The organism is Arthrobacter sp. NPDC057388 (assembly GCF_042668165.1).
Taxonomy (GTDB): domain Bacteria; phylum Actinomycetota; class Actinomycetes; order Actinomycetales; family Micrococcaceae; genus Arthrobacter.
Genome location: NZ_JBHVBL010000008.1, coordinates 1 through 56,284, shown reverse-complemented (window position 1 = coordinate 56,284; position 56,284 = coordinate 1). Strand labels below are relative to the sequence as shown.

Genomic DNA, 56,284 nt, shown 5'->3' with positions numbered 1-56,284 from the left:
CCGCCCGGGCAGATACCGGCGGGCCTGGCTACCGGCAGAGAATGAGGACCTTCAGTGCAGAACTTCCCAGGAGTAGGCGTCAGCCCCGGCCGCATCATCGGAACGATCCGCCAGATGCCCAAGCCCATCAGTGAACCTCCTGCCGGCGAGCAGCTTGCGCCTGGAACCACGCCGGAAGAGGCAACCGCAGCACTGAAGGCTGCAGCGGGCGCGGTCCACGATGAGCTGAGGGCCCGCGCTGACCACGCCACCGGCGATGGCAAGGCCGTCTTGGAAGCCACGGCACTGATGGCCAAGGACACCATGCTGATCAAGGGCGCCGCCAAGCTGATCGCACGCGGCACCTCGCCGCAGCGGGCCATCTGGGAATCGGGTTCTTCGGTCTCGGAAATGCTGCACAACCTCGGCGGCTACATGGCGGAGCGGGCCACCGACGTCCTGGATGTCCGCGCCCGCATCGTGGCCGAACTCCGCGGCGTGCCCGCCCCGGGCATCCCCTCGTCGAACGAACCCTTCATCCTGGTGGCCGAGGACCTCGCCCCGGCCGATACCGCCACCCTTGATCCCAACAAGGTCCTCGCCCTGGTGACCGCCGGCGGCGGCCCGCAGTCGCACACTGCCATCATCGCCCGGTCGCTCGGCCTGCCCGCCGTCGTCGCCGCCGTCGGCGTGGACGAGCTCCCGGACGGCACCGAGGTCTACGTCGACGGCGCCGCCGGTTCCATCACAGCCAGCCCGGACGAATCCCTGCGTGCGGCCGCCGAGGCCTGGGCCGCCACGGCGTCCCTGCTGTCCGAGTTCAGCGGTACGGGCTCGACGGCGGACGGCCACCTCGTGCCCCTGCTCGCCAATGTGGGCGGTGCCAAGGACGCAGAGGCCGCAGCCAGGCTCGGCGCCCAGGGCGTGGGCCTGTTCCGCACCGAGTTCTGCTTCCTGGAACGGGACACCGAGCCCACGGTCGAGGAACAGGCTGCCGCCTACAAGGGCGTGTTCGACGCCTTCCCGGGCAAGAAGGTGGTGCTCCGCACCCTGGATGCCGGCGCGGACAAGCCGCTCCCGTTCCTCACCGACTCCACTGAACCCAACCCGGCACTGGGCGTGCGCGGCTACCGCACCGACTTCACCACGCCCGGCGTCCTGGACCGGCAGCTGGAGGCGATCGCGAAGGCCGAGGCGGAGTCGGAGGCTGACGTCTGGGTCATGGCCCCGATGATTTCGACGGCGGAGGAAGCCGCCCGCTTCGCCACCATGTGCGCCGAGGCCGGCATCAAGACGCCGGGCGTGATGGTGGAGGTTCCGTCCGCCGCCCTCACGGCCGACACCATCCTGCGCGAAGTGGAGTTCGCCAGCCTGGGGACCAACGACCTCACCCAGTACGCCATGGCCGCCGACCGGCAGCTGGGCCCCCTCGCCGGTCTGAACACGCCATGGCAGCCCGCTGTACTGCGCCTCGTTGGCCTGACCGTCGAAGGCTCCAGGGCAGAGGGGCACAACAAGCCGGTGGGCGTCTGCGGCGAGGCCGCGGCGGACCCCGCCCTCGCCGTCGTCCTGACCGGCCTGGGCGTCACCACGCTGTCCATGACCGCCCGGTCGCTGGCCGCAGTGGCCGCCGTGCTGAAGACCGTCACGCTGGCAGAGGCCCAGGAGCTGGCCAAGCTGGCCCTGTCCGCGCCAAGCGCCGTCGAGGCCAGGGCATGGGTCCGGGAGAAGCTCCCCGTTCTGGAGGAACTCGGGCTGTAGTTTCCCGCCGCCCTGGCGGCAGGCAAAGCAACTGATGCAGGCAGGCGCCCCGGAAGACCGGGGGCCTGCCTGCATTCTCGATCTTTCAGGCGGCCGGGCTTCAGGCTGGCCGCTCAGGTAACGGCGCCGCCGGCTGCCGCAGACCCCTCGGCCGCGGCGCCTGCCCAGCTCCTGATGATCCGGGCTACATCCTCGGTAGCGGTCTCCTGGACAACGTGCCCGCGCCCGCGCACCTCGGCGAACGCACCGTCCGGTGCCTGTGCGGCGAGGTACTCACACCACGGCCGGCGGGCGATCGGGTCCCGTCCGCCGCGGAGCACCAGCACCGGCTGCGCTACGCCCCGGGCCCGGGCATCCAGCGGATATTCCATCATGACGGGCAGTTCGGTCAGGTACCACCGGAACCCCGCCCGGAAGTAGTCGGTGAAGACCACTGCGTTCGTGGACGGCGGTTCGCTGAAGAGGGCATCCCGGGTAAGCGCCAGCGCATGCCAGGCCGCACTCCTGCGCGCCGGATCCACCACCGGACCCATGAGGACTGTCCGGGACACCAGTGCGGGGGCCTGAAGCGCCAGTTCCACCGCAAACTGCACTCCCATGGAGTGTCCCACCACAATGCAGGACCCGACACCCTGCTGCGCCAGGACCGCGGCGACGAAGGCCGCGTATTCACCAACCGACACCTGCCGCCCGGGACGGGGCGTGCCCCCGAAGCCCGGCAGGTCAAAGGAATACACGTCAGCGCTGCGGGCAAGTTCAACGTGCAGCCGGGCAAGGTAGCGGTGCGAGACGCCGATGCCATGGAGCAGCACGTAAACGGGCCGGCCCGCGGCCGAAGGCACGTTCGACGAGTACAAACGGCCGGTCAGTCCGTTCGCCGTCACAGCCACTCCACCGCCAAGCCTCATCCGCCGAGCATATCCAACTCCAACCCGGCGTTCCGCAGCGGCTAGGCTTCTGCCATGGCTCTGATTGCTCCCCGGGTGGCGCCCGCCCTTCCTGCCGACGAGGCGCTGGCGCTGCAGCGCGCGCTCGACGGCGGCACTGACATCACCGTGTTCGTAGACGGCACTGTCCATCGGCTGCCGCCCCAGGCGAGGGACGCCGTCGTCGACCTCCTGGCCAGGCTCAGCCGCGGCGAAGCGGTGACCGTCAGCAGCGTGGAGGAAATGCTCACCACCTCGCAGGCAGCCGAGCTGGCCGGCATCTCCCACACCTATCTGCGGAACATGACGGACCGGGGCGAGATCCCGGTGGAATACCGGGGCACCCACCGCCGCATCCGGCTGGCCGCCATCATGGCCTGGCTGGAAGGGCAGAAGAAGAAGCAGGCCGCAGAGAATTCCGACGGCGGAAACGGAAAGTAGCGCTTGCGCCGCAGCCGGTCCGGCTCTTAAACGTGCAAAGATCGAAGGTAATCGGAAAAGCCGGCAGGAGGAGGCCTGGAAATGGCAAGTGTGGCGATTTCCACCTCCGCGCTTGACCTGCTCCTGCTGCTGCGGGGAAGCGAGCCCGAGGGGCTCGGCAGGGCCGACCAGGTCTCCTACCAGATCGAAACCGCGATTCTGATGGGCATCCTCACCGAAGGTGACAGGCTGCCCACCGAATCCGTCCTGGCAGCGGAACTGGGCATCTCCCCCATCACCCTCCGGCAGTCCCTCGCCGCTCTCCGAACCAAGGGCCTGATCGAAACCAGCCGCGGACGCAGCGGCGGCAGTGTGATCCGCCGCCAGATCGAACTCACCGACACGCAGCTTCAGGCCAAGCTCCGGGAAACCAGCACCGAAACCCTTAGGGACCTCGGCGATCTCGGGGCGGCCATCTCATCGATGTCGGCGCGCCTGGCCGCCAGCCGCGCCGACGCGCAGAACGTCGAGCACCTCGAGGAGCTGGCGAAACGCCACCGGGACGCCGCTGACCCGCGGGCGCGGCGCCGCATGGACAGCCGGTTCCACGTCGCAGTCAGCATTGCCGCCCAATCAAGCAAGCTGACCTCGGTCGCCCTGCAGCTTGAAGCCGAGCTGATGACGCTCTGGTGGGGCCACTCCGGCCAGTCCGGCAACGACGCCGTATCCGTGGAGGACCACGCCGCCATCGTGGCGGCGATCCGGGAACGGGACGCTGATGCGGCGGCCAGCGCCGCGGAACGGCACAGCCGCAACGAGACCGAATACTTGATAGAGCAGCATCTGAGGTTGAAGATGCGCCCCGAAGAAGGTGCATGACGTGGAGACCGTAGAACAAGCCCTTGACCGGACGGCGGTCGCGCTCTCCTCCAGCATCAGCCGCGTCTTCGTTGACCTCGAGAAGATCGCCGGTACCGTGACGGCCGCAGCCGCGGCCGCAACGGGCACGCCCCGGCGCAGCGAATTCCTCTTCCTGAAGCAGGACCTGGCCAACTTCATCAAGCAGCACTCGGATCTGATCATCGGAGCCGGCATAGCCTACGCCCCCGGGAGCCTCCAGGAGACGACGCACTGGCTGGAATGGTGGCGGACCCAGCGAACAGGCGAACCGCGCTTCGTCACCCATGACCTCAATCCGGAATCGCTGAACTACTACGACTACACGACCCGCGAGTGGTTCACCATCCCGACGGCCAGCGGACATCCGGTAGCAGTGGGGCCCTACGTCGACTTCGGCGGCATCAACGTCAGCATCATCACCCTCTGCGTTCCGGCGCCCACTGCGCAGGGAACCCAGATCCTGGGGTGCGACCTGACCCTCGCGAATCTCGAGGGCGTCTTCCTCCGCGCCCTTCAGCTCAGGGAACCGGTGGTGGTCCTGCTCGGACCGAACGGCCGTGTCATCGCGTCCAACAGTGCGCGCATCGCCACAGGAACCCTGTTCCTCGAAGAGGACATGGCACGGGCGGACATCTCGGTTGACGTTTCCCCGGACAACCCCACACGCCTGCCCTGGAAGCTGATCACCCTGCGGGACTAGATCCACGCCTGAGACCGGGGCCCGTAAAAGACCAGGCGCACGCAAAAATGACGGGGTGATAAGGATCAAGCAACGATCCCCCGGAACCGCGGTTTCCCCCTGACGGACGGGGTTACTCTTTATGCGTGGTGAGATTCAGGGGGTTGCACATCGTGGCGGGCATCGCCGCCATGGGTGTGGCGGCCGTACTCGGAATGGTCATGGGCCTGAACAACACCGCCGTTTTCACCTCCAGCTGCGTGGTCTTCGTGGCGGTATCGCTCTGGGTCCAGAGCCGTGTCGCGAAGTCCCGGACGCACCTTCAGGGCCTGCCGCAGCACCTGCCTGACGGCGCCGCGACGGAGCGCCCCACGGAGCGCCCTTCCGAGCAGCTGCCCGGCGGAGAAGGCAACGCCGCCTGACCTATCCGAACCTCAGATCCTGGGCCTCGCCGCCCAGCGCCGGGCTTTCAGGGCGGCATGCAGTTCCAGGCGCACCATTCCCTTGAGCGGGTCCACCCCCAGCAGCTGGCGGATACGCCCCAGCCGGTTGTAGATGCTGCTGCGGTGCAGGTGGAGCTTTTCTGCGACATCCTGGACAGAGCCGTCATTGTCATAGAGCAGTTCCAGCACCGGCAACAGTTCCCCGTTCCGGTCGTGGTCCTCAAGGGCCTGGAAGTTTACGGAACCGGCATCGCTCCAGACCCCCGCCCCGCCGCCTGCCGAGGCCAGGAGCTGGTAGATCCCCGTGGCCCGGCAATCCACAAGCTCACCGAGCCGCGGATCAACCGCGGCTGCCTGGGCGGCAATTTTGGACTGCCGGTAGGCTTCCGCAAGGTCCTTGGTGCGGGTGAACCCCTCGCTGGTCCCGAGAATGATCCGCTCCACTGACCTGCCGGCACGCTTGGCCAGCTCCAGCTGATAATGGACCAGCACCTGCGCCTGGCTGGCGCGCCCGGTGGACTCCCGGAAGAGGACCACCGAGTGGGTCTCGGCACCAGCGCTGAACAGGGCAGCGTCCACGCCGATGGTGGCCTGCAGCGCAGCGGCGCGGTGGATGAGGGTCGAGGCGATCGGATCCGGACCTGCCATCCAGCCGTCGGCGTCGAGCACTGTCACCAGCTGCCAGGGGCCGCGGTCCTGCACCTCTTTCCAGCCCGCCACGGCGGCCACCGCGTTGGCTTCCCCGGCACACGCGGCCAGGAACTCACGCTCCCGGCTGCGGCGGAACTCGGATTCGGCGGTGTTGGAGTCCAGCAGGAGACCGGACAGCAGGTCCAGCTCATCCCGGACGCCGGGCAGTTCGGCGAGGATCGCCGTCGCACTCTGTTCCTCGAGGTCCTGCTGCACCCACAGGTAGCCCACCCGGAATCCGCGCACCAGCAGCGGGACGCAGACGCGCCCGAGCATCCCCAGCTCCTCGTTGGCCGGCACCACCACCGGCCGCACCGCGGTGGCGATACCGTGCGAGAGCTGCCAATTTTTGACGTCCAACGGCACCCGCTTGCTGAGCAGGAAGTTCACGCGGACCCTGTCAGCATGCGACTGGTTGGAGCTGTAGGCCAGCAAAAGACCGTCAAGGTCCTCAAGCGAAAGCCCGCGGCCAAGCTTCACGGCCACCCGCTCCACGAGCTGCTCCACATCCTGCTGCATGGAGCAAGACTACGTCCCGAACTGCATTCCGGGCGAACGGACATCAGGCGACACCTGACGCCCCGCGGGTCGACAATAGTCGACCCCGAGCGTCAGAAAACCCCGGAAATCCGCGGAGCGCCTCCGGGCATGATGCCGGATTCCTGTAGTGCGCCTCACAGCCGGATCTATTCTGGAATCACAACTTCCCGCACACATTCCGGCCTATGCAGCCATCGGATCTGGAGCCCAAAAATGATCATCGGTATCCCCAAAGAGATCAAAAACAATGAATTCCGCGTCGCCATCACCGCCGCAGGCGTTCACGAATTCCGCACCCACGGCCACTCGGTTCTCGTCGAACGCGGGGCGGGCCTGGGCTCCGGCATCACCGATGAGGAATACGCAATCGCGGGCGCCGAAATCATTGCCGACGCGGACGAGGTCTGGTCCCGCGCGGACATGGTGATGAAGGTCAAGGAACCCATCAAGGCCGAGTACCACCGCTTCCGCAAGGGCCTGATCCTCTTCACCTACCTGCACCTGGCGGCCGAGCCCGAGCTGACCCGGGAGCTCATCAACTCCGGCGTCACGGCCATCGCCTACGAAACCGTCCAGGAAGGCCGCACGCTGCCCCTGCTCGCCCCGATGTCCGAAGTGGCCGGCCGGCTGTCCGTCCAGGTCGGCGCGACCTCCCTCATGGCGCCCGCCGGCGGCAAGGGCGTGCTGCTCGGCGGCGTTCCCGGCGTCCGCCCCGCCAAGGTTGTGGTCCTCGGCGCCGGCGTCGCCGGCACCAACGCCGCCGCCATGGCCCTGGGCCTCGGTGCCGACGTCACCATCCTGGACATCAACATCAACCGGCTGCGTGAACTCGACGCCCAGTACCAGGGCCGCCTGAAGACCGTGGCCTCCAACAAGTACGAGATCGAGAAGTCAGTCGTCGACGCAGATCTCGTGATCGGGTCCGTCCTGATCCCCGGCGCCAAGGCCCCCAAGCTGGTGACCAACGAACTCGTGGCCCGGATGAAGCCCGGCTCGGTGCTCGTTGACATCGCCGTGGACCAGGGCGGCTGCTTCGAGGACACCCACCCCACCACGCACCAGGAACCCACGTACAAGGTCCACAACACGATCTTCTACTGCGTGGCCAACATGCCCGGCGCCGTCCCGAACACCTCCACCTACGCGCTGACCAACGTCACCCTCCGCTACGGAGTGGCCCTGGCCAACCTCGGCGTCAAGGCAGCCTTCGAGAAGGACCCGGCCCTCGCGGCCGGCCTCAACATCGCGGCAGGCCACGTGGCGCACCACTCCGTCTCCGAGGCGCACGACCTGCCCCTCGTAGCGGACTGGCACGAACTGGTCTCCGCGTAAGGCCCACCACCCGTCGGCTGCTCCGTAACCGCCCTTTTGGACCCCCAGAACGGCAGTTTGGGCCCACGCCGGCAGGGTTCCCTCGCCGAGCTTGCGAGGCGAGGGGGCCGGTGGGGAGCAGTCGATCGGCGTTTAAAGCGACCGCGCCTGCTCGATCAGCTTCAGCACCTCGACGGGGCCGGACGGGTCTACCGGCACCGGCAAGGATGAGGCGGTGCCGCCGTCGGAGATCTTGGCCGCGAGTATCCGGTAGAACTCCGGGTAACTGCCCCGTTCGGTCGGCAGCCGGTCAAGGTGCCCGTCGCGGCCCAGCTGGCCGGCCCACTCGGCGGCCTCCACACCGTATTCCTCGTCCAGCGGACTGCCGCCGGCCACGATGTACGGCTCCTGCGGGTCAACGCCATGCTTGGTGTAGCCGCCGTTGGAACCAAGCACGCGGTAGCGCGGTCCCTGCTGGGCGCAGAGCATGTTCATCCAGTGGTGGCTGAGCACGCCGCTGTCATGCCGCAGGACCACGAAGCAGTCGTCGTCTGTCCTTTCGCCCGGGCGCCGGGCCTGGAGTTCGGCGTGGACCACGGTGCCCGGGCCGAAGAGCTGCAGGGCCTGGTCCAGGAGGTGGGTGCCGAGGTCGAAGAGGACGCCGCCGCCGTCGGCCACCGTGGCCTCCGCCTTCCAGGCCTTGGACACCTCGGGCGACCACCGCTCGAAGCGTGATTCGAACCGCGTGACCTCACCCAGCACTCCGCCGTCGAGCAAGGCTTTGACGGTGAGGTAGTCCCCGTCCCAGCGGCGGTTCTGGAACACGGTCAGCACGCGCCCCAAACGCTCCGCGAGCTCGATCAGCTCCTGCCCCTGGCCACTGGTGACGGCGAACGGCTTGTCGACGACGACGTCGAGGCCGGCCTCAAGCGCGGCTTTGGCCAGCGGGTAATGGGTGGCCGGCGGCGTCCCCAGCACCACGAGGTCGAGGTCGGCGGCCAGCGCAAGGACGGCATCGCCGTCGGGCACCGTTTTCACGCCCGGGTACTGCGCGGCGGCGGCCGCCTGCCGGCCGGGATCCGAGGTGGCGATGACGTCCAGCGAATAGCTGGGGTCCGTCGCGATCAGCGGCGCGTGGAAAACCCGGCCTGACAGGCCGAATCCCGCCACGGCAGTGCGGATGGGGGTCGATGGAGTGGCGGAATCGGTGCTCATGGTGCCACGCTACCCCCTGGGCCGGTCCCGCTTCAGCCGGATTCAGCTATCAGCTGCCGGATCCGCCCCTCCGACGACGCGGGTGGCCAGCTCGCGCCAGGACTCTTCCAGCCGCTCGGGTGAAATGTGCTGTACGCGCACGGCATGCAGCAGCCTTTCAGGTTCCAGGGTTGCGCTGAGGGACATGGCCATCAGCCATGGGTCCGCGCTGAAACCCGCCGAGCGCAGCAGGTGCTCGATGTGCCGGTGCCACAGCACTGCCGGGGGAGCCTCGAACCTGTTGTGCAGGGACGCCTCGGCGGCCCTGGCCAGCTCGCCGTACTCCATCACGTAGCGGATGCGTTCGGCGCCGAAGGCAATCAGCCGTTCCAGTGGCGGCGCTCCGGGGCCAAGCGGTGGCGGCCCGAACATGAAGCGCCCCTGGAAATCGGCCTCGGCGTCGCTCAGCAGGGTCATCATGAGGCCGGCGCGGTTGCCGAAGCGGCGGAACACCGTCCCCTTGCCCACCCCTGCCCGCTCCGCCAGCTTGTCCATGGTCACGCCGTCGGCGCCGCATTCCTCCACAAGCTGCCGGGCAGCACACAGGAGCAGCTCCCGGTTCCGGGCAGCATCGCTGCGTTCCGCTGCGGATCCCGGCGTTGCCCGCGCGGGCGGCGCGGATCCGGACGTGGACCCGCTGCCCGGCGTCGATTCGGAGCGGATTGGGATGAGGCTCACACAAAGCATTCTAGACCCGGGAATAATATCCGGACCGCAGTCCGTTTAGTCTGGATGAAGGCACCTACTGCCTCCACGAACCACTCGCCGCGGAGCGTTCCGCGGCCAGACCCTAGGAGTTCACATGTCCAAGAGCACCGTCCTCGCCCTGGTGGGAAGCCTCCGCGCCGACTCCCACAACCGCAAGCTTGCCGAAGCCATCCAGCTGAACGCCCCGGAAAGCATCGACATCGTGATCCACGAGAGCCTGGGCAACATCCCGTTCTACAACGAGGACATCGACGTCGAAGGCCAGGTTCCGGCTGCCGCGGCCGCCCTGCGTGAGGCAGCCGGCCAGGCCGATGCCCTGCTGCTGGTCACCCCCGAGCACAACGGCACCATGCCCGCCTCGCTGAAGAACGCCATCGACTGGCTGTCCCGCCCGTTCGGCGCCGGCGCCCTCGCCGGAAAGCCCACGGCCGTCGTCGGCACCGCCTTTGGCCAGTTCGGCGGAGTGTGGGCCCAGGACGAGGCCCGCAAGGCTGTCGGCATCGCCGGCGCCCGCGTCCTGGAGGACGCCAAGCTGGCAGTCCCCGGCTCCATGGTCCGCTTCGCGGAAACGCACCCCAAGGACGACGCCGAGGTTGTTGAGCAGATCAAGGGCCTTTTTGATGCCCTTGCCGCCGTCGAGCCTGCCGGCGCAGCCGCCTAAGCATCCCCCTTCCGCACGCCCCCGGCCTCCCAGCGGCCGGGGGCGTGTGCCGTTTCCGGCCCTGCATGGCGGGACCGGAACGGCCTGCAACCAATCCGTGACTGAGCTGCGGCCAAACTGACATCCGGGCACCGTTCCCCGGCCCGCTGCCCCGCCGTAACGTTGAGGTACGGGACGTGCCGGGGCAGGGAGTGCGGTGCAGTCATGAAGTTGAGCTGGGGAGCCAGACCGCTGACGACGGCGGTCACCGCCTTCTGCCTCACGCTTCCCTTGTGGCTCGCCTCCTGCGCTCCCCTCCAAAATGCGTACGACGCCGGGCCCGCCCCTGCCGCGGCACCCGAACCCCGCCCCGCGCCTCCGGTGAATCCTCCCCAGGAAGGCGCGACCGTCTCCGGACCGGCGCTGGGCGCCTCCGGGCAGGATCCTTCCGGTTCCGGCATGACAGGTCAGGGGACAGCAGGTCAGGGGACGTCGGCCGGGGTTTCCGGCTCCGCCCTTCCGGGCGCCGCTCCGTCCGTTTCCGGCGCCCCGGACCCCGGCGGGACGGCCGGCGTACCGCCGGCGGTTGGATCGGGGCAGGGCGGCCTTCCCTCCGGCACCCTCGGGGGCGGCGCGGCCGCTCCAGACGTGCACGCACAGCTGCCAGGCGGAGCCGGACAGCAGCCCGCCTCAGGCGCCGCGGCCGGCCCGGCTGCCGCCGAACCGGCAATGGGCGCCACAGCCGGCTCCACGGCACCAGGTTCAGCAGCATCCGGTTCCAGTTCGCCGGGGACCGGTGAGGCTTCCGGCGCCGGCATTGCCGTGTACTATGTCGCGATCGACGACGGCGGCAGGTCAGGTGTGCGTTTCGGCTGCAATGACAGCCTGGTGGCGGTCCACAATGCTGACTCCTCCATCACCGAACCGCTGCAGGCCGCCATGAGCAGGCTGCTGTCCGGTACCGGGGCGCCGCCGGTGAGCGGCCTGTACAACGCACTCTCAGCGTCCTCGCTCCAGTACGTCTCCGGCTACCTCGACGGCACCACCGTGGTGGTGAACCTGACGGGCGCGGTGCAGCCCGGCGGTGTCTGCGATCTTCCGCGGATCGAAGCGCAACTCACCCATACAGCCGTCACGGCTGTGGGTGCCGTCCGGGCGGAGATTTACGTCAGCGGTGTGCCGCTGACGGAAGTCCTCGGACTTCGCTAGCCCTTACCGGCACCGGGCCGGGAAAACAGCGCATCCATGTCAGCGTGGCTCGGCGCGCCGGCCAGACCGGACCAGTTGCCGTCGCCCAGGATCTCGGCCGCCACGCGGGAAACCGTTGCGTAAGCCGCTTTGGCGGCATTGCCGCCGATGCTGACCCGCCGCACGCCGGCGTCGTGCAGTTCACCCACAGACGCCGACCCCACCCCGGCAAGGGCGTTCAGTGGCGCGGCTATCCGCCGGCTGAGTTCATGCAGCACATGGAGGTCCGTCACGCCGGGAACGAAAATCCCATCTGCCCCGGCGGCAAGATAGGCCTCGGCCCGAGCCAGGGTTTCCGCGAAGGCGGAATCTCCGAACTGCCCGGAGAGGTACGTGTCGGTCCGGGCATTGATGAACAGGTCCGCCCCGGTTTCGGCCGCGATGCTGCGGACCAAGCGGATCCTGCGGGCCTGCTCGTCGACGGCAGTGAGGCGTTCCCCGCCCGAATCCTCGATGTTCACCCCTACCGCGCCGGCCCCGAGCACAGCGGCGACGGTTTCGTGGAGCCGTCCGTCGTCGAAGGCGCCGTCCGCGCCCGCGTAGCCGGATTCGATGTCCGCGGTGACCGGAATATCCGTGGCCGCGGCAATCCTGCGCAGCGCGTCGAACGCCAGGGCCGGCGGTACGTGGCTGCCGTCCGGAAACCCAAGGCTCCAGGAGATGGCCGAACTGGACGTGGCAATCGCCCGCGCGCCGGCCTTCTCCACGACCCGGGCCGATGCCGCATCCCAGACATTCACGAGCACCAGCGGCGCGGTGCCGCCGGCATGCATCTGCCGGAAGGCCTCGGCCTTGGTGGACTGGAACACGGCGGACGGGGACGGGGCGGGCTGGGACGCGGTGGGCTGGGACATGGTGGGCTGGGACATTGTGGGCCGCGACATTGCGGGCGAGGGCTCGGATTGCGTCATGGCTCCATTCCATGCCCTGCCGCACCAGAGGTAAAGCCGCAACCCGCACGGCCCGGAGAATCAGCACCAATTTTTGCTGTCAACAGCTGTTGCCTAATCAGCAACCAATGGTTGTACTCTGGGACTGTGACCCACGAGACACTTGACGCCGCCGCAGCCGTCCTTCCCGCCGAAGCCATTGATGCCATCGAGCGGGCCGCCACATCAGCCCACCGACACGATGAACTGTTCTCGGAGCGTGCCGCGAACATCAAACAGTCGGCGGTCCGGGACGTTTTCGACATTTCCATGCGGCCCGGCCTGGTCTCGCTAGCGGGCGGCAGCCCCTACCTGCAGTCCCTCCCGCTCGAAAAGCTTGCCCGCACCGCCGCCCGGATCATCGCCGAGGACGGCCTCACGGCGCTGCAGTACGGCGGCGGCCAGGGCACGGAGGAGCTGCGCACGCAGATCTGCGACGTCATGGCCGCCGAGGGCATCCTCGACGCCCGGCCGGAGAACGTGGTGATCACTGCGGGGTCGCAGTCCGCGCAGGACGTGGCCACCAAGGTGTTCTGCAATCCCGGCGACGTGGTCCTCGTTGAGGAACCCACTTATGTGGGGGCGCTGAACACGTTCGAGGCGTACCAGGTCCAGGTGGAGGCCGTTCCCATGGACGATGACGGCCTGGTGCCTGAGCTTCTTGAGGCCCGGATCGCGGCGCTCCAGACGGCCGGGAAAAACATCAAGTTCCTCTACACCATCCCTAACTTCAACAACCCGTCAGGCATCACGCTGGCCCAGGAGCGCCGGCAGCAGGTCGTGGACATCTGCAGACGTGCCAACGTCCTGGTGCTTGAGGACAACCCTTACGGCCTGCTCAGGTTCGACGGCGAGCCCCTGGCACCGCTGCGGGCAGGCAACCCCGACGACGTCATCTACATGGGCTCGTTCTCCAAGATCTTTGCCCCGGGCCTGCGCATCGGCTGGGCCCTGGTTCCGGCCCACCTGCAGCGCCGCTACTACCTGGCCTCGGAGGCGGTGACGCTCTGCCCGCCCACGCTGAACCAGATGCTCGTCTCGGCCTACCTGCGGGACTACGACTGGAAGGGCCAGATTGGGACGTATCGCGGCCTGTATGCCGAGCGCTGCCACGCGATGCTGGCAGCACTGGAGGAGCACATGCCGGACGGGCTCACCTGGACCAGGCCGCAGGGCGGGTTCTTCGTGTGGGTGACGTTGCCTGAGGGCGTGGACACCTATCCCCTGCTCCAAAAGGCCATTGATGCCGGCGTCGTCTTCATTCCCGGTGCCGCCTTTACGCACTCGGATGCGCCATCCAACAAGATCCGCCTGGCGTTCAGCGCGGTTCCGCCGGAGGCCATCGCCGAGGGTGTGCGGCGCCTGGCGCCGGTGCTGCAGGAAGCCATAGACGCACTGCCTTGAGCCGGGCGGCAGACTGAACACAACCTATTCGAAGGAGATCGGGCCATGGCGGGAACCATCATTGTGGGCGTTGACGGCAGCGGCACTGCCCGCAAGGCAGCGGAAGTGGCGCGGGACTTGGCGGCGGCGCTGGACGCCAGGCTTCACGTCATATCCGCGTTCGACACCGACCGGACCGAGGTGTTCGGCAGCGGCAGCGACCGGTGGATCGTCTCGGATGCCGGGGAAGCCGAAAAGGTGGCCCGGGACGTCGCTGCCGGCCTGGCCGGCGGCGGGCTGAACATCACGTACTCCTCGGCGCGGGGCAAACCGGCCGAGGCCTTGGTCAGGGAGGCGGACCGCCTTGAGGCGCAGATGATCGTGGTGGGCAACCGCCGCATGCAGGGCCTGGGCCGGGTGCTGGGAAGCGTGGCGAACAGCGTCGCCCACAGTGCTTCCTGTGACGTCTACATTGCCAATACCTACGGCGCGGACTAGCGGTGGTCAGGCGCGCGCCGCGGGCGTGAGTTGACGGGGATCACCCGGGCTGGTGGGCAGCCTCACCCTGTTTTCCGGCAATCCGGCATGCCCTGAAAGATAAAATTGGAGGTGCCCCCGATGGTGTGGACAACCCAAAGACTACCTTTCAGGGGAACACTGTGCTTACACTCCAGCGGCGCCATCTCGTCGGCCACGACATCCTCCTTGCCCGCCACGGCAACCACATCAGCGCCATGCGCGTGGACCGCTCCGCGGACCGCGTCATCGCCCTCCTCGACGACGGCTCCGTGGACAGCGCACCAAACCTCATCTCCCCCGACCTGCAGCTCCCCGACACGCTCAAGAGCGTCGTCCGCGAGGACTGGAAGTTCCTCACCCTCGTGAGCACCGGCATCGCCGCCGTGTGCGGCGTCATGCTGGCCGCCGCCGTGAGCATGTCAGGCATGTCCGCCGACCCGGCCATGGCGCAGCTGCTGGCCAGCTCCTACGCGGCCTACTAAGCCACGCCCGGCGTCAGCCGATCCTGACCAGAAGCTCGCGCAACAGCCACCACAGCCCTGCGGTGACACCGCCGCCAACCAGGGCACCGGCCACAACCTGCGCCACGGTGTGGGCGCGGAGCACCACCCTGGACCAGCCGACCGCGGGAATCAACAGCAGCAACGGAAGCCACTGGACGCCCAGGATCAGCACCGAGATGATCGCCGTCAGGGCGATGGCCCCGGCATGGCCGCTGATTTTCCAGAACAGGCTGATGACGGCGAGCACCACCACACCGCCCACTATGGCGAGCACCACCACGATGACGCTGTACGGGGCGTTGATGGCCATGAGCACTGCCAGCCCAGCGAGCAGTGACACCACGGACATGGCGAGTACCGGCGCCCGTTGCCTGCGGTCGCTGACGTGGTGGTCCGTCACCTTCCCGAGCCGGACCAGAAGAACGACGGCGGCCAGCGGCAGCACGCACACAAACAGCACCGCCACCGCGCCGAACCAGACAGTGCCCGGAAAGCCCGGTTCCATCGCCGGGCTGAGAAGCAGCAGCAGCGCCACGGTGATGGGCGGCTGAAGGGCCTCGCTGATGACGCGGGCCACGCGGTTCTTCACGCGGATGCTGATGATCCCGCGGTCCTCACCCATGGGAACCCCGTCCCTCCGGTCCACCCCCCTTTTCCCGGAGGGTACGCCTCCGGGACCCTTCCAGTCGAGCAGGCCAGGTGGCCGGCAGCAGGGCAGTCGGGCAGCAGGTCAGTCGAGCAGCAGGGCCGGCTCCTCCAGGATGGCGGCCACGTCGGCCATGAAGCGGGCTGAAAGGTCGCCGTCCACAACCCTGTGGTCGAAGGATCCGCCGAGCGTGGTGATCCAGCGCGGGATGACCTCGCCGTCCAGGACCCAGGGCTTCTGCTTGATGGTGCCGAACGCGACGATGGCCACTTCGCCCGGATTGATGATCGGGGTTCCGGTGTCGATGCCGAGGGCGCCGATGTTGGTGACCGTCAGCGTACCGCCCTGCATCTGCGCGGGCTGGGTCTTGCCGGCGCGCGCGGTGGTGGCAAGCTCGTTGAGGGCCAGTGCCAGTTCCTTGAGGGACAGATCCTGGGCGTTCTTGATGTTCGGGACCATGAGCCCGCGGGGCGTGGCCGCAGCGATGCCCAGGTTCATGAAGTGCTTGATGTGGATCTCGGCGGAGTCGCTGCCGTCCGGGTTGTCCACCCAGGTGGCGTTCACGCTCGGATTCCGCGCCGCTGCCCAGATGACAGCCTTTGCCAGGATCAGCAGCGGGGAGACCTTGATGCCCTCGAAGTCACGCGACGCCTTGAGCCGCTTGACGAATTCCATGGTGCGGCTGGCATCCACATCCACGAAGATACTCACGTGCGGCGCCGAGAACGCCGACTCCACCATGGCCTTCGCCGTGGCCTTGCGGACGCCCTTGACCGGGATCCGCTCGATCCGCTGCTCCTGTGGACGGCCTGAGGTCCCCCAGAAGGTGTCCGCCTTGTCCACTTCGGCGTCGCGCTGCGCCTGGTAGCTGACCAGGTCCTCCCGCGTCACCTCACCGCGCGCGCCCGTGGCCACGACGTCGGCCAGGTCGATGCCCAGGTCGCGGGCAATCTTGCGCACCGGTGGCTTGGCCAGGACACGGTTCATGAGCCCGGAAATGGCGCCGCCGAAGGTCGGCTTCTCGCCCTCGATGGCCGGGGTCCATTCGGGCCGCCTCGTCACGGCCGACGCCGCTACCGGCCCGGGGCTGGCCGGAGCGTCCTCGAGTACTTCCTTAGCGGACCTGGGCTGGACAGGTTCCACCTCCGGAGCCCCGTGCATGGAGTCTGCCGGGATCGCCGTCCGCGCCAGGCGCGGGCGCCGCTTCACGGCGTCGGCCTTCGGGCCGGAACCCACCAGCGGCCCGGCGGCAAGGCCGCCGGCGGCAGCACCGCCGTCGGACTTTTCACCGGCGGCAGCAGGCTCGGCGTCCGCCGGGAGCTTTCCGTACATCAGGGCAGTTTCTGCCGGCACCGGTGCGTCTGCCGGCGTGGGGTCGCCGTGCATCGTGTCGGAAACGCTGATGATGGCGGTCCCGACGTCGACAGTCGCACCTTCCGGCACCAGCAGTTCGGTGACGGTCCCGGCGAAGGGAGACGGCAGTTCCACGAGGGACTTGGCCGTTTCGATCTCGCACAGGACATCGTTGATGGCCACCTCGTCGCCGGGCTTGACCTTCCACGAAACGATCTCTGCCTCGGTCAGGCCCTCACCGACGTCGGGGAGGTTGAACTTGTTAAGCGTCATGGGATCCTCGGGTTCGAAAGCTCGGCACTCCGGCCGGAGCGGAGGCAACTGTGGGCGAAAGTGTCAGCAGGCGCTGCTGCGCTAAGGGCGTCAGTACGCGAAGGTGCGGTCCAGCGCCTCAAGGATGCGGTCGATGTCCGGGAGGTAATCCTCTTCGATTTTGGCCACGGGGTACGGCATATGGAAGCCACCCACCCGGATGACCGGCGCTTCCAGTGACAGGAAGGCACGCTCGCTGATCCGGGCAGCGATTTCGCCGCCGATGCCGCCGAAGGTGGGCGCCTCGTGGGCCACGACCAGCCGGCCGGTTTTCTTGACGGAGGCTTCGATGGCGTCGAAGTCGATCGGCGAAATGGAGCGCAGGTCGATCACTTCGATGCTTCGGCCGTCCTCGGCCGCGGCATTGGCGGCGGCAAGGGCAACGGGGACGAGCGGGCCGTAGACCACCACGGTGGCGTCGGTTCCCTCCCGGACCACGTGGGCCTTGAAGGGATCCGCCGACGGGCCCGCGGATTCGGTGTCCACCTCGCCCTTGAGCCAGTAGCGGCGCTTGGGTTCGAAGACGATGACCGGGTCCTGGCAGTTCACGGCCTGCTGGATCATCCAGTAGGCATCGTGGGGGTTGGACGGGGTGATGATGCGCAGCCCCGCGGTGTGCGCGAACAGCGCCTCAGGTGATTCCGAGTGGTGCTCGATGGAGCCGATGCCTCCGCCGTAGGGGATGCGGATGACCACCGGGACCGTGAGGTTGCCGTTGCTGCGCGAGTGCATCTTGGCCAGCTGGGTGGTGATCTGGTTGAAGCCGGGGAAGACAAAGCCGTCGAACTGGATCTCGGCAACGGGCTGGTAGCCGCGCAGGGCAAGGCCGATCGCCGTGCCCACGATGCCGGATTCCGCGAGCGGGGTGTCCACTACCCGGTCCGGCCCGAACTCGCCGATCAGGCCGTCGGTGACGCGGTAGACACCGCCGAGGGGGCCGATATCCTCGCCCATCAGGAGCGACTTGGGGTTGTTGCTGAGCGTGGCGCGCAGGCCCTCATTGATGGCCTTGGCAATGGTCATGGTGGTCATCAGCGGCCTGCCCCTTCTCCCTCGTCCTCGCCGGCAAAGCCCGCGCTGTACTCCTCGAACCACGCCAGTTCCTCCGCCACCAGCGGGTGCGCCTCGACGTACGTGTTGGCGAAGGCTGTCCGGATGTCCGGGGCGTCCGACTCGTAGGTGGACTTGCGGATGTAGGCGGCGAGCTCGTCTCCCTCGGCGGCAACCCGGGCGAAGAAGGCGTCGTCGGCCATGCCCTCGGCCCGGAGGTACTTCTCCAGCCGGTCCAGCGGATCCTTTTCGCGCCACAGGGCCTCTTCCGAAGACTCGCGGTACTTCGTGGGATCGTCGGCGGTGGTGTGCGCGCCCACCCGGTAGGTGTAGGCCTCGATCAGCACCGGGCCGTTGCCCTGGCGGGCGTGCTCGAGCGCCCACTCGGTGACGGCGTGGACAGCCACGACGTCGTTGCCGTCCACCCGGATGCCCGGGAAGCCGTAGCCCTTGGCGCGGTTGGAGAGCGGGATGCGGGTCTGCACGGTGGTAGGCACGGAAATGGCCCAGTGGTTGTTCTGGCAGAAGAAGACCACGGGGGCGTTGTACGAGGAGGCGAACACCATGGATTCATGGACGTCACCCTCGGAACTGGCGCCGTCGCCGAAGTAGACCATAACGGCGGCCTTCGGCTCGGCTGAACCCTCCACGCCCTGGGCTTCGGCCAGCCGCTGGTCGCGCTGGATGCCCATGGCGTAGCCGACGGCATGGGGCGTCTGCGCAGCGAGCACCAGGGTGTACAGGTGGAAGTTGGTGTCCTTGGGATTCCAGCCGCCGTTGGAGACGCCGCGGAACTGCTTCAGCAGTTCGGCGAGGTCCACGTTGCGGGTCAGGGCAACGCCGTGTTCACGGTAGGTGGGGAAGATGTAGTCCTGCGGCTGGCTGGCCCGGCCGGACCCGATCTGGGCCGCTTCCTGACCCGTCAGCGGCACCCACAGCGCCAGCTGGCCCTGCCGCTGCAACGCGGTTGCTTCCTGGTCGAACCGGCGGATGGCGGCCATGTCCGCATAGAAACCCCGAAGCTTTTCGGCATCCAGCCGCCCGGCATACTCGGAGAACACCGGGTCCGTGCCCAATGTGCCGTCAGGGCCCAGAAGCTGGACCATCTCGGACGGAGGCACGCCCAGGGCAGCCTCGGCCTGCGCCTCGAGCTGGTCGTCCAGTTCCGTTCCATCGAACTCGGTGGAGGGCAGATGTGTTGCGCCCATACCGTCTCCTTGCTTGCCGCATCCGGATGCGTTGCAATGTCGCTGGGATATATGCCGCGTGGGGAATGCATTCCCGATGAGGCATATATATTTGGCTTACTGTTCCTTACTTTATCCGGCGTAGGTAGCCCCGGGTGTTTGTTAAGCGCTAGGAACGCCGTGGCGGTTTTGTGTAAACCGCACAGAGTTCCAGGAACCGGGTGTTGGCTTCCACCTCGCCGATGCTGACCCGGACCCCTTCATTGCCGAAAGCGCGTACGGAGAGCGCACGTTCCCCGGCAAGCTGGGCGAACTCGGCACTGTTCTCGCCCAGCTCGAGCCAGACAAAGTTCCCCTGGGCGTCCGGAACAAACCAGCCGAGGTCCCGGAGGCCGGCTGTGACACGGTCCCTTTCGTCCACCAGGCTTTGTACCCTTTCTACAACCTGGTCAAAATTCTGCAGGGACACCACCGCGGCCTGCTCTGCGATTTGCGAGACTGCGAAAGGTGTGGCGGCGACCCGCAGGTGCTGCGTGAGCCCGGGCTGGGAAACGCTGTAGCCGACGCGTAGTCCGGCGAGGCCGTGGGCCTTGGAGAACGTCCTCAGGACCACCACATTGGGGTACTTGCGGTACATCCGGATACCGTCCACAGCGTCTTCGGCGCGGACGAACTCCTGGTAGGCCTCATCGATGACCACCACAACGTCCGCCGGAACGGCCTGGATGAACCGCTCGGTTTCCTCGGCCGTCAGGATGGGCCCGGTGGGGTTGTTGGGGGTGCACAGCAGGATCACCCTGGTCCGCGCCGTGACAGCTGCCGCCATGGCATCGAGGTCGTGCCGGCCGTCGGCGGTCACGGGAATCCGGACACTCTCTGCCCCAGCCAGCCCGACACAGATGGGGTACGCCTCGAAGGACCGCCAGGCGTAGATCACCTCGTCCGGCTTTCCGTCGTCGTTCTGGCCGGCGAATGTGCTCAGGAGCTGGGTGAGGGCGCCGAGGCTGCCGGCGCCGGTGACGATGTCCTCGGCCGGCACGTCCAGGAACCCTGCGAGCGCCGTGCGCAGCCTGGTGCTCAGCGGATCCGGGTAGCGGTTGAAGTCGGTCTGGGCTGCGATGGCCTCCACCACGGCCGGAATGGGCGGCAGCGGGTTCTCGTTGGAGGACAGCTTGTAGCTGGCAAGGCCGTCGACGGCGACGGGTGGCTTACCGGCGGCGTAGCGGGGCAGCCGGTCAACCACCGGCCGGGGCCGCAGGCCCCCCGCCATAGTCTCTGAGGAAGTCATGCCACCTAGCCTATGCCCCCGGCTGACAGGCCGACCGCGCGGTGTGACAGCATGGGCGCATGCGGTCTTTCATCATGCGCGTGATCATTAACGGGCTGGCGCTGTGGATTGCCAGCTGGCTCCTGCCCGGCCTGGATATCTCCACCACGGCCACCACGGAAGCTGTGGCCAAGACCGGGGTGAGCCAGGGCACCGACGCAGCCGGCATTGTCCTCGCATACCTGTTCATCGGCCTGATTTTCGGTCTGGTCAATGCCTTCGTGCGTCCGGTGGTCAGTTTCCTCTCCCTGCCCATCACCATCCTCACGCTGGGCCTGTTCACTGTGGTGATCAACGCCGCGATGCTGTATCTCACCTCCTGGATCAGCAGCTACACGCCCGTGCACTTCACCATCGATTCGTTCTTCTGGACCGCCGTCCTGGCCGCCATCATCATCACGGTCATTTCGCTGGTGGCAGACCGGCTGCCGGGCGCCCGCCGCCGCTGACAGCCCCGACAACACTGAGGGGCGAGCCGCCGCTGACAGCCCCGCCACCGCTGCCCCCGGGCGGGAGGCCCCCTGGAAGGACGTTCCCGGGCAGGACGTGCCCGGGAAGGACGTTCCCGGGAAGGACTGCCTTGCCCGCGCCGGACCATGCGGGAGTCAGGAACGGCTGCGCGGCGGGTGCCGGCGGCCTGGGGGCGCGGACCAGCTGGAATCGGCTGACCGTTGCCGCGCCACCGGTCCCCACCACCCCCGCAAGCACGGCCGTGGATGCGGCGAGTGAAGGATCCGCACTGGCGGAAACTGCCCGGGCTCCCGCCTCGTAGTTAGTCAGCCGGTGACCGGGGCCGAGGCCGGAGTCCTCGCCGGAAGGCGTCCGGACCAGCCCGTTCAGCGTTACCGTCACCCGGTCCCGGGTGTCCGGGTTGGGAAGGCCCTCACTGCCCGGAACCCAGTCCTGCCGGTGCTCCAGGTGCAGGCTGCTGACGCCGGGCGCCGGGGTTATGGCGCCCACGGGCGATCCGGCGGTCAGCACGTACTTGAGGTCATACTCGGCCAGGAAGGCCTTGTCCTGGCCCAGGTTCATGGCATGGATTCCGCCCTGGCTGTACCCGACGGCCACCACATGGTCCCCGGCCTCCGCCCCGGCTTGCCGCAGCGCGGAGCGGATGCCGGCGGCCGTGTACTCCGACCCGTAGCCCAGCGATTCGCCAATGCCGACCTCGTCCAAGGGGTTGGGCCCGCCCATGTTGCCGGGCTGGGTTCCGGGAATGATCACGATGAACGCGTCCCGTCCGCCGTTGGCGGTCCGGATGACCTCGATCTGCCCGGGCCCTGCCTCGTCCACCGCCCCGGCCCGGGCCAGGAGACCGGCGGGAGACGTGTCCACGGTGGTGTCCGCAGCCCCCTTCCCCGTTCCGGTGACCGGCTCTGCCGTAACGGGCCGCGGCCGCAGATCAGGCCTGACCCTGTCCAGCAGCATCCGGAGCAGGACCGGCACGCCGGTTCCCCCGCCTGACGCCAGCGCCATCCGCGCTGCGGCATCCACCTCGCCGGGCGGCGTACCCAGGAGGGCGGCCAGGACTGCTCCGCCCAACAGACGGCTGCTCCCGGCCATGGCTTCGGTGCTGGCCCTGTTCGGGCGCCCGTCCCCCGACATTGCAGAGTCGGCCAGCCATTCCCCGGCCAGCCAGGGGGTGTCGAGGCCAAGCTGGGCCACCAGCACGTTCGCGCCCTCCGCGGCACTGTACTCGAGCTGGCAGCCCCGTACACTTCCGGCCAGATGCTCCAGCTCCTCCCGCACCGCGGCCACCGAACGTTGCCCCTCCCAGACAGCAGTGAGTGCTTCCGCTCCGCTGTGCGGCTCATCCCGCTGGTAGTTTCCCAGCCCCTCCCACACCCTGTAGATGCCCAGTTCCACCGCAGCCAGGTCGCGTGCCAGCACCTCGAGCCCGTGCGCCCCCGCGTCCAGTTCCTGGAGCTGGAAGGAGATACCACCCACTCCGCCGCGCACGGAGAGTGCACCACCGGAGACCGGCTCGACGGGACGCAGCTGCCCGCCGTGACCGGGTTCGCCGGCGCCTGTCGGTTCCGTCCCGGCCATCAGTATTCCCCGACTGCGGCGGGGAGGGAGGAGCGGGCGACCTGTATGGAATGCTGACGCACCGCGAGGGAGGCTGCAAGCACCCTGTCCCGCGCCCGGGCAAGGGCAAGAGCCTGCTTCCCGAGGCTGGAGCGGTACGCCAGCCCGGCGGGCGACTGCCAGTCCATGAGCTGAAGCTGCAAAAGCCTTGCCTGTGCGGCATCGATCTGCTCCGCGCAGGCCTCCATCCGGCCCGCCAACAGCTGGACTTCGTAGCTTCGCGACGAACATGCCGTGGCGTCAGCCGCCATGAGGCTGGTGCCCATCCGGATACCCCCATCCTTGGACCGGCGCTCTGCGCCCGCCCATCCTTGCTTCCTGACCACGACGCTAAGGTGCCAGCGCCGGCGAGGGAACGGCCGGCGTCGTCCATGTGGAGAAGCAGGCCGGAAGCGCGCTGTGGAGGAGAAGTCACAGGGAACCATCAGCTTCAGCGGGCACAGAACTTCATGAAAGAATCAGGTCATGCCTGAAACTGCCGCCACAGCTGACACCCGTACGCCCTCCGGACGCCTCGCCCTCGCCGCGTCAGGGGAACAAATCGCGCTCGGCCCGCTGGACGGCCGCTACAAGTCCGCCGTCGGCCCCCTCGTTGACTACCTGTCTGAGGCGGCCCTCAACCGGGACCGCGTCGCCGTCGAGGTGGAGTGGCTTATCCACCTGACCGGGAACAACGTCCTCCCCGGCGCCGGCCCCCTGAGCGAAGAGCAGCAGCAGCAGCTGCGCGCGATCGTCACCGAATTCGACGCCTCCTCGGTCGCCGAGCTGGCCGAAATCGAAGCCGTCACCGTCCACGACGTGAAGGCCGTGGAGTACTACATCGGCCGCCGCCTGCCGGCGATCGGCATCGAGAACCTGACGGCCATGGTGCACTTCGGCTGCACCTCGGAGGACATCAACAACCTGTCCTACGCCCTGGGCGTGAAGGGTGCTGTGGAGGACGTGTGGCTGCCCGCCGCCCGTGCCCTGGTGGCCCAGATCGGCAAGATGGCCGAGGACAACCGCGCCGTTCCGATGCTGTCCCGGACCCACGGCCAGCCTGCCACGCCCACCACCCTGGGCAAGGAGCTCGCGGTCATCGCGCACCGCCTGAACCGGCAGCTGGACCGGATTGCCCGGACCGAATACCTCGGCAAGATCAACGGTGCCACCGGCACCTACGCCGCCCACGTGGCGTCTGTCCCGGGCGCTGACTGGCAGCAGGTGGCCAAGTCGTTCGTGGAGAAGCTGGGCCTGACCTGGAACCCGCTGACCACCCAGATTGAAAGCCACGACTGGCAGGCCGAGCTGTACGCCGACGTCGCCCGTTTCAACCGGATCCTGCACAACGTCTGCACGGACATCTGGAGCTACATCTCCATCGGCTACTTCGCGCAGATCCCTGTGGCAGGCGCCACCGGTTCCTCCACCATGCCGCACAAGGTCAACCCGATCCGCTTCGAAAACGCCGAGGCCAACCTGGAGATCTCCTCCGGCCTGCTGGACGTGCTGGGCTCCACCCTGGTCACCTCCCGCTGGCAGCGCGACCTCACGGACTCCTCCAGCCAGCGCAACATCGGCGTGGCTTTCGGCCACTCCCTGCTGGCCATCTCCAACGTCGCCAAGGGCCTGGAGCGCCTGGACGTGGCGGAGAGCGTGCTCGCCGAGGACCTCGACACCAACTGGGAAGTCCTGGGCGAGGCCATCCAGATGGTGATGCGGGCCGAGGCCATCGCCGGCGTCGAAGGCATGGAAAACCCGTACGAGCGGCTCAAGGACCTCACCCGCGGCCAGCGCGTGGACGCCGCCCGGATGCAGGAGTTCGTCCAGGGTCTGGGCCTCTCCGCCGAGGCCGAGGCACGGCTGCTGGCCCTGACGCCCGGCAAGTACACGGGCATCGCGGACCAGCTGGTGGACCACCTCAAATAAGTACGACGGCGGTGCCGGGCCTTGGGTGCCCGGCACCGCTTCCGTTTCCCGGCGGCCCGCAACGCGGCGGTCCTGCCCGAGGCGGCCGTCCAAGGCGGCCCGCCCCGCCTACCTTCCCTACGATCACAAGGACTGCGAAACCATGAGGCTGCTCCTCATCCGCCACGGCGAAACTCCCGGGAACGTGCTGGGGCAGCTGGACACCGCACACCCGGGCCCCGGCCTGACCGAGCTGGGCGAGCGCCAGGCAGAGGTCCTGCCCCGGGCGCTGGTGAACGAGCCGATCAGCGCCCTCTATGCATCCACCCTGCTCCGCACGCAGATCACCGCCAGGCCGCTGGGCCGCGAGCTCGGACTCGGGGTGGAGATCCTGGACGGCATCCACGAAATCGAGGCGGGCGCCCTCGAAAAGCTGACGGACCACGAGTCCCACCGCCGGTACATGAGCACGGTCTTCGCGTGGAGTGACGGCGACTTTGACCGCAGGATGCCCGGCGGACCGGACGGGCACGAGTTTTTCGGGCGCTACGACGCGGCCATCGCCAAGGTGGCCGCGGAAGCCACCGGCAGCGGCGCTGTCGCCGTGGTGAGCCACGGTGCTGCGATCCGAGTCTGGGCAGCCCACCGCGCGGAGAACATCGACATGGAATTCGCCGCCCGGCATGTCCTGGCCAACACCGGCATCGTGGCGCTTGAAGGCGATCCCGCGGGCGGCTGGAACCTGATCCACTGGGATGCCAGCCCGGTGGGTGGCCTCGCCCTGGCCGACCCCACCGCCGAGGACCCGATGGGCAAGACCACCGGCTAAATCCCGCAGCCGCGGCGCCGCTCTGGACTCGCGTCCGGGAGGCGGCCATCATGGGAGCAGGCGTGGGGACAGGACCGGAAACCGCGGCTTGCGGCGGCTCCCCCACGGTGGAGGCGCACTGCCATGGCGCAAGAAACGGTGCCTGGGGACGGGAACGGCGGGGGCGGCCCCTTCCTGCCCGGCGAGTCGTTCCTGACCGACTACTACGAGCACGTGTCCGGGGAGGACATCGGCGACTACAGCCGCGACATTCTCCGCCGGCGGGCCCTGTACCACCTTTCCGTCGCGGCGGAACGCGCCCCGGGACATGCCGCCGTCGGGGTCCTGAACGATCCGGATGTGACCTTCGTTGCCATCGTGGCGGACGACATGCCCTTTCTTGTCCACTCCGTCACGGCTGAACTGACCCGCGAAGACGCGGTGATCCGGTTTCTGGTCCACCCCACCTTTGAGGCACGCCGGGACGCCCGGACCCACAAGCTCCTGGACCTGCGGCACGGACCTTCAAGGTCCGGCCTTGCCGCTGCCGGAGCCCCGCCTGGCCCTGGACTGCCCGGCGCCGAACCGTCTGACCCTGAACCGCCGGCCATGGGCGACGAACCCACCGGCGCCTGGACCGCAACCGAGACCTGGGTGGCGGTGGAAATCGACAGGCTCCCGGACCTTTCCGAACCATCCGGTCAACTGGAGCAATCCGGGCAACTGGAGCAATCCGACCAGTCCGGGCCATCCGGCGTCGGCGGGCTCACCGCCAGCCTGCACCGCGTGCTGGACGATGTCCGGGCCGCCGCCGCCGACGCGGCTGCCATCCAGGAAGCCGTGACCGCCGCGATTGCCGCGGTGGACGGTTTCCCCGCCTCGTCCGCGCCGCCGCCGGACCGGGTTCGTGAGCTGCTGCGGTGGCTGGATGACGGCAACTTCACGTTCCTGGGTTATGCGGACCGCCCAAAGGCGGGGGCGAAGGCGGAGACGGGCAATGCGCTGGGGCTGCTGCGCCGGGCCCCGGCAGACGACGGCGGACGAGCACAGGGAGACGAGTCACGGCGGGGACAGGTTTTCACATTAACCACCTGTGCTCTCCGGTCCCGCGTTCTCCGGGCGTCCTACCTTGACGAACTGCGGCTGCCGATTTTCGATGCCGCAGGTGCCGTGGTTGGTGAGCGGCACTTCGTGGGTCTGTTCACCCCGGGCGCTTCAAGCCAGTCCGTGCGCCGGATACCCGTGATCCGGGACAAGCTGGCTTCGGTGCTGGAACACCTCTACTCCACGCCGCGGTCGCAGCAGAGCAAGGACGTGCTGGCGGTCCTTGAATCATTTCCGCGCGATGAACTGTTTTCCATCGGCACCGGGGACCTTGCCCGGCTGGCCGCGGCCATCCTTGACCTGCAGCAGCGGCGCCGGACCCGGCTGTTCCTGCGCCCGGACAGCCCCGGCCGGTTTGTCCACGCCCTGATGTTCCTGCCGCGGCGGCGCTACACCACCGCCGTCCGGCTCAGGATCGAGCAAGTTCTCCGCGAGGCGTTCCAGCCGCAGGACATGGAATTCGAGGTGCGGCTGGGAGATTCCCCCATGGCGCGCGTCTTCTTCCGGATCCTGCTCGCCCCCGGTGCCGCACCGGACATGGATGCTGCTGCACTGGAACAGCGGGTCCTGGCCGCCTCGCGGTCCTGGGCAGAGGGGCTCGACGAAGCGCTCAGGGACCGTTTCCCCGGTCCCGCAGGGTCCGCGCTCTCGGCCCTCTGGTCAGGCGGCTTTCCGCCGGGCTACCGTGCAGAATATGGCGCAGACGAAGCCATCCGGGACATCAGAAAGTTCGAGGAGTTTGACCTGGACGGCAACGGCGGCCGGGACCCGGAGGATCCGGTCCTGACGGTCCAAGCCCCGTCCAGGCCTTCCGGGGCCGCCCCCGCCACGGCTGGCATCTCCCGCATCCGGCTGTACCTCACCCGGCCCCGCAGCCTCACCGCATTCCTGCCGTTCTTCCACAACCTCGGCGTGGAAGTGCTGGACCAGCGCCCGTTCGCCCTGCGCCGCGCCGGCCGCGAACTGCACCTCTACGACCTGGGGGTAAAGTTTCCCGACGGCGTCAATCCGGCCCGGGTGGCCGCCCCGCTGGCGGACTGCTTTTCTGCCGCGATGCGGGGGCACATCGAGTCCGACAGTTTTGACGCCCTGGTGATCCGTGAGGCAGTGCCGTGGCAGCAGGTGGTGATCCTGCGCAGTTACGCCAAGTACCTGCAGCAGCTGGGCACCCCCAATTCCTACGGCTTCATCGCCGAAACGCTGCTGGCCAACGCCCGGGCAACGCACGCCCTGCTGCAGCTGTTTGCCGCCAAATTCGATCCGGACCTGGCCAGCGCCGAACGGCTCCATGGCACCGCCGCAGCACGGCAGGAACTGCTGGCCGCCATCGACGAGGTCCCCGTGCTCGACGCCGACCGGCTGCTGCGGACGTTCATGAACCTCGTCGAGGCCACGCTGCGCACCAACTACTACCAGGACAAGCCGCACCTGAGCATCAAGCTCAACCCCGCCGCGATCCTCAGCTCACCCCTGCCGCGGCCACGGTATGAAATCTGGGTGTATTCACCGCGTGTGGAAGGCGTCCATCTGCGCTTCGGGGCGCTGGCCCGCGGCGGTTTGCGCTGGTCGGACCGGCGCGAGGACTTTCGCACCGAGGTCCTTGGCCTCGTCAAGGCCCAGGTGGTCAAGAATTCGGTCATCGTGCCAACCGGAGCGAAGGGCGGTTTCTTCCCCAAGCAGCTGCCGGATCCGGCCAGCGACCGGACGGCCTGGCTGGCGGAGGGCCAGGAGTGCTACCGGATCTTTATCCGCGGCCTGCTGGACCTGACCGACAACCTGGTCCTGTCCGCCGTCGGACATGCCGGTGATGCCGGCACCGGAACGGTGGTCCCGCCCGAACGCGTGGTCCGCCATGACGGCGACGACTATTACCTGGTGGTGGCTGCCGACAAGGGGACCGCCTCATTCTCCGACACGGCGAACCTCCTCGCCGCTGAATACGGTTTCTGGCTGGGTGACGCCTTCGCCTCGGGCGGTTCGGTGGGCTATGACCACAAGCAGATGGGCATCACCGCCCGCGGGGCCTGGGAGTCGGTGAAGGAGCATTTCAGGGAGCTGGGGCTGGACACCCAGAACGAGGATTTCACCGTCGCGGGCATCGGCGACATGAGCGGTGACGTCTTCGGGAACGGCATGCTGCTTTCCCCCCACATCCGTCTGGTGGCGGCCTTCGACCACCGGCATATCTTCCTCGACCCCGATCCGGACGCGTCGGCATCCTTCCTCGAGCGCTGGCGCCTCTTCGGGCTGCCCCGCTCGTCCTGGGCCGACTACGACGCAACATTCATCAGCGAGGGCGGCGGCGTCTATTCCCGCCAGGCCAAGTCCATCCCGGTGGCGGAGCCGGTCCGGCGCGTCCTGGGACTGGAGCGCGGCACCACCGGACTCGCGCCGCAGGAACTCCTCCAGGCCATTCTCCGGGCGCCGGTGGACCTCCTGTACAACGGCGGCATCGGCACCTACGTGAAAGCGGGGACGGAAACAAACGCCGACGTCGGCGACAAGGCCAACGATCCCATCAGGGTCAACGGCTCCGAACTGCGGGCCAGGGTTGTGGCCGAGGGCGGCAATCTGGGGCTGACCCAGCGCGGCCGCGTCGAGGCAGCACTGGCGGGGGTCCTGCTCAACACCGACGCCATTGACAACTCAGCCGGGGTGGACTGCTCCGACCATGAAGTCAACATCAAGATCTTCCTTGACCGGGTGATTGCCGCCGGCCGGATGGACCCCGCGGAACGGGCCGGTTTCCTGCATTCCCTCACGGATGAGGTGGCCCGGTTGGTCCTCAAAAACAACACTGACCAGAACGTGCTCCTGCTCAACGACCGGCACCTGGTGTCCAACTGGAGCCCGGGTTTCGAGCGGGCCATGGACTGGCTGGAGACCGCCGCGGACCTCGACCGGAGCATCGAGGCGCTGCCGGGCACCGACGAGCTGCACGGCCGGCTCCTCTCCGGCCACGGGCTGACCTCCCCGGAGCTGTCCGTTCTGGCCGCCTACGCCAAAATCGAACTGGCCGCCGACCTCGTGGCCAGCGACCTCGCCGACGACCCCTGGTTCCGGGGCGTGCTCCGCAGCTACTTCCCGCGCCAGCTGGCCGAGCGCTTCGCCGCCGAGCTGGACACGCACCCGCTGCGCCGCGAGATCATCTGCACCGTGGTGGCCAACGACATGATCAACCTGGGCGGCATCACGTTCGCCTTCCGCGCCATCGAGGAAACAACCGCCACCCCGGCTGCCGTCGCCAAGGCCTTCGTGGTGGCCAGGGAGGTGTACGACCTGCCGTGGATCGTGGACCGGATCGCGGCCCTGCCGCCCGGATTCCCCACCGAGCATGCAGCCGAGGTGGCCCTGCACATGCGCCGGATCCTCGACCGCGCCACCCGCTGGTACGTGACCCACGAGCACCGGGACCTGCCCATCACAGCCTCGCTGGCCCGGATCATGCCAACGCTGGAGCTGCTCCGGACCCGCACCGTGGACTACCTCCGCGGCTCGGACCTGGACCGGGTGCAGGACCGCCTCGCCCACTGGGACCAGGTGGGACTGCCGCACGAGCTGGGGCAGCGGGCTGCTGACCTGCTGGAGAGCTTCGGGCTGCTGGACATCTCGCTCGTGTCGGAGCAGATCCGCGAGCCCATCACCACCATCGCCGACCTCTACTACACGGTGTTCCAACGCATAGGCGCCGCCAGCCTGCTGCTGCGCATCACGGACCTGCCGCGGCAAAGCCGGTGGGAAGCCCTCGCCCGGGCAGCCCTGCGGGATGATGTGTATGCCGCCGTGGCGGACATGACGGTCTCGGTTATGCAGCACACCCTCGACGCCGACCCGGCTGCCCCTGACCCGATTGGACGCATCGTGGCCTGGGAACGCGGGCACCAGGAGCAGCTGGCCCGCATCAAGGACACCTTTGCCGAGGTCACCAAACCCGGGCAGGTGGACATCGCATCCATCTCGGTGGCCCTGAAGCTCCTGCGGACCCTGGTCCGGCCGTAGCCAGACGGCCGCAGCGGCGCAGCGCCAAGTGTTCCCACGGCGCTTACCGGCAGGAAACACCACGGTAACGGCGCACTCCTAGCCTTGATCTGCATCACCCCTTCGGCGAATCGAGGCTCAGATGCAGACCAACCCCCGGCTCAACATCCGGAAAGTCAGCTGGTCCAACCGGGTGGGCGCAGATTTGCGGGCCGCGCAGCAGGCCGAACTCGATGCCCGCTTTGGATGCGCAGACCACGAGCCGGGACCCAAGCCGTCCGAGGCGGACACCGCCGTGTTCCTCGTTGCCTACGACAAGGGGTCCGGCCAGCCTGTGGGCTGCGGCGGCCTGCGCCTGCTCGATTCCCGGACCGCGGAAATCAAGCGCCTCTACGTTCTGCCGTACACACGCGGCTCAGGCGTGGCAAGCTCCATCCTGGCTGCCCTCGAGGCTGAGGCCTTCGCCCAAGGGATCACCCGCATCACGGCGGAAGCAGGCTCGGCGCAGACTGACGGCCGGAACTTTTACGCGAACTCGGGCTTCGACCAGGTCCCTAACTTCGGCCCCTACGTTGGCGTCGAGCACTCGTACTGCTTCGCGAAGACGATCAACTCCCGCAGCGCGGCGCATACCGCCATGACCTGAGCGCCGCACAACGGCGGGGCCGATCAGGCGGGGCGGGGCCGGTCAGGCGGGTCGGCCGACGGCGGAACAACCGACGGCGGCCGTCACACTCCGGTGGGGCGGGCCGCCGTCGGCTAATCTCGCGCTATGGAAACCAAAGACATCACGTTCCGCACCCGCAAGTGGGTGCGGCCCGAGGACCTCAATGCCAACGGCACGCTGTTCGGTGGCAGCCTGCTGAAGTGGATCGACGAGGAAGCCGCGATCTACGCCATCCTGCAGCTGGGCAACGGCCGCGCAGTCACCAAGTACATCTCCGAAATCAACTTCGTGAGCTCCGCGGTCCAGGGCGACCTGATCGAGATGGGACTGACAGCCACCCGGTTCGGGCGCACCTCGCTGACCATGCGTGCCGAGGTCCGCAACATGATCACGCGGCAGAGCATCCTCACCATCGAGGAGATCGTGTTCGTGAACCTCAGCCCCACCGGCAAACCGGAGCCGCACGGCTACACGGAGATCACGTACGACCGCGACCGCATCCCCACCCACCACCTCACCGAAACGCTGCAGCAGGACTGACGCGCCGCCGTCGTCCGTTCACTATCCGCACTACGCGCCGTACCTTTCAACGCGCGGCGAGCTTCAGGAGCCGGTCGCGCAGCGGCTGTCCCCGTTCGGCAAGGGCAATGCCTGCCATGGCGGAAGAGGCAAGCCGCAGCAGCTGGGTCCGGAGGGCACGCTGCCGGTTGTAGTCCTTGAGCGCCGCTTCCACGGGCCGGGCGTTGAGCAGCTCCGCCAGCGTGACGGCATCCACGAGCGCCTCGCAGGCGCCGCGGCCAAGGTTGGGCGTCATCCCATGGGCGGCGTCGCCAGCCAGGACGGCGCCGGGACGCACGAAGCTGCCGAGGCTGGGCGTGGTCCAGATCCGCTGCGCGAGCGTGGCCTCCGGGGCCGCCTGCTCCAGCACCGCCTGGACCGCCGGCGCACTTCCTGCGAACCGCTCCTTTGCCTGCTGCAGCGCCTCTGCCTCATTGACGCCTGCCGGGCCCAGGCCAGAGCGGAACGAGGCGTACCAGTAGGTCCTGCCGCCGGCGGCGGGCGTGATGCCGAACAGTTGGCCGCGGCCCCAGTACTCGCCGCCGGTGTCGGCGTGGACGGGATCCGGAAGGACACCGCGCAATGCCAGGTACGGTGTCAGCCGTGCCTGCGACCGGGCGCCCCAGAAGGAGCGGCGGACCACGCTGTGCACGCCGTCCGCCCCCACCAGCAGGCCCGACGCCAGCGGTCCGGTAGCGGGGATGTCATCCACCCTGCCTTCAACGCGGCGCACGGAGGAAGGAACGGCGGCGTCGAGGATCCGGATGAGGTCCGCGCGCGAGACGCCCAGGACCCCGCGCACCTCGGGCACCGCGAGCGCAGTGCCCGCAGCATCGCGCAGTGCCATGCCGCCGAAAGCCGCGCCTGATTCCCTGATTTGGGGCAGCACCCCCAGCACCGCCAGGGCCGCCTGCGCTTCCGGCCACATGGCCAGTGACGTTTCCACCGCCGGCACGCCGGGCCGCTGCTCATGGATGGCGACGTCGAACCGTTGCGGGTCCAGCCCGGCTGCGAGCGCAAGTCCGGCGATGCCGCCGCCGATGATGGTGATGGCTTCCATGGACCGATGTTAAGCCCGACGGCGGGACGCTGCTTCCGTGGGTCCCGCCGGCACGGGTGGTGCTAGGGGGAGGGCCAGCCGGTGTAGGCCTCGGCAAGGTACGCCTGGCCGTGCCGGGAGGACACCACGGAGTTCAGTTCGCCCAGCTGGCGGGCCCGGGCGAAGTCGCCGGCGTCAGCGGGAGTGTGCAGCATGGTGGTCATCCAGTAGGAGAACTGCTGGGCCTTCCACACCCGGTCCAGGGCGCGGTCGCTGTACGAATCCAGCAGTGCAGTGGAGCCGCTGCTGTAATAGCTGTCGAGCCCTTCGAAAAGCACCTTCACGTCGTGGATCGCCAGGTTCAGGCCCTTGGCGCCGGTGGGCGGCACGGTGTGCGCGGCGTCGCCGGCCAGGAACAGCTTGCCGTGCCGCATGGGGGTGTGCACGAAGCTGCGGAAGGGCAGGACCATCTTGTCGATGACCGGGCCTTCCTTCAGTTCGAAGCCGTTGCCGTTGACCCGGCTGCGGAACTCGGCCCAGATCCTGTCGTCGTTCCAGTCGGCGACGTTTTCCTTGGGGTCGCACTGGAAGTACATCCGCTGCACGGTCTCGGTGCGTTGGCTGATGAGCGCGAAGCCGTTCTCCGAGTTGGCATAAATCAGTTCGTCGGAACTGCGCGGCGCCTCGGCGAGAATGCCGAACCAGGCGAACGGGTACTCGTGGAAGTACCACTTGCGGTGCGCCTCGGGGATCTGGAAGCGGCAGTGGCTGCGTGAGCCGTCCGCCCCGGTGATGAAGTCGGCCTGCAGTTCGTACTCGACGCCGTCGGCGTCCGTGAACCAGACCTTGGGCTTGTCCCCGATGCCGTGGACGGTGGTATCGGTGACGCTGTAGCGCACGTCGCCGCCGTCGGCCTCCCTGCGGGCGGCGAGGTCCATGAAGACGTCGGTCTGCGGGTAGAGCCAGACAGACTCCCCCACGAGCTCCTTGAAGTCGATGCGGTGGCTTTCTCCGTTGAACCGCAGCTCAATCCCGTCATGCCGGTCCCCTTCGCGCAGCACCCGGTCGGACACGCCGCTGTCCACCAGCATGTTGACCGTGCCGTGCTCCAGGATGCCGGCGCGGACTGTCTCGGAGATTTCCTGCCGGCTGCGGATCTCGATCACTGTGGATTCGATGCCGGCCTTGGCCAGCAGGTGGGACAGCATGAGCCCCGCGGGGCCGGCGCCCAGGATGGCCACCTGGGTGGTGATGGTCTGTCGTGCCATGGGTATTCCTCGCTCCGTTGCGTATGCCCAAAGGCCGGGGCCCGGGCGGAAGGTGGTTGCTGGCTAACAGTGTGCGCGTAACTGTGTGTCCGGCGTTACATATATTCCGCTGAATGGAATGTCTCCTGCTCAGTCCGTCTCCTCGCTGAGCCGCCGCGCGATGCCGCGCGCCGCTGTCTGGAGCGCGGGCACCAGAGCCTGCATGCGCATCTCCCGCAACGGAACAACGACGCCGATCGCCGCCACCGACCGCTTCTGGCCGTCGAGCACGGGGACGGCTATGCCCCAGGTGTCTGAATCGATTACACCGGCCAGTTCGGCGAACCCCTGATGTGCTGCCTCCGCCAGCATCCCGCGCACCTCGTCGCGGCTCACCTTTCCGCTGGGGTCGGCAAACTGGTCCAGGTATTCCGCCTGGACATGCTTGGGCTGGTGCGCCATAAGGGCCAGCCCGGCCGACGACACATGCACCGGCATGCGGCCCGCGATCTGCGCGCGGTTGGCCACAGATCCCCGCCGGGAGAGCCGCTCCACAAACAACGCTTCCCAGCCGTCGAGCACCGCGAGGTTAACGTTCTGGTTCAAAACATGCTGGATGTCCTCCATGAAAGGCATCGCCGCCTGCCGCAGGGCGAGCGTTCGCGAATTGCGGTTCACCAGCTCCCACAGCCGCAACCCAAGGCTCACCGACCCACCCGGGCCCGTTTCCAGAAGGCCGTGCGCGGCCAGCTGCCGCACCAGCCGGTGAGCCGTGGTGAGGGGCAGGTCCGCGCGCTGCGCGAGCTCGGACAGCTGCAGCACGGTGACCCCGGCAGGGAACGCTGCGATAACCCGCACCACCCGGTCCACCACGGAATCCCCGGACACCGAATTTGCCATGCAGAGCTGCTTCCATTGAATGGTTTGGGTTGTCCCAGATTACACTCCCCGGTGATACAAATCTCAGCAGCCCCCTTTCGCCTGCGATACCAAAAGCTTCTACCGGACAATGAGGTTCCCCATGTCAACGCTCTCTGTTGCCCGCCGCTCCCAATGGCCCGTCTGGCTTTGCTGGCTGGCGATGGTCCTGGACGGATTCGACCTGGTGGTGCTGGGCACCGTCATCCCCACGCTGATCAAGACGCACGAGCTGGGGTTCGACGCCATTGGGGCCACATACGCAGCCACCATCTCCCTCGTAGGCGTTGGCATCGGTGCGCTCTTCATTGCCCCGCTCTCCGACCGGATGGGGCGGCGCCGCCTCCTCGTGGCCTGCGTGGCGTGGTTTTCGCTGTTCACGATCGCGGTGGTCTTCGCCCCCAACGTCGCCGTTTTCGGCATTTTCCGCCTCCTCGCCGGGCTGGGCCTGGGCGCCTGCCTCCCGGCCGCGCTGGCGTACATGAATGATTACGCCCCGGCGGGAACTGCCGGCAAGTCCACCACCAGGACCATGACCGGCTACCATGTGGGCGCCGTCGCCACCGCGTTCCTGGCCATCCTGGTGGTGCCGGACTGGCGCATTATGTTCGTTGTCGGCGGCGTGGCCGGCTTCGCCCTGGTCCCGCTGCTGTGGTTCCGGCTGCCGGAGACCCTGCCGCCGGCGCACGCACAAGCGGCGCATGCACAAACGGTGTCCGCAGAGCACGTTAGCGCTGAGCCGGAACCTGCGACGGATGGGTCCGCTGCCGCGGCCCGTGGCTCCCAGGCAAGCTTCCGCGACCTCACCCGCAAGCCCTATCCGCTGGTGGCCCTGGGAATCGCGGTGGCATCATTCATGGGGCTTCTGCTCGTGTACGGTCTGAACACCTGGCTGCCGCAGCTCATGGCCTCCGCCGGATACACGGTAAGCGCCGGCCTGGTACTGCTGCTGGTCCTGAATGTCGGCGCCGTCGTGGGCCTGATCGTTGCGGGCATCCTGGCGGACAAGCACGGCACCAAGAAGATTGTCCTGTTGTGGTTCGGCCTGTCCGCAGTGTTCCTCGCCGTCCTCAGCATCAGGGTCCAGAGTGAACTGCTGCTCAACGCGGCCGTGTTCGTGACCGGCGTCTTCGTCTTCAGTTCCCAGGTCCTGGTCTACGCCTGGGTCAGCCAGCTGTTCCCGGCCCGGCTGCGCGGCACCGCGCTGGGCTTCGCCGCAGGCGTGGGCAGGTTCGGTGCCATCATGGGACCGGCCGTCACCGGCACGCTGGTGGCCGCGGGCATCGCCTATCCATGGGGCTTCTACGTCTTTGCCGCCGCTGCAGTCCTCGCGGCCGCTGCATTGGTGGCCGTCCCGCATGCGATCGCCGCGGCACCAACCCGGGAGGCCGCCGTCGAACGCTCATGAGCCAGCCTCTTCCGCCGGCGGCAACGGCGAGTACCCTAAGGACGGTAAGTTCCCTTATCATCTTGGAGGCTGACCCCATGACTGACCGGATCGCAGACATCTGGGGCGAACGGACACCGCACGGAAGCGGGCAGGCATGGCCTGAGCGGGTTGACCAGGTCCTGGCCGAAGGGCTGGCGGACGGCGACGTGGACCGGTGGGTACAGTCCGCCTGCGTCCTGTGCAGCAACGGGTGCGGCTGCGACATCGCCGTCAAGGACGGGAAAATGGTGGGCATCCGCGGCCGTGCGCAGGACCGGGTGAACCGCGGGCGGCTGGGGCCCAAGGGCCTCTACGGCAGCTGGCAGGGCGTGAAGCAGCGCGACCGCCTGACCCGCCCGCTGATCCGGGTGGACGGCAAGCTGGTGGAAACCGACTGGGACACCGCCATGGGCCGGATCGTGGAGCGCAGCAAGGAACTCCTGGCCAGCAAGGGCCCGCTCAGCCACGGCTTCTACACCAGCGGCCAGCTGTTCCTGGAGGAGTACTACGCACTGGGCATCCTCGGCAAGGCCGGAATCGGCACACCGCACATGGACGGCAACACCCGGCTTTGCACAGCCACCGCCGCTACAGCCCTAAAGGAGTCATTCGGCGCGGACGGGCAGCCGGGCAGCTACGAGGACGTGGACCACTGCAGCGCCATTTTCCTCTACGGCCACAACATGGCGGAAACGCAGACGGTCCTGTGGGCCCGCGTCCTTGACCGGCTTGACGGGCCCAACCCGCCAAGGCTCGTGTGCGTCGACCCTCGCGACACGGAGGTGGCCCGCCGCGCCGATGTGCACCTTGCGGTCCATCCGGGCACCAACCTTGCCCTCATGAACGGCCTCATCCGCGAGGTGTTGGCCAACAACTGGATCGACGAGGAGTACATCAGGCAGCATACGGCCAACCTGGAGCAGCTGCGCAGCGTGGTGGAGCCGTGGACCCCGGAGAAGGTCGCGGAGACCTGCGGCGTGGATGCTGCCGATGTGCGCCGCGCCGCCCGGATCTTCGGAACCGAGGAGAGGGTGCTTTCCACGGTCCTGCAGGGCTTCTACCAGTCGGCCCACGCCACGGCGTCGTCCTGCCAGGTGAACAACCTGCACCTGCTGCGCGGCATGCTGGGCAAGCCGGGCTGCGGGCTGCTGCAGATGAACGGCCAGCCCACGGCCCAGAACAACCGGGAATGCGGGGCCGACGGCGACCTGCCGGGCTTCCGCAACTGGGAGAACCCGCAGCACGTCGAGGACCTGGCCCGGCTGTGGAACGTGGATCCGGCCATCATTCCGCACTGGGCACCGCCGACGCATGCACTCCAGATCTTCCGGTACGCCGAGCAGGGGTCCATCAAGCTGCTGTGGATTTCGGCGACGAACCCGGCCGTGTCCATGCCGCAGCTGGAACGGATCCGGCACATCCTGGAAAAGGAGAGCCTGTTCCTGGTGGTGCAGGACATCTACCTCACGGAAACGGCCCAGTGCGCCGATGTTGTTCTCCCTTGCGCTGCGTGGGGGGAGAAAACCGGGACCTTCACGAACGCGGACCGCACGGTCCACCTGTCCGAGAAGGCCGTGGAACCGCCCGGCGAAGCGCGCAGCGACCTCGACGTTTTCCTCGACTACGCCCGCCGGATGGGGTTCACGGACAGGGACGGGCAGCCGCTGCTGGACTGGTCCGGGCCCGAGGACGGCTTCGAGGCCTGGAAGGAGTGTTCGCGTGGCCGGCCCTGCGACTACACGGGCCTCAGCTATGACAGGCTGCGCGGCGGCAGCGGCATCCAGTGGCCCTGCACCGAAAGCCAGCCGGACGGGACCGGGCGGCTGTACACGGACGGAAAATTCCCCACCGCCCCCGAGTACTGCGAGTCCTTCGGCCACGACCTCCTCACCGGCGCCACCACCGGCGAGACGGAGTACAAGGCAACGGTGCAGCCCGGGAAGGCCTGGCTCAAGGCGCTCGACTACACGCCCCCGCACGAGGAACCCGACACCGACTACCCGCTGCGCTACACCACCGGCCGCACCGCGTACCACTTCCATACCCGGACCAAGACCGGCAGGAGCCGCCGCCTGAACGGTGCCGCCCCCGAGCCGTGGATCGAGATGTCCGTCGAGGACGCCGCCCGCACGGGCTGCCAGGAGGGGGACATCGCCAAGGTGACGTCACGCCGCGGCAGCCTCGAGGTTCCGGTGCGCGTGGGGGACATCCGGCCCGGCACGGTCTTCGCACCGTTCCACTACGGGTACTGGGACATGCCCGACGGCGGTGCTGCCGCCGGCACCGGGACCGGGGATCCCGCCGTCGTAAATGCCGACGGCCACCACAGGGCAGCCAACGAACTCACCATCACCGAATGGGACCCGGTGTCCAAGCAGCCCGTGTTCAAGAACGCGGCCGTGCGGGTGGAAAAGCTCCGCAGCGGCGACGGCCCCTCGAAGGCCCCGGACACCACCGCGTCCCGCCGCGCAACAGGAGGCCAGCGATGAAACTGCCTGTCTACATCGGCCTGCTGGACGAGGCGGAGGCCACCCTCGCGTCGTCATTCCGGGTAGTGGCGGACGGCCATGGGGACGAACCCGACGTGCACTTCATCCTCCAGACCTTCGCCAAGAAGTGCGACGCGCACCGGGAGGCCCTGAAGCCGGTCATCGCACGCTACGGCGAGGACGTCGAGGGCGAGGAGGAGCACCGGCTGACAGCCAACGGCGTGCAGGAGGTCCGTTCGGGGCCGCTGGCGCTGATGCTTGACCTGCAGGACCTGTACGTCCTGGTCAACCACATCGACGTCACGTGGATGATGGTGGGCCAGGCGGCGCAGGGTGATCAGGACAAGGAACTCCAGGGAGTGGTGAAGGACTGCGAGGGCGACTCGCAGCTGGAAATCAGGTGGCTGCAGACCAGGATGAAGCAGGCCGCACCGCAGGCGCTCCTGGTCGCCGAATAGCCCTTACCGGGCGGCTGCCCCCGCCGGCGTCCGCCGCGACAGCCGGGCCCACACGGCGGGGGCCAGCACCACGGCGATGCCCACCACGGCACCGATCACCGTCTCCACGATCCGGTCGCGCAGCAGGATGCCCGGCGCTGCAGGCGAGACGAGCAGCGTGGAGCTCAGGGCCAGCGGCGTCACGAACACCTGGGCCAGCACGTAGTTCCGGGCGATGAAGAGCTCGGCGCCGAACTGGCAGATGGCGATTACCAGGACTGTCTGCCACGGCACCGGCTGCAGCAGCAGGATGCCCGCCAGCAGGGTCAGGCCCAGCACCGTGCCGATGATCCTCTGGACGCCGCGTGCGATGCGGTGCCTCGTGGTGCGTCCCACCAGCGGAACCACGGCTGCCACCATGGCCCAGTAGTTGTGCCCGAACCCGAGCCGCTGGCCGATAAGTGTGGCAAGGGTACCGGCGAGCCCGGCGGCCACGAGGTAGCCCACCGCCTCGAGCCGGGCCGCACGCTTCTCCTCCACGGTCAGCCGGACCGGTGCCGGCATCTCCCACGGGGTGCGGTGGCTCCGCAGCACGCGGGAGGACAGCCCTACCGCCAGGCAAAAGAGCGTGGTCAGGACGGAAACCAGCATGCCCTGCCACAGCGGCGGCTGGTTGGGGATGGATGCTATTGCGGCGAACGCGAAGATGTGGAACAGCGAGCCCGCGGGCCGGTGCCGCCACCGCGCGATTACCAACGAGCAGCCGCCTGCCACGAGTGTTGTGGCCAGCACCTGCAGCCAGATGCCGGCCTCCTGGGACAGGCCGCCGCCGTGCACGGCACGGGCGGTCAGCGTGGCCAGGAGGATCACCAGGAGCATGAGCGCGCCGGCCCGGACCTGGATGAAGAACCGTTTGCGGTGCAGCTCACCGCGGCCGTAAATGCCGGTGAAGGCGCCGAAGGATGCAAAAATCGCCAGGTCCAGGCGTCCCAGCAGCACCAGGGTGATCAACGGCACGAACACGCCCACGGCGCACCGCATGGCGACGTGATGGTCTTTGTTTGCGGGGGCAAGGGTGAACATCTCGGCCAGCAGCTTCACGGGGGAATCGCGCCTTTCGTTGCAGTTTGGAGCTGACGACGGCGGCCCTGGCGTCCGCTTTCCAGTTTAACGGGGGGCGGCCCCCGGCTTTCCGCCCGGGGCCGCCCGCGGTCCTGTTGCCTTCGTCTCGTCCCTGCCGGTTCCGAAGGGGCACCTACTTCGTGGCGTTTCTGCGTGCGTCCACCGTGACCACTTCGAAGGTCTTGGCGTTGGGCACCCCAAACTTCGCATTCACGGCGGCGAGGGTGTCATCGAAGAGGGCGGCCGTCGTCGGGATGTTGAAGTGGGGGCTCTTGATGACTTCCCGCAGCTTGGCGGTGGATTCGTGGAAGTTCACGCGGAGCCGGCTGATCTGGTTGGACATGTTCTGCACGGCCCAGACGGTGTTGCCCTTGACCAGGACGCCGTCGACGTTGGGCACCTTCACGCCCTTAATTGCGGTGCTGGCGCCGGTGCGCGGGCTGACCGTGTACAGTGCCGCGTTGCCCGAGTGGGCGACGACCAGCCGGCGGGCGTCGCGTGAGTAGGCGATGCCGTTGAGGTTGAACTGCTTGCTGGTGTCTGCCGCGGGGCCCTTCAGTGCCAGTGTGCGAACGCTGCCGAGGTCGCCGTCGTCGTCCATCGGAATGAAGTAGAGCTCAGCCCGCCGGGAATTGGTGAACCACGCCCCCTGGTCCGTGAGCGCCACGTCGTTGATGAAGGCTTCCTTCCTGGTCAGCTGGTAGGTCCTGACGGTCTTTCCGTTGTCGGTGTTGTACACGTACGCCTGCCCGGTGGGGCCGCCGGCCACGAACAGCAGATCGTTGTGCCGGTCGGCCTTCATGCCCACGGCCACCCTGCCGTTGGGGGCATCGATGAACCTGGTCGCCTTGTCCTTGCGGATGTCGCCGCGGTAGATGTCCCCGGTGACCAGGTCGCCGGCAAAGAATTTGGTGCCGCCGGCGGCGGCGATGCCCTCGGCACCCTTGGCGCCGTCCAGCCGGATGACCGGGGCAATATGGTCTGAGTCTCCGGCGGAAGCGACCGGCGCGGGGACCAGAAGCGCGGCGAGGGCGAGGAGCCCTGCGGCGGCACGGCGTGTGTGACCTGAACTGAGGCTGATGGGCATGGCGGTGCTCTCCACGAGTCGACTTTTCCGTGCGAGCAGGCCGTTGTACGGGAGCTCCGCACGCTGGTCCCTTCAGTTTAAGGACCCGGCGGGAGGCTGGCCATAGCCGGAGGAGACCCCGCGGCAACGTCCCCCCGGTCCCGAGTTTTTGTACAGATAATGGCCGCTAAAGGCCCTTTAACCCGCGGTATCTGGACGAAAACTCCATTCAAACGGATGTTTTCGCGGATCGGAACTTGCAGGCAATCCGCCGGTAACAGGCGCCCGGCAGGCTGGCATCATGAAGCCCCGCCCGCGGACCCGTCCCGCATCGAACCGTCAATTGCCGAACACAGCAGCAGAACTCAGCTGCGAGGTCTGCGGGCAGATGCCGGAGCCCACCAAGACCCGCCTCACCGTGGCCAACGTGGCCGTGATGCTGCCGATCGAACTGCTGGTGCACGCGCTGGTGGTGCAGACACACCTGCCCTACGTGGCCAAGGTGCTGGTCCTGACGCTGACGGCCACCGTCCTGGTGATCTGGGTGGCCGAGCCGTCCGCCGCACGGATCCTGCGGCGCTGGCTCCACGCTCCTGCGCTTCGCCACCGGCGGCGCCTCGGCACGGCGCCTGCGCTGTGGCGCGCCAGGACGGTGCTCCGCGACGAGCCCGGCTCCCTGAAGCGGATCACCAGATCGCTGGCCTTACTGGACACCAACATCCTGGGCATCCACGTCCATCCGCTCCGGGGCGGGGTGATGGACGAATTCGTGCTGTCCTCCCCGGGCGGGGTCAGCGAGCGCCAGCTGCTGGAGGCACTGGCCGACGGCGGCGGACGGAGCCCGCAGGTCTGGCCCACCACCGCCCTGGCCATGGCCGACGGCCAGACCAAGGCGCTGAGCCTGGCCGCCCGGATCGCCGCATCTCCGGGGGAGCTTCCGCTGGCCGTGGCGGAACTGCTCTCCGCCCGGATCCTTGACCCGGGCAGCGAATCGGCCTGCCATGCCCTATCCAACGGCAGGGAAACGAACGACGCCGGCACCCTCCTGAAGATTCCCACCGCCTGGCACGGACCCATCACCTTCTTCCGTCCCGGCGAGCCGTTCACACCGGCCGAGTCGGCCCGTGCCCACCGGCTCGCCGAGCTCGCAGAAATCCTGGCGCACCGTGGGGATTACCGGGACGGGGAGGCGCACCGGGACGGGAAAGCGCAGGGGGCCGGGGACTCCCACACAGCCGCTCTCATTTCCGGGCCGGACGGGTCCCCAGCAGCATGTTCAGCCCCCAGCCAATGAGCGTGGTCATCACCACCGCGGCAGCAACGGACAGCAGCTGCGGCGGCGTGGTGAGGATGCCGAGGCTGATGATCAGCGTGGTGGCTCCGGCCGGCGGATGCGGCAAGCCGATCCACGTCAGCACCAGGGTGGTGAGCGCCACCGACAGCGCCCCGCTGATCACGTGCAGCAGCGTCAGTCCGCCCACCGGGGCGGATGGCTGGCCCTGCAACCCGAACGCGTACAGGCACAGCGCGCCGGCCAAGAGCCCGACTCCGTGCCCGACGAGGGCGTTGACCGGCCGCGCCGCTTCCTGCTCAGGGGATTCGAAGAACAGCATCACCGTGGGGCCGAGGCTTGGGAAAAGCCACGGGAGATGGAGGACGACGCCGACGACCCCGCAGAGCCCCAGCACCACGACCACCAGGGCAGCCGCATAAACACCAGCCCCGAGCCCGTCCCATTGGCCTTTCATTCGCTCCAGCAAAGAAGCCTGTGCCATCGCTGATCCTCCTGGGTCCTGCAGCACCATTTCATCCTGCGTTGTGGTGACCCGTACCCAGGCAGCGGCCGACTTACCCTCACCCCAAGGAACCTGCCCCCACTGCGCCGAAGAAGCTGCCCGGTCCGAAGCTGTGCAGCCTAGAACCCGGACGGGTGGCGGGGCGTGTAACCCTCTTCGAGGCGCTTGATCTCGGACTCGGTCAGGTCAAGCCCGACGGCGGCAGCGGCGTCGTCGATGTGGCGCTCCTTGGTAGCCCCGACGATGGGCGCGGTGACTGCGGACTTGCCTGCGGTCCAGGCCAGGGCGATTTGCGCCATCGGAACGCCGCGTTCGTCCGCAACGGCGGCCACCGCATCGACGATGGCCTTGTTGGCCGCCTCGTCCTGCTTGTACAGTCCCTTGCCGAATTCGTCCGTGTCCTGCCGGATCCCGGAGCCGGCGGCACCCCACGGCCGGGTCAGGTTTCCGCGCGCCAGCGGGCTCCAGGGGATGACACCCACGCCGGTCGCCTGGCAGAACGGGTGCATTTCGCGCTCCTCCTCACGTTCGAGGAGGTTGTACTGGTCCTGCATGGACACAAACCTGGTCCAGCCGTACAGCTCTGCCACATGCTGCATCTGCGCGAACTGCCACGCCCACATGCTTGACGCCCCGATGTACCGCGCCTTGCCCGCCTTCACGACGTCGTGCAGCGCCTCCATCGTCTCTTCGATCGGGGTCACCGGGTCGTAGCGGTGGATCTGGTAGAGGTCCACGTAGTCGGTGCCAAGCCGGGTGAGGGAAGCGTCGATCTCGTGCATGATCGCGGCGCGGCTTAGCCCGCTGCCGTTGCGCGCCTGGCGCATCCGGCCATGGACCTTGGTGGCAATCTGGATCTCTTCGCGGGGAGCCAGTTCCTTGAGCAGGGTGCCGGTGATCTCCTCGCTGGAGCCCGCGGAGTACACATTTGCGGTGTCGAAGGTGGTGATTCCGGCTTCGTAGGCCCGCCGTACAAACGGCCTGGCTTCGTCGAGTCCCACGCTCCACCCGTGCGACCCCTTGCCCGGGTCGCCGTAGCTCATCATGCCCAGGACCACGGCGCTGATTTCCAGCCCGGAGTTTCCCAGTCGGACCGTTTTCATTCGGTTCTCCTTTTCGATGTCTTGCCCTTCGCCCGCAGTCACAATCCGTTTTTTCGGATGCCGCGGCCGACTTTCCCTAAAACCCTTGACAGTGTCCCACGCCACTCCTTACCTTGATTTTGGGATCCCAAAACGGGATCCCAAAAGGCAAGATCCTTCCGCCGGCGCCACCCCAACAAAACTCGCCCTCCGGAGATCCCGCCACGCGGCCGCACCGCCCTCATAACTCATCCCCCTTCCCTGTCCGCACCCTTCCCGCAAAGGAGAAGCTGTGTCTCTCCCAGATACTGAAGCAGTGACATCCCAGACCCAAGCCGCCGATTCCCGCGGCAACAAGCCCGGAAAGGACGTCGTGCAACGGCGCACCAACGTCCGCTGGAAACTGTTTCTGTTGCTGCTCGTCCTGGTCGCCGTCAACTACATCGACCGCGGCTCCATCTCCGTGGCGCTGCCCATCATCCAAAAGGAGTTCAACCTCGCCCCGGAGCTCGTTGGCCTCCTGCTCTCGGCCTTTTTCTGGACTTACGCCCTGATGCAGATCCCGGTCGGCCTGCTGATCGACAAGTTCGGCCCCCGCAAGGTCATGACCGCCTCCTGCGTGGGCTGGGGTGCCGCCACTGCGGCCTCCGGCATGGCCGGCGGCTTCCTCAGCATGTTCATCGCCCGCCTGGGCATCGGCGTCACCGAAGCCGGCGTCATGCCGGCCGGCGGCAAGCTGAACGCCATCTGGATGCACAAGTCGGAGCGGGGCCGCGGCGCCACCATCCTCGACGCCGGTGCTCCACTCGGGGCCGGGCTGGGCGGCATCCTCATCGCCGGGCTCATCGCGGCCACCGGCAGCTGGCGGACGTCCTTCGTCATCGCCGGCGCCGCCACCGTCCTCATGGGCCTGGCCGTCTGGTGGTACGTCCGCGACAATCCCCGCCAGCACCGCGGCGTCAACGCAGCCGAGGCCGATTACATCGAGGCCTCCCACGCCGAGGAGGACGCCGAGGCGCAAAGGGAAGGCAGCCAGGGCAAGCGCGCACTGCTCCCGTACCTGAAGTTCCGCTCGTTCTGGGCGATGTGCTTTGGCTGGCTGGGCTTCAACGGCGTCTTCTACGGCCTGCTCACCTGGGGTCCGCTGTACCTCGCCCAGGCCAAGGGCTTCGACCTGAAGACCATCGGCTGGTCCACCTTCGTCATCTTCGGCGCCGGCTTCGTCGGTGAAATCCTGGGCGGCACCATCGCCGACAAGTGGCGCGCCTCCGGTGCCTCCGCCAACCGCGTCATGCGGACGCTGCTGGGGATCTCCAGCGTCGTGGTGGTGGGCGGCCTCGTCGGGGTGACCGTCGTCGCTGACCCGACCACCGCCGTCGTGCTTCTCTCCGTGGTGATGTTCTTCCTCCGCTGGGTGGGCCTGTTCTGGAGCATCCCGGCCATCCTGGGCGGCCGCACCAACGCCGGTGTCCTGGGCGGGGCGATGAACTTCAGCGGCAACATCTCCGGCTTCGTCACCCCGATCGCCGTCGGCCTGATCGTTGGCGCCACCGGTTCCTACACCTGGGCACTGCTCTACTTCGTGGGATCCGCAGTGATCATGGGCGCCTCCGTGCTCACGCTGAACTACAACAAGCGGCTGCCTGTCTAAGCTGGCAGCAAGCCCGACTCCCGCCCGCCGGGAACGCACGCCACACCAAGAATCCGAATGGAGCACCATGCTTACCGCAGAAGACACCCAGGACAAGGAACGCCCCCTCCGCGAGGCTGTCCGGGACACGCTCCGCACCAGGATCTTCGAGGGGCACTACGTTCCCGGCACCCGGCTGGTGGAACGCGACCTCGCCGCCGAGTTCAACGTCTCCCGGCTTCCCGTCCGGGAGGCTTTGCGGATGCTCCGCCAGGAGGGGCTCATCAGCGACCGGGGGGCACGGGGCGCCGAAGTCAGCACGCTCAGCCCCAAAGACGTGGAGGACCTCTTCGACGTCCGGCAGTCCCTGGAAGTGCTGGCCTGCCGGCTCGCCGCCATGCGCGCCACGGCCGAGGACCTTGGCCGCCTTAAGGGGCTGCTGGATGAGGCCGCCAGCTGCCTGGCCCGGGGCGCGGTCATCGAGGCGCACCGGGCCAACAGCGAATTCCACGACGCCATCACCGGCATCGCCGACAACAACTTTCTCAAATCCGCACTGGAACCCCTGCAGGGGCGCATGCACTGGCTTTTCCGCCACGTCAGCGACCTGCCGGAACTGATCCAGGAACACCGTGACCTGTACGAGGCCATCGCCAGCGGCGACCCCGACCGCGCCGCCGCCCAGTCGGCCTCGCACATCGGCAAATACCGCGAACAGTTCCCCGAGGACTTCCAGAAAACGGAACCAGCCCTGCACCGGAAGAAAAAATGAAACTTCTTGTCATTAACCCGAACATCAGCAAGGACGTCACCGCGCTGATCGAATCCGAGGCCCTGCGCTCGGCCTCGCCCGGCACCAGCCTGATAGTCCGTACCGCCGGCCACGGCGTGGAGTACATCGAAACGGGCTTTGAATCGCTTATCGCCGCGGGCGCGGTGGCCGAGATCATTGCCGAATACACGGCGGACTCCAGCGAGGAGGACGGCATCGACGGCGTCGTCGTGGCCGCCTTCGGCGACCCGGGAATGCCGGCCCTGAAAGAGCTCGCCGACGTGCCCGTCATCGGCATCACCGAAGCCGCCCTCTGCGCCGCCGCACTGCAGGGCCAGCGCTTCTCCATCATTGCCATCTCAGACCGGATCCGGCCCTGGTACCGGGACTGCGTGGAGCACTTCGGCCTCGGCGGACGGCTGGCCTCGATCCGCTCCATCAACGAAAGCCTGAACGGTATCGGCTCCGTGCAGCAGGACTTCAAGGAGACCCTCCTGGCACTCAGCCGGCAGGCCGTCGCGGAGGACGGAGCCGACGTCGTCATCCTCGCCGGAGCGCCCCTGGCCGGGCTGGCCCGCGAACTCCGCGGCCAGATCCCCGTCCCCGTGGTGGACGGCATTTCCGCCGGCATCCGGATGGCCGAGGCCGTCGTCGAGCTTCAGTCCGGCCTGCACCGGGCCGGCGCCTTTGCCCCGCCGCCGGTCAAGGCGCGGAAGGGCTTGCCCGGAAACCTCGACGCCGCGTTGACCGCCATCCAGACGGCGGCACACGCCGCGGCCCCCACGAACTAGATCCCTCAGCTTCCCAGTCAGGAGGACACCGATGTCCCGCATCCCCGAACTCGTCATCGCCAACGGCACCGTGGTCAACAGCTTTGGCCGCAGGCACGCCCACGTCGTGGTCAGTGGCGGCAAAATCACTCAGCTCATCGATGCCGCCGAGCCCGCACCCGAGGCGCTGCTCACCATTGATGCGGCCGGCCAGCTGGTGATCCCCGGCGGCGTGGATGGACACTGCCACGTTGCCCAGGTGACCGGCCGTTTCCGTACCCTGGACGATTACCGGACCACCTCAACCGCTGCTCTTTGGGGCGGCACCACCACCATCATCGACTTCGGCATCCCCCGCGACGCCCGCGAGACCCCGCTGGCGGCGGTGCTCAACAAGAAGGAACTGGCGCGGGAGTCCCGCTGCGATGTGGCACTGCACGGATCGGTGATCAGCTGGGACGAAACCGTGCCGTGGCAGCTCGAGCAGCTCGCCGCCGAGGGCGTCCGCTCCGTGAAGATGTACACCACCAACCGCGGCACCACCATGGCCGACGGCGACACCATACTGAAGGTGATGCGCGAAATGGTCCGGCTGGACGGGCTCACCTACATCCACGCCGAGCACGATCCCATCATCAGCGACTGCACCGCACAGCACGCCGACGACGGCCGGATCGGCATCGAGCACCTGCACCGCACCCGTCCGGAACTGGCCGAGGAAATCTCCGTCAAGGAAACCCTGGCCATGGCCCAGTACACGAAGGCACCGGTGTACTTCGTGCACCAGTCCACACCCGGCGCCGTCGACCTGGTCACCGAGGCACGGTCCCGCGGCCAGGAGGCCTACTCGGAGACCTGCCCGCACTACCTCACGCTCGATGACACCGTCTACGGCTCGGCCTTCCCCGAGTGGTACGCCTGCTGCCCGCCCATGCGCAGCCCGGAAACGGTCGCCGCGCTCAAGGAACGGCTGGCAGCCGGGGCCATCCACACCGTGTCCTCCGACCATTCCTGCTACGACCTGACCCAGAAGCGGGAACGCACCGACGATGTCCGTGCCATGCCGCACGGCCTGCCCGGCGTGGAGACCCGCATGCCCGTAACGTTCACGGCCATGGCCGCGTCCGGCAGCAGCGTCGAGGAATTCGTCGAGGTCTTCTCCGCCGGTCCGGCCCGCATCAACGCCCTGCCCGGAAAGGGGAGCATCGCCGAAGGCTTCGACGCCGACCTGGTCCTCTTTGATCCGGCCGAGCAGCGGACCGTCGACGGCAGCGCCCTCCACATGGGCACCGACTTCTCGCCGTTCGACGGCCGCACGCTGTCCGGCTGGCCCGCTGTCGTGATTTCCGCAGGCACCGTGGTACTCGACCGGGAGGGCTTCCATGACCCGGGCGCCGTGGGCCGCTTCGTGGCCCGGAACGGATTCCGGGAGCACCACGCCGCCATTGCCGATCTCTCCCCCGCGACCCTCTAGGAGCCCGCCATGACTGCCGTAAAACGCAACACCCGGGTCGGCATGATCGTCCCGTCGTCCAACACATGCCTGGAGCCGCAGAGCTACCGGATCCTGGGCGACCGCACCGACGTGACCATCCACTTCACCCGGATACCCGTCACCCGGATCGCCCTGGACAGTTCCTCGGACAGGCAGTTCGATCCTGCCGTCATGCGCGAAGCCGCAAGGCTGCTGGCGACGGCGGACGTGGACGTGATCGCCTGGAACGGCACCTCCGGCTCCTGGCTCGGGTCCGGCCACGACCATGAACTGGTCCACGAGATCACCGACGCCACCGGCATCCCCGCCACGACGTCCACGCTGGCGTACCTCGAGGCTTTCCGGGTGTTCGGCACGGAACGGATCGGGCTGTTCACGCCGTACACCGAGGACGTCAACCGCGCCATCATCGGGTCCTACGAGCGGGACGGGATCAAGACCGTCAGCCACCGCTGCCTGGGCCTGAGCGACAACGAGTCCTTCGGCCGGGTCACCGACGACGAGATGCGCCCGGGCTCCCTCGAGCTTGCGGCCGACGCCCCGGACGCCCTGATCTATCTCTGCACCAACCTGTACGGCGCCAACATCGCGGCGGAGATCGAAGCGGGCACCGGCGTTCCGGTGCTCGACTCCGTGGCCGTAACGCTGTGGCACTGCCTCAAACTTGCCGGGTCCCCCTTGCTCGCACCAAGGTGGGGCAGGCTGCTCGCGGACTGATCCGCCCGCCGTGCCGCCCCCGGGCGCGGCAGCAGCCCAGGCAAGACCGACGGCGGCCCGCCCACTGGGAGCGGGCCGCCGTCGAACCCTAAACAGGAAGCTACATCCGGACCTTTAGCGCGCCGGGATCCACCCAGATGGTGAGGTGTTTGACGGTGCCTACATGGTCGCCGTCGAGCTGGAATTCCTCCTCTTGTTCCAGGCTCACTTCGACCTTCTTGCCCTGGAAATACTCTGCAGATTCCTTCTGGTTCTTCCGGCGGCCGAAGATGCCGGCCGCAACGCCGAGCCAGCCGAAGTGCCCGCGGGGGGCAAGGACCAGCAGGTCCAGCACGCCGTCGTCCACCTTGGCTTCCGGGAATATCTCGATGCCGCCCATGATCCGGCCGCAGTTGCCGGCCATCACACTGCGGATCCGCCGTTTGACCGGATGCTTGCCCTCCACCCGTACCGTGGCCCGGACCGGTTTGCCCGGCAGCTTCCGGATTCCCGCTTCAACGTAGGCGAGCCAGCCCATCCGGTCCTTCAGTGCGTCCACGGTGTCGGCCATGATTGCAGCGTCGTAGCCCACGCCGGCCATGACCAGGAAGACGTTCTCGTCGTCGGACCCGTCAAAGGTGGTCCGGGCAACGTCCACCGTGCGCTCGGTGCCGTTCAGGACGTCGTAGGCGGCGGAGACGGGGTCGTTGATGTCCACGCCCAGGTTGCGGGCCAGCAGGTTGCCGGTCCCCAGCGGCACCAGTCCGATGGGCGTTTGCGTGCCGGCCAGCACCTCCGCCACGCACCTGACGGTGCCGTCGCCCCCCACGGCCATAACGACGTCGACACCCGCCTCGAGTGCCTCCCTCGCCTGTCCGACGCCCGGGTCCTCCGGCGTGGTCTCCAGCCACAGCGGCTCTGCCCACCCCTGCGTCTCGCAAAGCCGGAACAGCGAGGCTTTGAGGTCGGCACCAACAGCCTTGGCGGGGTTGACTACCACGGCGGCCCGTGGCGGCGAGGAAGCATTCTGGGCTGTCATGGCGTCCTTCGGCTGTGCGGAGGGCCCGAAGGCCCCGGAACTCACATCGTAACCGCGTTCCCGGATTCCGGGGACGAACCTGTCAATCCGGTTGCGGACTGCGGGTACTTCGGCGTTCCAGGACCGAGGTTCCTGCAGCCGCCAGGACGACTGCAGAAACCAGGAACAACACACCCTTCGGCTCCCCTGTCACGGCGATGCCGGCCGCGGCTGTGCCCGCAGACCCGGCGGCGATTTTGAGGGCCCCCACCCAGACGAACACCTGCCCCCGGATCTGCAGCGGGGCAAACTCGCTGCGGGCGGCCAGTGTTGCGGCGAAGAAGTACGAATTCAGAACCCCCGCCGCGGCGTAGGCGGCGATGGCCGGCAGAAAGGATGCCGGCAATGCCGCTACTGCGAGCGCCGCAGCCACCATTCCGGCCAGGCGGGTGACCAGCCGGTCGGCATCGCCGCGGAGCGGGCGGACCATCACCATCGCCGAACCCGCCAGGCCACCCAGCCCGTAGGCAGCCGTCAGGATACCGGCGGCGGCAGGCTGGACATTGAACACGGCGGTGGAGGCAACAGCGGCGATGGGCAGGGCCGCCACGGAGAACGCCACCGTCACAGTCAGGTACAGCATCCTCCGCAGTCGCCCCGTGGCAGCCATGATCCGCAGCGTCCGTACCGGCCCCGGAATGCCGGCTGCCCCCGCTACGGGCGGCGTGTAAGGGAGCAGACGGACGAGGCCGGCCGCCACGATCGTGGCCGAGGCCAGAATGAGTGCAGCCACTGCGGCTCCGGCCCATGCCGAGACCGCGGCCACGATGCCCGGGCCGATGGTTCCACCGATTCCGTAGGTGGCCACATCCCAGCCCTGGGCGCGGCGCTGGCTGGTCTGGTCCGGCCCGGCGATCGCGGGAAGCCGGCTGCTGATGCCGCCGGTGAGCAGCGGCCCGACCAGCCCCGAGGCCACCAGCAGGACCGCGGTAGCCGGCCACGCCACCGGGTACAGCAGCACGGCAGCCGCCAGGGTGGCTCCATGCCCAGCGCACGCCCGCGCGATCAGCACCCGTCCGTCGCGGCACGAGTCCAGGCTTCGGGCGATGAACGGCCCCAGCAGGTGGGGTCCGGTGATGCAGGCGCCGAGCAAGCCCGCGAGCCACCCTGGCCCGCCGGCTGTTGTGACCAGAAGGACAACCGCCAAAACGGCTCCGCCGTCCGCGGTGCGTGCCAGAGTGGCAGCCGCCACGTAGCGGGCCAATCCGGCGGCGGTCCCGGCCGGGGCCGGCCCAGTCTGCTTTTCCGGCAGGGGCTGCCCCGGTTGCTGTCCCGCTTGTTGCCCCGCCACGCGGTTCAGGCTATCCATCCCGCATCCGTTCAGGCGCCGAGTCCGGAGCGGCGCAGGGCCTCCTCGGCCTCGGTACGGCCGTGGGCGTCCAGGCTTTGCAGGGGTCGCGGCAGGCACGGCGCCTCCGCAAAGCCGAGCAGCTCGGCCATGGTGGCCACAACCCGCAGGCTCCCGTAGGTGCGGAAAAGGGTCCAGACAGGCTCCAGCGCGGCTGAAGCTTCCAGCGCCGCTTCGCCCTGGGCTGTCAGTTGGCCGCACAGTTGTCCGTCCTCCATACTGTCCTGCCGGCTGTACAGGGCAAGGTCAACAATCGCCCGGGCCGCCTTGGGAAACAGGCCCGCGATGACCGAATACCAGGCGTCACAGCCCGCGAGCAGGGCTTCCGCCGCGGCCCAGTCGCCGCTGATGCCCAGGGACACGTTCTCCGGGACTGCGGCGCGGAGCCGGGTGATGCGGCATGCGGCCTTTCCCGGTTCGGGCGGCGGGAACTTGACCGATGTGATGCCCGGCAGTTCGGCGATGCGGCCGTGGAGTTCATCGGAGAAGGTGAAACCGGTGGTTGCCGGGTTGTCGTACACCACAATCGGCAGCTCAGCGGCGGACGAGACCTCGCGGTAGAGGCCATAGACCTCATCCTCCTTCAGCCGCTGATAGGACACCGGTGCGAGGAGCAGCCCGGAGGCACCAGCAGACTGGGCATCCTCAACGCACTCGAGTACGTCGCGGGTGCGCATGGCACCAACGCCTGCCACCACGGGGGTCCCTCGGGCGGCGCCCACTGCGGCCTCCACCACCCTGCGGCGTTCCTCGCGGCGCAGGTAGGTGTAGATGCCCGTCGATCCCAGCACGCCGATGGAGTCCGCCCCGGCGTCAGCTGCCCGCGTGACCAGCCGCACCAGTGCGGCTTCGTCCACGCGGTCTCCAGCGAGCGGGGTCAGGGGGAATGCGCACAGGCCGGTCAACACATTCATGTCCTTTCTTGTGGCTGGTGGCTCCCTCCATGTTCACAGCACCCTTGGCCCTAGCATAGATCCAAGAATGGCTGATTCAGGAGTACCAAGATGGAAGCAGAATTGCCGCTGGTCCTCGACGGTGGGAGCCGCATTCCGCTGGCGGCCCAACTGGTCAGCCTGCTGCGGGAAGCCATCCTGAACGGAACCCTGAGGCCAGAGCACACGCTGCCGGCAACGCGCCGGCTGGCAGCAGAACTGGGAGTATCCCGCGGCGTGGTGGTCCGCGCCTACGAACAGCTCTCGGGTGAGGGATACCTGGAAAGCCGGGGATCTGCAGGCACCCGCGTGGCCGTGCGTTCCGACGGTCGCGGCGCGGTGCCCGAAAGCGTCCGGCCCGCCCCCGGCGCGGACGGTGACGGGATCATCGACCTCACCCCCGGGCGACCGTCCGGCGCACCCTTCCGCGACCGCGCCTGGCGGGCCGCCTGGCGGAAGGCCGTGTCCGAGCCGGTGGATGTTGAGCTTCCGCCCGCCTTCGGCCTGCCCGCACTTCGTACTGCTGTAGCCGACCATCTGGCAGCATCCCGCGGACTCACCGTGAGCGCTGACGACGTCATCATTACGGCGGGCACCAGTGACGCCCTGCAGCTGTCGGTGGCCGCACTCCGCCGCCAGACGAAGCGGCCTCCCCGCGTGCTGATGGAGGACCCGGGCTATCCGACGGCCAGGCGCGTGCTTACCGCGGCGGGGTCCGCCGTGCTGACGCTTCCTGTTGGTCAGGACGGGCTGGAAGCCGCCCAGCTTGCCGCGCTCGGTTCCTGCCCTGATGCCATCCTGGTCACCCCCAGCCACCAGTATCCCCTTGGCGGCCGGATGCCGGTCGGGGAACGCCTCGCGCTGCTGGAGTGGGCCGAGCCGAACCATGTGGTCATCCTCGAGGACGACTACGACAGCGAGTTCCGGCACCGCAGGATGCCCCTTCCCGCTCTCGCCTCGCTGCCCTCAGGCGCCGAGGTTGTCCTGGTGGGCACCTTCTCGAAGTCGTTGAGCCCCTGGCTGCGGTGCGGCTACCTCGTGGTCCGCGGCACAGTGGGGCGCCGCCTCAGGGATGCCAGGCTTGACCTCGGCACCCCTGTTCCCGGAGTGCTGCAGTCGGCGCTGGCAAACTACATCGCCGGCGGCGGCCTCGCCCGGCACATCGCCCGGGCACGGCGCCAGTACGCGCACCGCCGCGCGCTGCTGCTGGACCGGCTCGGCGGACGGGCAGACGTGGACCTGGCGGCCTTGGACGGCGGCCTGCACGCCGTCATCCGGCTGCAACCGGACATTCCTGCCGGACGCCTCGCCGAGGAAGCGCTCGGCCTGGGCGTGCGGGTGGTGACGCTGGCCGGCTACTTCGCGGAGCGCCCGCCGGAGAACGGCCTGGTCATCGGGTACGGCGCCCCGAGTGATCTGCAGCTGGCCCGTGCACTGGACATTCTCACGGGGTTGATCGGCCGCATGGCGGAAGCCCCGCCGCAGTAGGGGCCGTCGGCGGGCCTCAGCGTCCGGTCGCAAGCACCACGGCAAGCGTCAGCATGAGCAGGGCCACGCCGCCGTCCAGGATGCGCCACGATGCCGGCCGGGCAAAGAAGCCACTGAGGCCACGTGCCCCGTAGCCGATGAGCGGAAACCACAGTGCGCTGCCGGCGGCAGCCCCGGCACCGAAAAGCCATTTGCCGGTGTCCCCGTGGGTGTTGGCGAGCGAGCCCAGCAGCACCAGCGTGTCGAGGTACACGTGGGGGTTGAGCCAGGTGATGGCGGCGGCGGTGAGAACCGCCGACCAGACAGTGCCCTTGCCCGGGGAATCTGCGGCCTTAAGCGCTCCTGGCCGCAGGGCCCGCCGGGCAGCGAACACCGCATAGGAAAGAAGGAAGGCCACGCCGAACCAGCGCACCACGGCGAGCAGGGCCGGGGCGCCCTCGATGAGCGCGCCGATCCCACCGACTCCGGCAAAGATCAGGATCGCGTCGCTGCCCAGGCACATGAGGACGACCGGCAGCACACCCTCGCGCTTGAGGCCCTGCCGCAGCACGAACGCGTTCTGCGCGCCGATGGCGACGATAAGGCTAAGGCCAGCGCCAAGGCCGGTCAGGAAGGGGATCATGCCTTCGACGGTACGAGCAGAAAATCTTAAACACAATTCACTTTTCCTGCACTTCCATTAGAGTTTCTTTATGGAACTCGACCAGCTCAGGGCTCTCGCCGCCGTCGTCGACCACGAAACCTTCGATGCCGCGGCGAGCGAGCTCCGTCTCACCCCGTCAGCCGTGAGCCAGCGCATCAAAGCCCTGGAGCGCTCGGTGGGCAGCGTGCTGGTGCGGCGGCTCAAGCCGGTCCGCCCGACGCCGGCCGGCGAGCAGCTCCTGCGGTCCGCCCGCCAGCTGCTGCTGCTCGCTGATGAGGCTGTGCTTTCGTTGCGCGGATCCGGAGCTGCGGAAGGGGACGATGGCGGGGCACCGCCCAATTCCGAACGGCTGCGGGTTCCGATCGTGGCCAATGCGGACTCGATCGCAACGTGGCTGCCGGCCGCCTACCGGGAAATCGCACTGGGAGGACGGGTGGCGCTCGAGCTGCTGCGCGACGACGAGCATGCCACCGCCGACCTCCTGAGGTCCGGGGACGCCGTCGGGGCAATCACGGCGGATCCCCGGCCGGTGCAGGGATGCACCATCCGGCCGCTTGGCACCATGGTGTACCGGGCCAAGGCTTCGCATGAATTCGCGGCCCGCTGGTTTCCCGACGGCCCCACCCCGGAGTCCCTCGCCGTCGCCCCCGTCATGCAGTACGACCGGAAGGACACCCACCAGCTCGCTGTCCTCGCGCGCATCGCCCCGGACGCCACTCCCCCGCAGCACTTCATTCCCGATTCGGTCCAGTTCGTCGAGTCCGTTCATGCCGGCTTGGGCTGGGGCATGGTGCCTGACCAGCAGGACCCGGAGGGCTCACTGATCGAGCTCGATCCTTCGTGGACCGAGGATCTGCGGCTCTACTGGCAGGCGTGGACGCTCGAGTCTCCGGGCCTGACAGAGGTGACGGACGCCGTCGTCCGCGCCGCCCGGACGCTGCCGCCGCACCGCGGCCAGGCTGCAGCCCTGAGCGTGAATCATTAAACGCAGCAGCGGCGGGTGCCAAAG

At 68.1% G+C, this 56,284-nt stretch carries 51 protein-coding genes; 28 read left to right on the top strand and 23 right to left on the bottom strand.

Annotated elements, in window-relative coordinates:
* Positions 1-54 precede the first annotated feature (54 nt).
* Positions 55-1,740 carry a phosphoenolpyruvate--protein phosphotransferase gene (gene ptsP, locus ACFUTU_RS05925; RefSeq protein ID WP_377961887.1) on the top strand — a complete coding sequence of 562 codons (1,686 nt, stop codon included), beginning with the start codon at positions 55-57 and terminating at the stop codon, positions 1,738-1,740.
* Positions 1,741-1,853: 113 nt separating this feature from the next.
* Here ptsP and ACFUTU_RS05920 read toward each other — a convergent pair whose 3' ends face one another.
* Positions 1,854-2,624, bottom strand: coding sequence for an alpha/beta fold hydrolase (locus tag ACFUTU_RS05920; RefSeq protein WP_377961885.1), 771 nt, complete (start codon positions 2,622-2,624; stop codon positions 1,854-1,856).
* A 78-nt stretch (positions 2,625-2,702) separates the two neighbouring features.
* Here ACFUTU_RS05920 and ACFUTU_RS05915 point away from each other — a divergent pair, with 78 nt between their 5' ends.
* The 4 genes from ACFUTU_RS05915 (at position 2,703) to ACFUTU_RS05900 (ending at position 5,087) form a co-directional block, all read left to right on the top strand.
* Positions 2,703-3,107 carry a helix-turn-helix domain-containing protein gene (locus tag ACFUTU_RS05915; RefSeq protein ID WP_377961882.1) on the top strand — a complete coding sequence of 135 codons (405 nt, stop codon included), beginning with the start codon at positions 2,703-2,705 and terminating at the stop codon, positions 3,105-3,107.
* Positions 3,108-3,188: 81 nt separating this feature from the next.
* Positions 3,189-3,965: a FadR/GntR family transcriptional regulator gene (locus ACFUTU_RS05910; protein ID WP_377961880.1), complete on the top strand. Its 777-nt coding sequence runs from the start codon at positions 3,189-3,191 to the stop codon at positions 3,963-3,965.
* A gap of 1 nt (position 3,966) precedes the next feature.
* Positions 3,967-4,686, top strand: a complete 720-nt coding sequence (locus ACFUTU_RS05905) for a cache domain-containing protein (protein ID WP_377961877.1) — start codon at positions 3,967-3,969, stop codon at positions 4,684-4,686.
* 143 nt (positions 4,687-4,829) lie between these two features.
* The gene (locus tag ACFUTU_RS05900) at positions 4,830-5,087 is read left to right on the top strand and encodes a hypothetical protein (protein ID WP_377961874.1); all 258 of its coding nucleotides are present in this window, start codon (positions 4,830-4,832) and stop codon (positions 5,085-5,087) included.
* Between the two features lie 12 nt (positions 5,088-5,099).
* On the opposite strand, the gene ACFUTU_RS05895 is transcribed toward ACFUTU_RS05900, so the two are convergent.
* Positions 5,100-6,317: a PucR family transcriptional regulator gene (locus tag ACFUTU_RS05895; protein WP_377961871.1), complete on the bottom strand. Its 1,218-nt coding sequence runs from the start codon at positions 6,315-6,317 to the stop codon at positions 5,100-5,102.
* 234 nt (positions 6,318-6,551) lie between these two features.
* Here ACFUTU_RS05895 and ald point away from each other — a divergent pair, with 234 nt between their 5' ends.
* Complete coding sequence (gene ald / locus ACFUTU_RS05890) at positions 6,552-7,670, top strand: alanine dehydrogenase (protein ID WP_377961868.1); 1,119 nt, start codon at positions 6,552-6,554, stop codon at positions 7,668-7,670.
* A gap of 132 nt (positions 7,671-7,802) precedes the next feature.
* On the opposite strand, the gene ACFUTU_RS05885 is transcribed toward ald, so the two are convergent.
* Positions 7,803-8,864, bottom strand: a complete 1,062-nt coding sequence (locus tag ACFUTU_RS05885; RefSeq protein WP_377961865.1) for a Gfo/Idh/MocA family oxidoreductase — start codon at positions 8,862-8,864, stop codon at positions 7,803-7,805.
* Positions 8,865-8,906: 42 nt separating this feature from the next.
* Positions 8,907-9,581, bottom strand: coding sequence for a TetR/AcrR family transcriptional regulator (locus ACFUTU_RS05880; protein ID WP_377961862.1), 675 nt, complete (start codon positions 9,579-9,581; stop codon positions 8,907-8,909).
* A gap of 124 nt (positions 9,582-9,705) precedes the next feature.
* Here ACFUTU_RS05880 and ACFUTU_RS05875 point away from each other — a divergent pair, with 124 nt between their 5' ends.
* Both ACFUTU_RS05875 and ACFUTU_RS05870 read left to right on the top strand, forming a co-directional pair.
* Entirely contained in the window at positions 9,706-10,272 is a 567-nt protein-coding gene (locus ACFUTU_RS05875) for an NAD(P)H-dependent oxidoreductase (RefSeq protein WP_377961859.1), read from the top strand.
* Between the two features lie 204 nt (positions 10,273-10,476).
* Positions 10,477-11,460, top strand: coding sequence for a hypothetical protein (locus ACFUTU_RS05870; RefSeq protein ID WP_377961857.1), 984 nt, complete (start codon positions 10,477-10,479; stop codon positions 11,458-11,460).
* Here ACFUTU_RS05870 and ACFUTU_RS05865 read toward each other — a convergent pair.
* Positions 11,457-12,410, bottom strand: coding sequence for an isocitrate lyase/phosphoenolpyruvate mutase family protein (locus tag ACFUTU_RS05865; protein WP_377961854.1), 954 nt, complete (start codon positions 12,408-12,410; stop codon positions 11,457-11,459). The two genes, ACFUTU_RS05870 and ACFUTU_RS05865, sit on opposite strands and share 4 nt — an antisense overlap.
* 126 nt (positions 12,411-12,536) lie before the next feature.
* Here ACFUTU_RS05865 and ACFUTU_RS05860 point away from each other — a divergent pair, with 126 nt between their 5' ends.
* The 3 genes from ACFUTU_RS05860 (at position 12,537) to ACFUTU_RS05850 (ending at position 14,812) form a co-directional block, all read left to right on the top strand.
* Positions 12,537-13,832, top strand: coding sequence for a PLP-dependent aminotransferase family protein (locus ACFUTU_RS05860; protein WP_377961851.1), 1,296 nt, complete (start codon positions 12,537-12,539; stop codon positions 13,830-13,832).
* Between the two features lie 45 nt (positions 13,833-13,877).
* Positions 13,878-14,309, top strand: coding sequence for a universal stress protein (locus ACFUTU_RS05855; RefSeq protein WP_377961848.1), 432 nt, complete (start codon positions 13,878-13,880; stop codon positions 14,307-14,309).
* Positions 14,310-14,470: 161 nt separating this feature from the next.
* On the top strand, positions 14,471-14,812 hold the full coding sequence (locus tag ACFUTU_RS05850; protein WP_377961845.1) for a hypothetical protein: 342 nt from the start codon (positions 14,471-14,473) through the stop codon (positions 14,810-14,812).
* 13 nt (positions 14,813-14,825) lie between these two features.
* On the opposite strand, the gene ACFUTU_RS05845 is transcribed toward ACFUTU_RS05850, so the two are convergent.
* The 5 genes from ACFUTU_RS05845 to ACFUTU_RS05825 form a co-directional block, all read right to left on the bottom strand.
* Positions 14,826-15,455: a phosphatase PAP2 family protein gene (locus ACFUTU_RS05845; RefSeq protein ID WP_377961842.1), complete on the bottom strand. Its 630-nt coding sequence runs from the start codon at positions 15,453-15,455 to the stop codon at positions 14,826-14,828.
* 108 nt (positions 15,456-15,563) lie between these two features.
* Positions 15,564-17,105, bottom strand: coding sequence for a dihydrolipoamide acetyltransferase family protein (locus tag ACFUTU_RS05840; RefSeq protein WP_377961840.1), 1,542 nt, complete (start codon positions 17,103-17,105; stop codon positions 15,564-15,566).
* 90 nt (positions 17,106-17,195) lie between these two features.
* On the bottom strand, positions 17,196-18,176 hold the full coding sequence (locus tag ACFUTU_RS05835) for an alpha-ketoacid dehydrogenase subunit beta (protein ID WP_377961837.1): 981 nt from the start codon (positions 18,174-18,176) through the stop codon (positions 17,196-17,198).
* Positions 18,176-19,402, bottom strand: a complete 1,227-nt coding sequence (pdhA, locus tag ACFUTU_RS05830) for a pyruvate dehydrogenase (acetyl-transferring) E1 component subunit alpha (RefSeq protein ID WP_377961834.1) — start codon at positions 19,400-19,402, stop codon at positions 18,176-18,178. Before pdhA ends, ACFUTU_RS05835 begins: the two co-directional genes overlap by 1 nt.
* A 148-nt stretch (positions 19,403-19,550) precedes the next feature.
* Positions 19,551-20,669 (bottom strand): histidinol-phosphate transaminase, encoded by a 1,119-nt coding sequence (locus ACFUTU_RS05825; protein WP_377961831.1) that lies wholly within the window; start codon positions 20,667-20,669, stop codon positions 19,551-19,553.
* A gap of 59 nt (positions 20,670-20,728) precedes the next feature.
* Between ACFUTU_RS05825 and ACFUTU_RS05820 the strand changes: the two genes are divergently transcribed.
* Positions 20,729-21,157, top strand: coding sequence for a phage holin family protein (locus ACFUTU_RS05820; RefSeq protein WP_377961828.1), 429 nt, complete (start codon positions 20,729-20,731; stop codon positions 21,155-21,157).
* Here the strand turns inward: ACFUTU_RS05820 and ACFUTU_RS05815 are convergent.
* Together ACFUTU_RS05815 and ACFUTU_RS05810 are read right to left on the bottom strand one after the other, a co-directional pair.
* Positions 21,111-22,757, bottom strand: coding sequence for a hypothetical protein (locus tag ACFUTU_RS05815; protein WP_377961825.1), 1,647 nt, complete (start codon positions 22,755-22,757; stop codon positions 21,111-21,113). The two genes, ACFUTU_RS05820 and ACFUTU_RS05815, sit on opposite strands and share 47 nt — an antisense overlap.
* The gene (locus ACFUTU_RS05810; protein WP_377961822.1) at positions 22,757-23,062 is read right to left on the bottom strand and encodes a hypothetical protein; all 306 of its coding nucleotides are present in this window, start codon (positions 23,060-23,062) and stop codon (positions 22,757-22,759) included. Before ACFUTU_RS05810 ends, ACFUTU_RS05815 begins: the two co-directional genes overlap by 1 nt.
* 199 nt (positions 23,063-23,261) lie before the next feature.
* Here ACFUTU_RS05810 and purB point away from each other — a divergent pair, with 199 nt between their 5' ends.
* The 5 genes from purB (at position 23,262) to ACFUTU_RS05785 (ending at position 31,780) form a co-directional block, all read left to right on the top strand.
* Positions 23,262-24,704, top strand: a complete 1,443-nt coding sequence (gene purB / locus ACFUTU_RS05805) for an adenylosuccinate lyase (protein WP_377961819.1) — start codon at positions 23,262-23,264, stop codon at positions 24,702-24,704.
* 142 nt (positions 24,705-24,846) lie between these two features.
* Positions 24,847-25,512, top strand: coding sequence for a histidine phosphatase family protein (locus ACFUTU_RS05800; RefSeq protein WP_377961816.1), 666 nt, complete (start codon positions 24,847-24,849; stop codon positions 25,510-25,512).
* Positions 25,513-25,635: 123 nt separating this feature from the next.
* Positions 25,636-30,594, top strand: a complete 4,959-nt coding sequence (locus ACFUTU_RS05795; protein ID WP_377961813.1) for an NAD-glutamate dehydrogenase — start codon at positions 25,636-25,638, stop codon at positions 30,592-30,594.
* A gap of 121 nt (positions 30,595-30,715) precedes the next feature.
* A complete protein-coding gene (locus tag ACFUTU_RS05790) occupies positions 30,716-31,219 on the top strand; it encodes a GNAT family N-acetyltransferase (RefSeq protein ID WP_377961810.1) in 504 nt (167 codons plus the stop codon).
* A 126-nt stretch (positions 31,220-31,345) separates the two neighbouring features.
* A complete protein-coding gene (locus ACFUTU_RS05785; RefSeq protein ID WP_076799544.1) occupies positions 31,346-31,780 on the top strand; it encodes an acyl-CoA thioesterase in 435 nt (144 codons plus the stop codon).
* A 46-nt stretch (positions 31,781-31,826) separates the two neighbouring features.
* On the opposite strand, the gene ACFUTU_RS05780 is transcribed toward ACFUTU_RS05785, so the two are convergent.
* The 3 genes from ACFUTU_RS05780 to ACFUTU_RS05770 all read right to left on the bottom strand — a co-directional run bounded on the left by ACFUTU_RS05780 (position 31,827) and on the right by ACFUTU_RS05770 (position 34,984).
* Positions 31,827-32,858, bottom strand: coding sequence for an FAD-dependent monooxygenase (locus ACFUTU_RS05780; RefSeq protein ID WP_377961807.1), 1,032 nt, complete (start codon positions 32,856-32,858; stop codon positions 31,827-31,829).
* A 62-nt stretch (positions 32,859-32,920) separates the two neighbouring features.
* The gene (locus tag ACFUTU_RS05775) at positions 32,921-34,105 is read right to left on the bottom strand and encodes a 4-hydroxybenzoate 3-monooxygenase (protein ID WP_377961805.1); all 1,185 of its coding nucleotides are present in this window, start codon (positions 34,103-34,105) and stop codon (positions 32,921-32,923) included.
* Between the two features lie 129 nt (positions 34,106-34,234).
* A complete protein-coding gene (locus ACFUTU_RS05770) occupies positions 34,235-34,984 on the bottom strand; it encodes an IclR family transcriptional regulator (RefSeq protein WP_377961802.1) in 750 nt (249 codons plus the stop codon).
* A gap of 121 nt (positions 34,985-35,105) precedes the next feature.
* On the opposite strand from ACFUTU_RS05770, the gene ACFUTU_RS05765 reads away from it, so the two are divergent.
* The 3 genes from ACFUTU_RS05765 (at position 35,106) to ACFUTU_RS05755 (ending at position 39,378) form a co-directional block, all read left to right on the top strand.
* Positions 35,106-36,410 (top strand): MFS transporter, encoded by a 1,305-nt coding sequence (locus ACFUTU_RS05765; protein ID WP_377961799.1) that lies wholly within the window; start codon positions 35,106-35,108, stop codon positions 36,408-36,410.
* Positions 36,411-36,487: 77 nt separating this feature from the next.
* Positions 36,488-38,920, top strand: a complete 2,433-nt coding sequence (locus tag ACFUTU_RS05760) for a molybdopterin oxidoreductase family protein (protein WP_377961796.1) — start codon at positions 36,488-36,490, stop codon at positions 38,918-38,920.
* Complete coding sequence (locus ACFUTU_RS05755) at positions 38,917-39,378, top strand: hypothetical protein (protein WP_377961794.1); 462 nt, start codon at positions 38,917-38,919, stop codon at positions 39,376-39,378. The genes ACFUTU_RS05760 and ACFUTU_RS05755 overlap by 4 nt, the downstream gene beginning before the upstream one ends.
* 3 nt (positions 39,379-39,381) lie before the next feature.
* Here ACFUTU_RS05755 and ACFUTU_RS05750 read toward each other — a convergent pair whose 3' ends face one another.
* Both ACFUTU_RS05750 and ACFUTU_RS05745 read right to left on the bottom strand, forming a co-directional pair.
* Positions 39,382-40,458, bottom strand: a complete 1,077-nt coding sequence (locus ACFUTU_RS05750) for an FUSC family protein (protein ID WP_377961791.1) — start codon at positions 40,456-40,458, stop codon at positions 39,382-39,384.
* Between the two features lie 154 nt (positions 40,459-40,612).
* A complete protein-coding gene (locus tag ACFUTU_RS05745) occupies positions 40,613-41,581 on the bottom strand; it encodes a hypothetical protein (RefSeq protein WP_377961788.1) in 969 nt (322 codons plus the stop codon).
* A gap of 265 nt (positions 41,582-41,846) precedes the next feature.
* Between ACFUTU_RS05745 and ACFUTU_RS05740 the strand changes: the two genes are divergently transcribed.
* Complete coding sequence (locus tag ACFUTU_RS05740) at positions 41,847-42,839, top strand: amino acid-binding protein (RefSeq protein ID WP_377961785.1); 993 nt, start codon at positions 41,847-41,849, stop codon at positions 42,837-42,839.
* Here ACFUTU_RS05740 and ACFUTU_RS05735 read toward each other — a convergent pair.
* Positions 42,787-43,320 carry an HPP family protein gene (locus ACFUTU_RS05735; RefSeq protein WP_377961783.1) on the bottom strand — a complete coding sequence of 178 codons (534 nt, stop codon included), beginning with the start codon at positions 43,318-43,320 and terminating at the stop codon, positions 42,787-42,789. The genes ACFUTU_RS05740 and ACFUTU_RS05735 overlap by 53 nt on opposite strands.
* Positions 43,321-43,460: 140 nt before the next feature.
* Positions 43,461-44,444, bottom strand: a complete 984-nt coding sequence (locus tag ACFUTU_RS05730) for an aldo/keto reductase (RefSeq protein WP_377961780.1) — start codon at positions 44,442-44,444, stop codon at positions 43,461-43,463.
* A 271-nt stretch (positions 44,445-44,715) separates the two neighbouring features.
* On the opposite strand from ACFUTU_RS05730, the gene ACFUTU_RS05725 reads away from it, so the two are divergent.
* From ACFUTU_RS05725 to ACFUTU_RS05705, 5 genes are all read left to right on the top strand, one after another.
* On the top strand, positions 44,716-46,074 hold the full coding sequence (locus ACFUTU_RS05725; protein WP_377961777.1) for an MFS transporter: 1,359 nt from the start codon (positions 44,716-44,718) through the stop codon (positions 46,072-46,074).
* A gap of 67 nt (positions 46,075-46,141) precedes the next feature.
* Positions 46,142-46,825, top strand: a complete 684-nt coding sequence (locus tag ACFUTU_RS05720) for a GntR family transcriptional regulator (RefSeq protein WP_377961774.1) — start codon at positions 46,142-46,144, stop codon at positions 46,823-46,825.
* The gene (locus tag ACFUTU_RS05715; RefSeq protein ID WP_377961771.1) at positions 46,822-47,616 is read left to right on the top strand and encodes an aspartate/glutamate racemase family protein; all 795 of its coding nucleotides are present in this window, start codon (positions 46,822-46,824) and stop codon (positions 47,614-47,616) included. The genes ACFUTU_RS05720 and ACFUTU_RS05715 overlap by 4 nt, the downstream gene beginning before the upstream one ends.
* Positions 47,617-47,647: 31 nt before the next feature.
* Positions 47,648-49,069, top strand: coding sequence for an amidohydrolase family protein (locus ACFUTU_RS05710; RefSeq protein ID WP_377961769.1), 1,422 nt, complete (start codon positions 47,648-47,650; stop codon positions 49,067-49,069).
* Positions 49,070-49,078: 9 nt separating this feature from the next.
* Positions 49,079-49,807 (top strand): aspartate/glutamate racemase family protein, encoded by a 729-nt coding sequence (locus ACFUTU_RS05705; RefSeq protein ID WP_377961766.1) that lies wholly within the window; start codon positions 49,079-49,081, stop codon positions 49,805-49,807.
* Between the two features lie 100 nt (positions 49,808-49,907).
* Here the strand turns inward: ACFUTU_RS05705 and ACFUTU_RS05700 are convergent, their stop codons facing one another.
* The 3 genes from ACFUTU_RS05700 to ACFUTU_RS05690 all read right to left on the bottom strand — a co-directional run bounded on the left by ACFUTU_RS05700 (position 49,908) and on the right by ACFUTU_RS05690 (position 53,126).
* Positions 49,908-50,825: a diacylglycerol/lipid kinase family protein gene (locus ACFUTU_RS05700; protein WP_377961763.1), complete on the bottom strand. Its 918-nt coding sequence runs from the start codon at positions 50,823-50,825 to the stop codon at positions 49,908-49,910.
* Positions 50,826-50,907: 82 nt separating this feature from the next.
* Positions 50,908-52,173, bottom strand: coding sequence for an MFS transporter (locus ACFUTU_RS05695; protein ID WP_377961761.1), 1,266 nt, complete (start codon positions 52,171-52,173; stop codon positions 50,908-50,910).
* 11 nt (positions 52,174-52,184) lie between these two features.
* On the bottom strand, positions 52,185-53,126 hold the full coding sequence (locus ACFUTU_RS05690) for a dihydrodipicolinate synthase family protein (protein ID WP_377961758.1): 942 nt from the start codon (positions 53,124-53,126) through the stop codon (positions 52,185-52,187).
* A 90-nt stretch (positions 53,127-53,216) separates the two neighbouring features.
* Between ACFUTU_RS05690 and ACFUTU_RS05685 the strand changes: the two genes are divergently transcribed.
* Positions 53,217-54,632: a PLP-dependent aminotransferase family protein gene (locus ACFUTU_RS05685; protein ID WP_377961755.1), complete on the top strand. Its 1,416-nt coding sequence runs from the start codon at positions 53,217-53,219 to the stop codon at positions 54,630-54,632.
* Between the two features lie 16 nt (positions 54,633-54,648).
* On the opposite strand, the gene ACFUTU_RS05680 is transcribed toward ACFUTU_RS05685, so the two are convergent.
* Positions 54,649-55,254, bottom strand: coding sequence for a LysE/ArgO family amino acid transporter (locus ACFUTU_RS05680; protein ID WP_377961752.1), 606 nt, complete (start codon positions 55,252-55,254; stop codon positions 54,649-54,651).
* A gap of 70 nt (positions 55,255-55,324) precedes the next feature.
* Between ACFUTU_RS05680 and ACFUTU_RS05675 the strand changes: the two genes are divergently transcribed.
* The gene (locus tag ACFUTU_RS05675; RefSeq protein WP_377961749.1) at positions 55,325-56,260 is read left to right on the top strand and encodes a LysR family transcriptional regulator ArgP; all 936 of its coding nucleotides are present in this window, start codon (positions 55,325-55,327) and stop codon (positions 56,258-56,260) included.
* The last annotated feature ends 24 nt before the right edge of the window (positions 56,261-56,284 follow it).

Excerpts from the sequence above, each read along its gene's own strand:
- ACFUTU_RS05695 (WP_377961761.1), bottom strand. The coding sequence starts at position 52,173 with ATGGATAGCCTGAACCGCGTGGCGGGGCAACAAGCGGGACAGCAACCG.
- ACFUTU_RS05790 (WP_377961810.1), top strand. The coding sequence starts at position 30,716 with ATGCAGACCAACCCCCGGCTCAACATCCGGAAAGTCAGCTGGTCCAAC.
- ACFUTU_RS05820 (WP_377961828.1), top strand. The coding sequence starts at position 20,729 with ATGCGGTCTTTCATCATGCGCGTGATCATTAACGGGCTGGCGCTGTGG.
- ACFUTU_RS05835 (WP_377961837.1), bottom strand. The coding sequence starts at position 18,176 with ATGACCACCATGACCATTGCCAAGGCCATCAATGAGGGCCTGCGCGCC.
- ACFUTU_RS05915 (WP_377961882.1), top strand. The coding sequence starts at position 2,703 with ATGGCTCTGATTGCTCCCCGGGTGGCGCCCGCCCTTCCTGCCGACGAG.
- ACFUTU_RS05700 (WP_377961763.1), bottom strand. The coding sequence starts at position 50,825 with ATGACAGCCCAGAATGCTTCCTCGCCGCCACGGGCCGCCGTGGTAGTC.
- ACFUTU_RS05910 (WP_377961880.1), top strand. The coding sequence starts at position 3,189 with ATGGCAAGTGTGGCGATTTCCACCTCCGCGCTTGACCTGCTCCTGCTG.
- ACFUTU_RS05780 (WP_377961807.1), bottom strand. The coding sequence starts at position 32,858 with ATGGAAGCCATCACCATCATCGGCGGCGGCATCGCCGGACTTGCGCTC.
- ACFUTU_RS05870 (WP_377961857.1), top strand. The coding sequence starts at position 10,477 with ATGAAGTTGAGCTGGGGAGCCAGACCGCTGACGACGGCGGTCACCGCC.
- ACFUTU_RS05720 (WP_377961774.1), top strand. The coding sequence starts at position 46,142 with ATGCTTACCGCAGAAGACACCCAGGACAAGGAACGCCCCCTCCGCGAG.
- ACFUTU_RS05865 (WP_377961854.1), bottom strand. The coding sequence starts at position 12,410 with ATGACGCAATCCGAGCCCTCGCCCGCAATGTCGCGGCCCACAATGTCC.
- ACFUTU_RS05840 (WP_377961840.1), bottom strand. The coding sequence starts at position 17,105 with ATGACGCTTAACAAGTTCAACCTCCCCGACGTCGGTGAGGGCCTGACC.
- ACFUTU_RS05715 (WP_377961771.1), top strand. The coding sequence starts at position 46,822 with ATGAAACTTCTTGTCATTAACCCGAACATCAGCAAGGACGTCACCGCG.
- ACFUTU_RS05730 (WP_377961780.1), bottom strand. The coding sequence starts at position 44,444 with ATGAAAACGGTCCGACTGGGAAACTCCGGGCTGGAAATCAGCGCCGTG.
- ald (WP_377961868.1), top strand. The coding sequence starts at position 6,552 with ATGATCATCGGTATCCCCAAAGAGATCAAAAACAATGAATTCCGCGTC.
- ACFUTU_RS05765 (WP_377961799.1), top strand. The coding sequence starts at position 35,106 with ATGTCAACGCTCTCTGTTGCCCGCCGCTCCCAATGGCCCGTCTGGCTT.
- ACFUTU_RS05680 (WP_377961752.1), bottom strand. The coding sequence starts at position 55,254 with ATGATCCCCTTCCTGACCGGCCTTGGCGCTGGCCTTAGCCTTATCGTC.
- ACFUTU_RS05855 (WP_377961848.1), top strand. The coding sequence starts at position 13,878 with ATGGCGGGAACCATCATTGTGGGCGTTGACGGCAGCGGCACTGCCCGC.
- purB (WP_377961819.1), top strand. The coding sequence starts at position 23,262 with ATGCCTGAAACTGCCGCCACAGCTGACACCCGTACGCCCTCCGGACGC.
- ACFUTU_RS05895 (WP_377961871.1), bottom strand. The coding sequence starts at position 6,317 with ATGCAGCAGGATGTGGAGCAGCTCGTGGAGCGGGTGGCCGTGAAGCTT.
- ACFUTU_RS05690 (WP_377961758.1), bottom strand. The coding sequence starts at position 53,126 with ATGAATGTGTTGACCGGCCTGTGCGCATTCCCCCTGACCCCGCTCGCT.
- ACFUTU_RS05845 (WP_377961842.1), bottom strand. The coding sequence starts at position 15,455 with ATGGGTGAGGACCGCGGGATCATCAGCATCCGCGTGAAGAACCGCGTG.
- ACFUTU_RS05815 (WP_377961825.1), bottom strand. The coding sequence starts at position 22,757 with ATGGCCGGGACGGAACCGACAGGCGCCGGCGAACCCGGTCACGGCGGG.
- ACFUTU_RS05755 (WP_377961794.1), top strand. The coding sequence starts at position 38,917 with ATGAAACTGCCTGTCTACATCGGCCTGCTGGACGAGGCGGAGGCCACC.
- ACFUTU_RS05785 (WP_076799544.1), top strand. The coding sequence starts at position 31,346 with ATGGAAACCAAAGACATCACGTTCCGCACCCGCAAGTGGGTGCGGCCC.
- ACFUTU_RS05760 (WP_377961796.1), top strand. The coding sequence starts at position 36,488 with ATGACTGACCGGATCGCAGACATCTGGGGCGAACGGACACCGCACGGA.
- ACFUTU_RS05770 (WP_377961802.1), bottom strand. The coding sequence starts at position 34,984 with ATGGCAAATTCGGTGTCCGGGGATTCCGTGGTGGACCGGGTGGTGCGG.
- ACFUTU_RS05825 (WP_377961831.1), bottom strand. The coding sequence starts at position 20,669 with ATGACTTCCTCAGAGACTATGGCGGGGGGCCTGCGGCCCCGGCCGGTG.
- ACFUTU_RS05705 (WP_377961766.1), top strand. The coding sequence starts at position 49,079 with ATGACTGCCGTAAAACGCAACACCCGGGTCGGCATGATCGTCCCGTCG.
- pdhA (WP_377961834.1), bottom strand. The coding sequence starts at position 19,402 with ATGGGCGCAACACATCTGCCCTCCACCGAGTTCGATGGAACGGAACTG.
- ACFUTU_RS05735 (WP_377961783.1), bottom strand. The coding sequence starts at position 43,320 with ATGGCACAGGCTTCTTTGCTGGAGCGAATGAAAGGCCAATGGGACGGG.
- ACFUTU_RS05685 (WP_377961755.1), top strand. The coding sequence starts at position 53,217 with ATGGAAGCAGAATTGCCGCTGGTCCTCGACGGTGGGAGCCGCATTCCG.
- ACFUTU_RS05675 (WP_377961749.1), top strand. The coding sequence starts at position 55,325 with ATGGAACTCGACCAGCTCAGGGCTCTCGCCGCCGTCGTCGACCACGAA.
- ACFUTU_RS05775 (WP_377961805.1), bottom strand. The coding sequence starts at position 34,105 with ATGGCACGACAGACCATCACCACCCAGGTGGCCATCCTGGGCGCCGGC.
- ACFUTU_RS05800 (WP_377961816.1), top strand. The coding sequence starts at position 24,847 with ATGAGGCTGCTCCTCATCCGCCACGGCGAAACTCCCGGGAACGTGCTG.
- ACFUTU_RS05740 (WP_377961785.1), top strand. The coding sequence starts at position 41,847 with ATGAAGCCCCGCCCGCGGACCCGTCCCGCATCGAACCGTCAATTGCCG.
- ACFUTU_RS05710 (WP_377961769.1), top strand. The coding sequence starts at position 47,648 with ATGTCCCGCATCCCCGAACTCGTCATCGCCAACGGCACCGTGGTCAAC.
- ACFUTU_RS05885 (WP_377961865.1), bottom strand. The coding sequence starts at position 8,864 with ATGAGCACCGATTCCGCCACTCCATCGACCCCCATCCGCACTGCCGTG.
- ACFUTU_RS05810 (WP_377961822.1), bottom strand. The coding sequence starts at position 23,062 with ATGGGCACCAGCCTCATGGCGGCTGACGCCACGGCATGTTCGTCGCGA.
- ACFUTU_RS05875 (WP_377961859.1), top strand. The coding sequence starts at position 9,706 with ATGTCCAAGAGCACCGTCCTCGCCCTGGTGGGAAGCCTCCGCGCCGAC.
- ACFUTU_RS05795 (WP_377961813.1), top strand. The coding sequence starts at position 25,636 with ATGGCGCAAGAAACGGTGCCTGGGGACGGGAACGGCGGGGGCGGCCCC.